This is a genomic window from Streptosporangium subroseum (assembly GCF_900188345.1).
GTDB lineage: Bacteria > Actinomycetota > Actinomycetes > Streptosporangiales > Streptosporangiaceae > Streptosporangium > Streptosporangium subroseum.
Genome location: NZ_FZOD01000008.1, coordinates 1 through 56,221 on the forward strand (window position 1 = coordinate 1; position 56,221 = coordinate 56,221).

Annotated in this window: 53 protein-coding genes and 2 tRNA genes; 31 read left to right on the top strand and 24 right to left on the bottom strand. The window is 68.9% G+C overall.

The genetic code is table 11. The features are described from left to right. Positions 1-2 precede the first annotated feature (2 nt). From CHC08_RS10430 to pcp, 7 genes are all read left to right on the top strand, one after another. Positions 3-74, top strand: a tRNA-Gly gene (locus CHC08_RS10430). A gap of 13 nt (positions 75-87) precedes the next feature. Further along, positions 88-162 (top strand) — tRNA-Val (locus tag CHC08_RS10435). Positions 163-315: 153 nt separating this feature from the next. Then, complete coding sequence (locus CHC08_RS10440; RefSeq protein ID WP_089207021.1) at positions 316-591, top strand: VOC family protein; 276 nt, start codon at positions 316-318, stop codon at positions 589-591. Positions 592-754: 163 nt separating this feature from the next. Further along, entirely contained in the window at positions 755-1,630 is an 876-nt protein-coding gene (locus CHC08_RS10445; RefSeq protein ID WP_245878248.1) for a hypothetical protein, read from the top strand. 42 nt (positions 1,631-1,672) lie between these two features. Next, positions 1,673-2,563: a hypothetical protein gene (locus tag CHC08_RS10450; protein WP_245878249.1), complete on the top strand. Its 891-nt coding sequence runs from the start codon at positions 1,673-1,675 to the stop codon at positions 2,561-2,563. A 91-nt stretch (positions 2,564-2,654) separates the two neighbouring features. Further along, positions 2,655-3,032, top strand: a complete 378-nt coding sequence (locus CHC08_RS10455) for a thiol-disulfide oxidoreductase DCC family protein (RefSeq protein ID WP_089207024.1) — start codon at positions 2,655-2,657, stop codon at positions 3,030-3,032. Next, the gene (gene pcp, locus CHC08_RS10460; protein ID WP_089207025.1) at positions 3,029-3,658 is read left to right on the top strand and encodes a pyroglutamyl-peptidase I; all 630 of its coding nucleotides are present in this window, start codon (positions 3,029-3,031) and stop codon (positions 3,656-3,658) included. Before CHC08_RS10455 ends, pcp begins: the two co-directional genes overlap by 4 nt. Positions 3,659-3,754: 96 nt before the next feature. Here pcp and CHC08_RS10465 read toward each other — a convergent pair whose 3' ends face one another. Continuing rightward, positions 3,755-4,798, bottom strand: a complete 1,044-nt coding sequence (locus CHC08_RS10465) for a hypothetical protein (RefSeq protein WP_089207026.1) — start codon at positions 4,796-4,798, stop codon at positions 3,755-3,757. A gap of 89 nt (positions 4,799-4,887) precedes the next feature. Next, entirely contained in the window at positions 4,888-6,324 is a 1,437-nt protein-coding gene (locus tag CHC08_RS10470) for a glutamate-cysteine ligase family protein (RefSeq protein ID WP_089207027.1), read from the bottom strand. 293 nt (positions 6,325-6,617) lie between these two features. Here CHC08_RS10470 and CHC08_RS10475 point away from each other — a divergent pair, with 293 nt between their 5' ends. Next, complete coding sequence (locus tag CHC08_RS10475; protein WP_089207028.1) at positions 6,618-7,733, top strand: zinc-dependent alcohol dehydrogenase family protein; 1,116 nt, start codon at positions 6,618-6,620, stop codon at positions 7,731-7,733. Positions 7,734-7,950: 217 nt separating this feature from the next. Continuing rightward, positions 7,951-9,843 carry a S9 family peptidase gene (locus CHC08_RS10480; protein ID WP_089207029.1) on the top strand — a complete coding sequence of 631 codons (1,893 nt, stop codon included), beginning with the start codon at positions 7,951-7,953 and terminating at the stop codon, positions 9,841-9,843. A gap of 205 nt (positions 9,844-10,048) precedes the next feature. On the opposite strand, the gene CHC08_RS10485 is transcribed toward CHC08_RS10480, so the two are convergent. Then, on the bottom strand, positions 10,049-10,987 hold the full coding sequence (locus CHC08_RS10485; RefSeq protein ID WP_089207030.1) for an MBL fold metallo-hydrolase: 939 nt from the start codon (positions 10,985-10,987) through the stop codon (positions 10,049-10,051). 57 nt (positions 10,988-11,044) lie between these two features. Here CHC08_RS10485 and CHC08_RS10490 point away from each other — a divergent pair, with 57 nt between their 5' ends. Beyond that, the gene (locus tag CHC08_RS10490; RefSeq protein ID WP_089207031.1) at positions 11,045-12,019 is read left to right on the top strand and encodes an aldo/keto reductase; all 975 of its coding nucleotides are present in this window, start codon (positions 11,045-11,047) and stop codon (positions 12,017-12,019) included. A gap of 161 nt (positions 12,020-12,180) precedes the next feature. Here CHC08_RS10490 and CHC08_RS10495 read toward each other — a convergent pair whose 3' ends face one another. Genes CHC08_RS10495 through CHC08_RS10505 form a run of 3 tightly spaced genes read right to left on the bottom strand, consistent with a single transcriptional unit; the run spans position 12,181 to position 13,774 of the window. Next, on the bottom strand, positions 12,181-12,450 hold the full coding sequence (locus CHC08_RS10495) for a DUF6510 family protein (RefSeq protein WP_089207032.1): 270 nt from the start codon (positions 12,448-12,450) through the stop codon (positions 12,181-12,183). Further along, positions 12,447-13,205 carry a ferredoxin reductase gene (locus CHC08_RS10500; RefSeq protein WP_089207033.1) on the bottom strand — a complete coding sequence of 253 codons (759 nt, stop codon included), beginning with the start codon at positions 13,203-13,205 and terminating at the stop codon, positions 12,447-12,449. Before CHC08_RS10500 ends, CHC08_RS10495 begins: the two co-directional genes overlap by 4 nt. Then, positions 13,175-13,774, bottom strand: coding sequence for a sulfite oxidase-like oxidoreductase (locus CHC08_RS10505; protein ID WP_089207223.1), 600 nt, complete (start codon positions 13,772-13,774; stop codon positions 13,175-13,177). The genes CHC08_RS10500 and CHC08_RS10505 overlap by 31 nt, the downstream gene beginning before the upstream one ends. Positions 13,775-13,977: 203 nt before the next feature. Here CHC08_RS10505 and CHC08_RS10510 point away from each other — a divergent pair, with 203 nt between their 5' ends. Then, positions 13,978-14,421 (top strand): pyridoxamine 5'-phosphate oxidase family protein, encoded by a 444-nt coding sequence (locus CHC08_RS10510; protein ID WP_089207034.1) that lies wholly within the window; start codon positions 13,978-13,980, stop codon positions 14,419-14,421. Positions 14,422-14,616: 195 nt separating this feature from the next. Here CHC08_RS10510 and CHC08_RS10515 read toward each other — a convergent pair whose 3' ends face one another. The 4 genes from CHC08_RS10515 to CHC08_RS10530 all read right to left on the bottom strand — a co-directional run bounded on the left by CHC08_RS10515 (position 14,617) and on the right by CHC08_RS10530 (position 20,747). Next, positions 14,617-16,998 carry a DUF6351 family protein gene (locus tag CHC08_RS10515; RefSeq protein WP_218825238.1) on the bottom strand — a complete coding sequence of 794 codons (2,382 nt, stop codon included), beginning with the start codon at positions 16,996-16,998 and terminating at the stop codon, positions 14,617-14,619. A 41-nt stretch (positions 16,999-17,039) separates the two neighbouring features. Then, positions 17,040-19,205: a hypothetical protein gene (locus CHC08_RS10520; protein ID WP_089207035.1), complete on the bottom strand. Its 2,166-nt coding sequence runs from the start codon at positions 19,203-19,205 to the stop codon at positions 17,040-17,042. Between the two features lie 87 nt (positions 19,206-19,292). Further along, positions 19,293-20,513, bottom strand: coding sequence for a PucR family transcriptional regulator (locus CHC08_RS10525; protein ID WP_089207036.1), 1,221 nt, complete (start codon positions 20,511-20,513; stop codon positions 19,293-19,295). A 96-nt stretch (positions 20,514-20,609) separates the two neighbouring features. Continuing rightward, on the bottom strand, positions 20,610-20,747 hold the full coding sequence (locus CHC08_RS10530; RefSeq protein WP_089207037.1) for a LuxR C-terminal-related transcriptional regulator: 138 nt from the start codon (positions 20,745-20,747) through the stop codon (positions 20,610-20,612). Between the two features lie 486 nt (positions 20,748-21,233). Here CHC08_RS10530 and CHC08_RS10535 point away from each other — a divergent pair, with 486 nt between their 5' ends. Together CHC08_RS10535 and CHC08_RS10540 are read left to right on the top strand one after the other, a co-directional pair. After that, on the top strand, positions 21,234-22,754 hold the full coding sequence (locus CHC08_RS10535) for a hypothetical protein (protein ID WP_089207038.1): 1,521 nt from the start codon (positions 21,234-21,236) through the stop codon (positions 22,752-22,754). Between the two features lie 289 nt (positions 22,755-23,043). Next, positions 23,044-24,417 (top strand): phenylacetate--CoA ligase family protein, encoded by a 1,374-nt coding sequence (locus tag CHC08_RS10540; protein WP_089207039.1) that lies wholly within the window; start codon positions 23,044-23,046, stop codon positions 24,415-24,417. Positions 24,418-24,444: 27 nt separating this feature from the next. Here CHC08_RS10540 and CHC08_RS10545 read toward each other — a convergent pair whose 3' ends face one another. The 4 genes from CHC08_RS10545 to CHC08_RS10560 all read right to left on the bottom strand — a co-directional run bounded on the left by CHC08_RS10545 (position 24,445) and on the right by CHC08_RS10560 (position 26,886). After that, positions 24,445-24,867: a type II toxin-antitoxin system VapC family toxin gene (locus tag CHC08_RS10545; protein ID WP_218825239.1), complete on the bottom strand. Its 423-nt coding sequence runs from the start codon at positions 24,865-24,867 to the stop codon at positions 24,445-24,447. Further along, positions 24,867-25,118, bottom strand: coding sequence for a type II toxin-antitoxin system Phd/YefM family antitoxin (locus CHC08_RS10550; protein ID WP_089207040.1), 252 nt, complete (start codon positions 25,116-25,118; stop codon positions 24,867-24,869). The genes CHC08_RS10545 and CHC08_RS10550 overlap by 1 nt, the downstream gene beginning before the upstream one ends. A gap of 170 nt (positions 25,119-25,288) precedes the next feature. Continuing rightward, positions 25,289-25,921, bottom strand: a complete 633-nt coding sequence (locus tag CHC08_RS10555; RefSeq protein ID WP_089207041.1) for an NAD(P)-dependent oxidoreductase — start codon at positions 25,919-25,921, stop codon at positions 25,289-25,291. 20 nt (positions 25,922-25,941) lie between these two features. Beyond that, entirely contained in the window at positions 25,942-26,886 is a 945-nt protein-coding gene (locus CHC08_RS10560) for an EamA family transporter (protein ID WP_245878250.1), read from the bottom strand. Positions 26,887-26,962: 76 nt separating this feature from the next. Between CHC08_RS10560 and CHC08_RS10565 the strand changes: the two genes are divergently transcribed. From CHC08_RS10565 to CHC08_RS10580, 4 genes are all read left to right on the top strand, one after another. Next, entirely contained in the window at positions 26,963-27,460 is a 498-nt protein-coding gene (locus CHC08_RS10565) for a MarR family winged helix-turn-helix transcriptional regulator (RefSeq protein ID WP_089207043.1), read from the top strand. A gap of 276 nt (positions 27,461-27,736) precedes the next feature. Next, a complete protein-coding gene (locus CHC08_RS10570) occupies positions 27,737-28,819 on the top strand; it encodes a DUF6745 domain-containing protein (RefSeq protein ID WP_089207044.1) in 1,083 nt (360 codons plus the stop codon). Between the two features lie 10 nt (positions 28,820-28,829). Next, a complete protein-coding gene (locus CHC08_RS10575; protein WP_089207226.1) occupies positions 28,830-29,267 on the top strand; it encodes a hypothetical protein in 438 nt (145 codons plus the stop codon). Positions 29,268-29,484: 217 nt separating this feature from the next. Continuing rightward, positions 29,485-30,513, top strand: coding sequence for an RDD family protein (locus tag CHC08_RS10580; RefSeq protein ID WP_179281975.1), 1,029 nt, complete (start codon positions 29,485-29,487; stop codon positions 30,511-30,513). A 43-nt stretch (positions 30,514-30,556) separates the two neighbouring features. Here the strand turns inward: CHC08_RS10580 and CHC08_RS10585 are convergent, their stop codons facing one another. Beyond that, positions 30,557-31,762: a cytochrome P450 family protein gene (locus CHC08_RS10585; protein WP_089207046.1), complete on the bottom strand. Its 1,206-nt coding sequence runs from the start codon at positions 31,760-31,762 to the stop codon at positions 30,557-30,559. A gap of 252 nt (positions 31,763-32,014) precedes the next feature. Here CHC08_RS10585 and CHC08_RS10590 point away from each other — a divergent pair, with 252 nt between their 5' ends. Both CHC08_RS10590 and CHC08_RS10595 read left to right on the top strand, forming a co-directional pair. Beyond that, on the top strand, positions 32,015-32,548 hold the full coding sequence (locus tag CHC08_RS10590; protein ID WP_089207227.1) for a GNAT family N-acetyltransferase: 534 nt from the start codon (positions 32,015-32,017) through the stop codon (positions 32,546-32,548). 49 nt (positions 32,549-32,597) lie between these two features. Further along, positions 32,598-33,065 (top strand): STAS domain-containing protein, encoded by a 468-nt coding sequence (locus CHC08_RS10595; RefSeq protein ID WP_089207047.1) that lies wholly within the window; start codon positions 32,598-32,600, stop codon positions 33,063-33,065. On the opposite strand, the gene CHC08_RS10600 is transcribed toward CHC08_RS10595, so the two are convergent. Then, on the bottom strand, positions 32,979-33,956 hold the full coding sequence (locus CHC08_RS10600; RefSeq protein WP_089207048.1) for a sigma-70 family RNA polymerase sigma factor: 978 nt from the start codon (positions 33,954-33,956) through the stop codon (positions 32,979-32,981). The genes CHC08_RS10595 and CHC08_RS10600 overlap by 87 nt on opposite strands. Positions 33,957-34,276: 320 nt before the next feature. On the opposite strand from CHC08_RS10600, the gene CHC08_RS10605 reads away from it, so the two are divergent. After that, positions 34,277-35,107: an alpha/beta fold hydrolase gene (locus CHC08_RS10605; RefSeq protein ID WP_089207049.1), complete on the top strand. Its 831-nt coding sequence runs from the start codon at positions 34,277-34,279 to the stop codon at positions 35,105-35,107. A 149-nt stretch (positions 35,108-35,256) separates the two neighbouring features. On the opposite strand, the gene CHC08_RS10610 is transcribed toward CHC08_RS10605, so the two are convergent. Next, a complete protein-coding gene (locus CHC08_RS10610) occupies positions 35,257-36,123 on the bottom strand; it encodes an AraC family transcriptional regulator (RefSeq protein WP_179281976.1) in 867 nt (288 codons plus the stop codon). Between the two features lie 64 nt (positions 36,124-36,187). On the opposite strand from CHC08_RS10610, the gene CHC08_RS10615 reads away from it, so the two are divergent. Beyond that, positions 36,188-37,024 carry a phytanoyl-CoA dioxygenase family protein gene (locus CHC08_RS10615; RefSeq protein WP_089207051.1) on the top strand — a complete coding sequence of 279 codons (837 nt, stop codon included), beginning with the start codon at positions 36,188-36,190 and terminating at the stop codon, positions 37,022-37,024. Between the two features lie 62 nt (positions 37,025-37,086). On the opposite strand, the gene CHC08_RS10620 is transcribed toward CHC08_RS10615, so the two are convergent. The 4 genes from CHC08_RS10620 to arfA are packed head-to-tail and all read right to left on the bottom strand — an operon-like array spanning position 37,087 to position 41,749. Continuing rightward, positions 37,087-37,920, bottom strand: coding sequence for a carbohydrate ABC transporter permease (locus CHC08_RS10620; protein ID WP_089207052.1), 834 nt, complete (start codon positions 37,918-37,920; stop codon positions 37,087-37,089). After that, on the bottom strand, positions 37,917-38,837 hold the full coding sequence (locus CHC08_RS10625) for a carbohydrate ABC transporter permease (RefSeq protein ID WP_089207053.1): 921 nt from the start codon (positions 38,835-38,837) through the stop codon (positions 37,917-37,919). The genes CHC08_RS10620 and CHC08_RS10625 overlap by 4 nt, the downstream gene beginning before the upstream one ends. After that, positions 38,837-40,186 carry an extracellular solute-binding protein gene (locus CHC08_RS10630; RefSeq protein WP_245878251.1) on the bottom strand — a complete coding sequence of 450 codons (1,350 nt, stop codon included), beginning with the start codon at positions 40,184-40,186 and terminating at the stop codon, positions 38,837-38,839. The genes CHC08_RS10625 and CHC08_RS10630 overlap by 1 nt, the downstream gene beginning before the upstream one ends. 54 nt (positions 40,187-40,240) lie before the next feature. Beyond that, a complete protein-coding gene (gene arfA, locus CHC08_RS10635) occupies positions 40,241-41,749 on the bottom strand; it encodes an arabinosylfuranosidase ArfA (protein WP_089207054.1) in 1,509 nt (502 codons plus the stop codon). Positions 41,750-42,186: 437 nt separating this feature from the next. On the opposite strand from arfA, the gene CHC08_RS10640 reads away from it, so the two are divergent. From CHC08_RS10640 to CHC08_RS10680, 9 genes are all read left to right on the top strand, one after another. Next, positions 42,187-43,062, top strand: a complete 876-nt coding sequence (locus CHC08_RS10640; protein ID WP_089207055.1) for an FAD binding domain-containing protein — start codon at positions 42,187-42,189, stop codon at positions 43,060-43,062. A 1-nt stretch (position 43,063) separates the two neighbouring features. Beyond that, positions 43,064-43,582 carry a (2Fe-2S)-binding protein gene (locus tag CHC08_RS10645; protein WP_089207056.1) on the top strand — a complete coding sequence of 173 codons (519 nt, stop codon included), beginning with the start codon at positions 43,064-43,066 and terminating at the stop codon, positions 43,580-43,582. Further along, positions 43,579-45,972 carry an aerobic carbon-monoxide dehydrogenase large subunit gene (locus CHC08_RS10650; RefSeq protein WP_089207057.1) on the top strand — a complete coding sequence of 798 codons (2,394 nt, stop codon included), beginning with the start codon at positions 43,579-43,581 and terminating at the stop codon, positions 45,970-45,972. The genes CHC08_RS10645 and CHC08_RS10650 overlap by 4 nt, the downstream gene beginning before the upstream one ends. Before the next feature lie 40 nt (positions 45,973-46,012). Then, complete coding sequence (locus tag CHC08_RS10655) at positions 46,013-46,951, top strand: XdhC family protein (RefSeq protein WP_245878252.1); 939 nt, start codon at positions 46,013-46,015, stop codon at positions 46,949-46,951. After that, entirely contained in the window at positions 46,948-47,838 is an 891-nt protein-coding gene (locus tag CHC08_RS10660; protein WP_245878253.1) for an AAA family ATPase, read from the top strand. The genes CHC08_RS10655 and CHC08_RS10660 overlap by 4 nt, the downstream gene beginning before the upstream one ends. 37 nt (positions 47,839-47,875) lie before the next feature. Beyond that, on the top strand, positions 47,876-48,556 hold the full coding sequence (locus tag CHC08_RS10665) for an SRPBCC family protein (protein WP_089207059.1): 681 nt from the start codon (positions 47,876-47,878) through the stop codon (positions 48,554-48,556). Position 48,557: 1 nt separating this feature from the next. After that, positions 48,558-49,775, top strand: a complete 1,218-nt coding sequence (locus tag CHC08_RS10670) for a vWA domain-containing protein (protein ID WP_089207060.1) — start codon at positions 48,558-48,560, stop codon at positions 49,773-49,775. 322 nt (positions 49,776-50,097) lie between these two features. Further along, positions 50,098-50,385 (top strand): hypothetical protein, encoded by a 288-nt coding sequence (locus tag CHC08_RS10675; RefSeq protein WP_143653160.1) that lies wholly within the window; start codon positions 50,098-50,100, stop codon positions 50,383-50,385. A 106-nt stretch (positions 50,386-50,491) separates the two neighbouring features. Then, complete coding sequence (locus tag CHC08_RS10680; protein WP_245878254.1) at positions 50,492-52,735, top strand: penicillin acylase family protein; 2,244 nt, start codon at positions 50,492-50,494, stop codon at positions 52,733-52,735. 172 nt (positions 52,736-52,907) lie between these two features. Here the strand turns inward: CHC08_RS10680 and CHC08_RS10685 are convergent, their stop codons facing one another. Beyond that, positions 52,908-53,864, bottom strand: a complete 957-nt coding sequence (locus CHC08_RS10685; protein ID WP_089207062.1) for a LysR family transcriptional regulator — start codon at positions 53,862-53,864, stop codon at positions 52,908-52,910. A gap of 2 nt (positions 53,865-53,866) precedes the next feature. Between CHC08_RS10685 and CHC08_RS10690 the strand changes: the two genes are divergently transcribed. Further along, positions 53,867-54,262 (top strand): hypothetical protein, encoded by a 396-nt coding sequence (locus tag CHC08_RS10690; protein ID WP_089207063.1) that lies wholly within the window; start codon positions 53,867-53,869, stop codon positions 54,260-54,262. Positions 54,263-54,323: 61 nt separating this feature from the next. On the opposite strand, the gene CHC08_RS10695 is transcribed toward CHC08_RS10690, so the two are convergent. Further along, the gene (locus CHC08_RS10695; RefSeq protein WP_089207064.1) at positions 54,324-55,583 is read right to left on the bottom strand and encodes a CU044_5270 family protein; all 1,260 of its coding nucleotides are present in this window, start codon (positions 55,581-55,583) and stop codon (positions 54,324-54,326) included. Continuing rightward, on the bottom strand, positions 55,583-56,170 hold the full coding sequence (locus tag CHC08_RS10700; RefSeq protein WP_179281977.1) for an RNA polymerase sigma factor: 588 nt from the start codon (positions 56,168-56,170) through the stop codon (positions 55,583-55,585). Before CHC08_RS10700 ends, CHC08_RS10695 begins: the two co-directional genes overlap by 1 nt. Positions 56,171-56,221: the final 51 nt, after the last annotated feature.

Below are 56,221 nucleotides of genomic sequence, written 5' to 3' on the forward strand. Positions count from 1 at the left end.
ACGCGGAAGTGGCTCAGTGGTAGAGCATCACCTTGCCAAGGTGAGGGTCGCGGGTTCGAATCCCGTCTTCCGCTCTGGTTTACCCGAGGACGATTAGCTCAGCGGGAGAGCACTTCCCTGACACGGAAGGGGTCACAGGTTCAATCCCTGTATCGTCCACCACCGTTTCCCCAGGCCACCGGCCTGGGGATTCTTGTTTTCCCAGGTCATCGACCATGGTTTCGGGAGCACGCCGATCCCCGAAGATCGAGACTGCTACCCGACGTGACGGCGGTCGGATCGCGGCCGGGAGCGGCGCTGCTCCACACTGGTCCTGTGCGGACGAACCTGCTTGTCATCTACACCACCCGCGTCGAGGAATGCCGCGACTTCTATGCCTCCCTCGGAATGAACCTGCGGTCCGAGCAGCACGGCACCGGGCCGCACCACTACGCGGCCGAGCTTGCCGACGGGACGGTCTTCGAGATCTACCCCGCCGCCGAGGGACGGGAAACCGGGCGCCTGCGGCTCGGCTTCACCCTTACGGGAGTCTTCGGTCAACGGGTTCTGCACGACCCGGACGGCCGCGCCGTGGAGGTGCACGGGCCATGACCTGCGGACTCATGAGGCCCCGCACATCGGACCGGAAGCACGGACATGTCGCTCCAGCCATTAAACCCGGAATGTCTCAACGTAAAGAGGCACCATGGGAGGACGCATAACCTGAAACCAGATTAATCACTATGCTCTTGAACCGTGGCGAAGGGGCGAGCCTGTGCAACGTGTGGTGATCGATCCAGAGGTACCCGCGGACGTCGCCAGCCTTTTTCGCAAGAACGGCCCACTGCTCTACCGCTTCCGCACCGGGCGGATCCCCAAGCCCCAAGATGGCGCGCGGGTGCCGGGAGCGTTGCTGGGAGCCCTGGGCGCCTCGTCGCTGCTGGCGCTGGGCCTCACCGTCGTCACCGGCATGCCGATGCGGTTCCTCGCGCCTCTGATCTGCCTGTACATCGCCATCCTGGCCATCGTGTACCTCGTCAGGAAGCCCTCCCCCGCCGACTCCGTGGAGCGGGTCCTGTACTGGCACTCGATGCAGTGGCAGGGTCGCTACCTGATCCTGGAGGACTTCGACTACAGCGCCAGGAGCCTGCTCGGCCGGGTCCAGCAGGCGATCGACTTCATCCTGCGCTCCCGGATCAACACCCTGGGCATGCTCGACAGCGTACGGAACTCGGTGATGCTTCCCGCGGAGGAGTGGGAGATCGCCCGGCTGCTGACCAAGCTCTCGGCGCTGCGGGCCAGGCACGGTAACCTCGCCCGCGGCGGAAGGACTCCGGAGGTCGCCGCCGCCATGGCCCCGCTGGAGCGCGCCCTGGCCGCCAGCGAGGCCGCCGTGGTCGCCCGGGTGGAGGCCCTGGAGCGTTACGCCAGGCACGTGGCGGACGCCGAACGCGCCCTTGTCTCCCAGAACCAGATCGACGCCCTCCGCGCTCACCTGCCGGAGTACGAACAGCTCGTCGCCGAGACGGGCGCCGCCAGGTTCTTCGCACCGGAGATCGGCCATCTGAGTGAGGACGCCGACCTGTTGCGGCGTGCGCTTCGCGACAGCGTCCTCTCGGCACATGAGGCATTTCGCTATCTAGACGGGTGACCGAAATGTATGCTTCTTGATCAGGACGAAGGGGGCTGGTCTGTGCGGCGTGTGGTGGTCGATCCGGAGATACCCGCCGAAGCTGCCAATCTATTCCGCCATAACGGACCGAGGCTGTCCCAGATCCGCGCCGGATGGAGCCCGGAGGCCCGGCCGAGCGCTCCGCGCCGGTCGAGCCGCTTCCTGCAGGTCTGCGGAGCGATCTCGGCGCTCTTCCTGGTGTTCCTGGTGTTCGCGGGGAACGTCAGTCAGATCTTCCTCTTCGTGCCCACCCTGCTCATCTTCGTGGCCTGCGTCGGCGTCCTCGCCGCCCGGGATCCGCTGGAGATCGAGATGACCGAGCGCGACCTCTACGAGCAGGGCCACCTGTACGAGGGGCGTTACCTCCTGCCCGAGGACTTCGACCACGACGCCGACCTGCTCCTCGACCGGGTCCAGCAGGCGGTCGACTTCATCCTGCGCTCCCGGGTCAACGCCCTGGGCCTGCTCGACGACGTACGGAACGCGGTGATGCTCCCCACCCAGGAATGGGAGATCGCCCGCCTGCTGACCAAGCTGTCGGCGCTGCGGACCGAGCACCACGACTTCACGTACGGCGGAAGCACCCCCGAGGTGGTCGCGGCCATGGCCCCGCTGGAGCGTGCCCTGATCGCCAGCGAGACCGCCGTGACCGCCCGCGTGGAGGCTCTGGAACGTTACGCGAGCCATGTCTCCGAGGCCGACCGGGCGCTGCACGCCCACGACCAGATCGAGCAGTTGCGGGCCCGGCTCCCCCGATACGAGGAGCTCCTCGCAGAGAGCGGCGCCGACACGTTCGCCGTACCGGAGATAGGCCGCCTGAGCGAGGACGCCGGCCATCTCGAACAGGCGCTCCGTGACAGCGTCCGCTCCGCGCACGAGGCCTTCCGCCATCTGGACGGACCTCCCTCCTGAGGGATACCGGTCCGCGGAAATGCCCCGGGGCAGCCCATGGTCACCCCAGCCTCCCGAATATGATCAAATCACCATATGTAAGGTCTCTTCCATGACGGGACAACCGGTGCTGATCTTCGATGGTGACTGCGGCTTCTGCACGACGAGCGTCCGGTTCGCCCAGCGCCGGATCGGGGTCCGTGCCCGCGTCACGGCCTGGCAGTTCGCGGACCTGGCCGCGCTCGGCACCACGCGGGAGCGGGCGGAGCACGAGGTGCTCTGGATCGACCGCGACCGGGTGTACGGCGGGGCGCAGGCGGTGGCCAAGCTGCTGATCACCGCCGGTCTGCCGTGGAGCCCGCTGGGGTTCGTCCTGCGGGTCCCGCCGTTCCGGTGGGTGGCCCAGGGGCTCTACCGGCTCATCGCGAACAACCGCCGCCGCCTCCCCGGCGGCACCCCCGCCTGCTCCCCGTCCTTGGGCCGGCGATGAAGAGCGTCCTGCTGACCGGCTTCGAACCGTTCGACGGCGCCGCCGTCAACCCCTCGTGGGAGGCGGTCAGGCTCGTGCCGGGGGTGCACGCCGTACAGCTGCCGTGCGTGTTCGGTGAGGCGCTGGAGCACCTGCGCGAGGCCGTAAGGGAACACGAACCATCGGTGGTCGTCTGCGTCGGGCAGGCCGGGGGACGGCACGACGTCACGGTGGAGCGGGTGGCGATCAACCTCGACGACGCCCGCATCCCGGACAACGCCGGGCACCGGCCGATCGACGAGCCGGTGGTGCGCGACGGCCCTGCCGCCTACTTCTCCACGCTGCCGGTGAAGGCCTGCGTGGCGGCGGCCCGGTCGGCCGGAGTCCCGGCGAGCGTGTCACACAGCGCCGGGACGTTCGTCTGCAACCACGTCTTCTACGGCCTCATGCACCTGATCGCCACCGAGCGGCCCGCGCTGCGCGGAGGCTTCGTGCACGTGCCGTTCGCTCCCGAGCAGGTTCTCGGCGAGGCCAAGCCGTCCATGCCGATCACGATGATCGCCGAGGCGCTGGCGGCGATCGTGTCCGCCGCCGTCTCCGTCGCACCGGGGGACGACCTGCGCCTGGTCGGCGGTTCCCTGCACTGAGGCCCGCGCTCTCCCACGCCGGAGCAGGCCCGGCGGCCGCACCGTAAGCAGACGGGCTTTCCGCCGGTTACCGGCCTGCCGCACGCCGGCGGGCCTCTACAGCGGCACGCCGTACACCACGCGGCGGCCCGCGAACTCGGTCACGCTCCACAGCGTCTTCTTGTCGCGGACGCAGGTGAGGTCCTCGGGACCCACGGGATAGGGCCGCTTCTTGATCGTGTCTCCGACCACCACCAGGGTGCCGTTCTTGGTCGATCCCCCGGCCTGGCTGAGGTACCAGGTGCCGTTGTAGGTGAGCGCGCCCTGGATCTTCGTCTCGGGGAGGCGGTAGGCGTCGAGGGCGGAGGCGGTGCCGCCGGCGCCCGCCCGCAGGGAGCCGTCGGAGGTCAGCGGCCAGCGGGCCACGCGGCCGAACTTGCCGGGGGTGTCCACGTACTCGCCGGAGATCAGACTGTCGGGCTCGGTGCTGCGGTCGATCGCGGCGAAGGAGAACGTGGCGGTGCCGGTCGAGACCCAGGCGCCGGTCTGCGGCATCACGTAGCGGTAGCCGAAGGCGTTGTGGACGCCGCTCTTCTTGCCGATCGTGTTCTTGTCGTCGCCGTCGATCTCGTAGATGTGCCGGATGTCGAACACCCGCAGCCCGCGGCTGGTGTCGGCGACGTAGAGCAGCCCGTCGTACCAGGCGACGCCGCCCGCGTGAATGTTGATCGGCGCGATGTTCCCATCCGCGCGGGCCGTCACCAGCAGGACGTGCCGGTAGCGGAGCGACGCCGCGTCCAGGAACGACAGGCGTATGCCCCGCTCGGCCCCCGACGAGGGATCGTGGTACCAGCTCACCACGAACACGTTCCCGCCGGTCCCGGCGTCGGAGGCGCAGGTGAGCCCCTGGGGGTACCACTCACGGGTGGCGTTGTCGTCGGCGTCGAAGCAGTACCAGTCCACCGGCTTGGGCTTCATCGAGCCGAACGCCCCGGTCCCGGCCGCGCCCTTCCTCTTCGAGACGCGGTTCGCCTTGTCGAGGACCTCGTCCAGCGGCACGCGTTTGAGATCCTTCCCCAGGGCCAGGATCCCGGCCTCGAAACCGTCGCCGTTCCACTTCAGCTCGAACGGCTCCACCGCTACGGCGGTCATCGCACTCATGGGGGGATCTCCTTTTTCGCTCACCGCCCAGCCTGGCGGATCGAAATGCGGAGTTCATGAGTATGCCTGGATTTAAATCCTTTTTGTGATCACAGGGGCCAGGTGTGCACCGGATCCCCGATCATCGACAGCTCCCGGTACCGGATCACCATGCGGTCCCGCGCCGCCCGGTCGCCACCGAAGCGGGCCAGTGCCTCCCGCTGCCAGATCGCGCCGGTACGGCGACGCGTGACGCGCTGCCGGATGATGTCCAGCGTCCACTCGACCTCGTCCGCCTCCACCCCCATCCGCTGGAGTCCGGCCGCCGCGATCGGCAGCAGATCCAGGGCGAGCTGCGCGGCCGGGATCTCCCCCTGTATGCCGGGCCAGCTCATCCGCGCGTCCAGACCGTGGGTCGCGGCGCGATAGAAGTTGCGGTAGGCGCCGGCGAAGGCGAACTCCTCGACCGGCTGGTCCGCCATGGCGACGGTGAGCCCGAGCGCGAAGGCGCTGTTGGCCGCCATGTCCACGGCGCTCGGACCCGCGGGCAGGGGACGCATCTCCACCCGCAGATGACCGCCGCCCGCCGGGTCGTAGACCGGCCGGTTCCACGTCCACACCGTGCCGTGGTGGAGCCGGAGCTCCGCCAGCCCCGGAACGCCCCCGTCCGCCGTCGGCTCCGCGTCCGAGATCATCGGCAGCACCGGCTCGTAGTCACGGACACACGCCTCGAACAGCTCCTCGGCGCCCTTCACCCAGCCGGACCCGAAGCCCACCCGCCGATCCCTGCGGTCGAGCCGCTCCACGTCCCGGTCGTCGGCCGCCTCCTCGAACAGCGCGATCCTGGTCTCCTCCCACAGCTGCCTGCCCAGGAAGCCGGGCGAGTTGCCGCTGACCGCGAGAACCGGGCCGATGGCCAGCTGGGCGGCGTTGTAGACGCGGGCGAAGTCGGCGGGAGCCGTACGCAGATGGACCTGCCAGGAGGTGTTGGCACTGTCCAGGACGATCCCCTCGACCTCCAGCTCCAGCAGCTCGGCACCTTCGATGCGCACCCGGAAGGGCTCGCTGCGCAGCCGCCGCATGCCCCGGCTCATCGCCCGATAGCGGCTCTCGCCGCTGAGCGTCTCGTGGGTGAAGTCGGACTCGTCCAGGGACGGAAGGATGCCGATCGCCACGGCCTGCCCTCCCTGCGTCGCCGCGGCCTTGTCGACCAGGTCGACGGTCTCCCGTATCTCCCGCACCAGGGCGCTGAAGGGCCGCCCGGCGAGCGGCATCGGGGTCAGGTTGATCTCGAGGTTGAACCTGCCGAGCTCCAGGGTGAGCCGGTCGTCGGCGGCGGCGGCGCGCACCTCGTGGTTACGCGGCAGCGGCCGGCCGTCGGGGGTGATGAGGAACAGCTCCAGCTCCGCCCCGATGGTCGCGGGCCCGACGCCGAACCCGGGCCTGGCGAGTAGCTCACGGAGCTCGACGAGCTGCTCACCCAGCCGTTCTCCGAAGCGTGTGAACTCCGCCTCGGAGAAGCGCTCCTTGTTGACTTGCTGACCCATCGCACCATCCTCAGTAGGTCCCGTTCTCCCCTCCCTCTGTCCCAACCAGCGGGTTCTAATCAGCCGACAAGGTAAGTAACGACGTACACGGGGATCCGTTGCCGATCCCGCCCCCGGCGGGCGTACGGCGGCGACCGGGAATGCCGGAGACGCCGGGGCTGCCGGGGAAGCCGGGCATGCTGAGATGCGGGAGCGCTGGGGATGCCGGGCATGCTGGGGGTGCGGGAGTGCCGGGGATGCTGCAAAGTCCGCCGAGTCGGTAAAGTCGAGTGATTTGAAGGAGTGTGCGGCCGATGCGAGCGGTGATCTTCGAAGAGTTCGGAGCCGATCTGGAGGTCCGGGAGGTGCCCTCCCCCGAACCGTCGCCCGGCGGCGCGGTGATCCGGGTGGAGGCGACCGGGCTGTGCCGGAGCGACTGGCACGGCTGGCAGGGACATGACGCGGACATCCGGACCCTGCCGCACGTGCCGGGGCACGAGCTGGCCGGGGTCGTCGAGTCCGTGGGCACAGGTGTCGGCTCATGGCGGGCCGGTGACCGGGTCACGGTCCCCTTCGTCTGCGCCTGCGGGTCATGCGCGGCGTGCGTGTCGGGGAACCAGCAGGTCTGCGAGCGCCAGACCCAGCCGGGTTTCACCCACTGGGGTTCCTTCGCCGAATACGTGGCGATCGACAACGCGGACACGAACCTGGTGGCGCTGCCGGAGGAGATGACGTTCACCACGGCCGCGAGCCTGGGCTGCCGCTTCGCCACCGCGTTCCGCGCCGTGACCGCCGTGGGCCGGATACAGCCGGATGAGTGGGTGGCGGTGCACGGTTGCGGCGGGGTCGGCCTGTCCGCCGTGATGATCGCCGCCGCCGCCGGAGCCCGGGTGATCGCCGTGGACGTCTCCCCCCAGGCCCTGGAACTGGCCAGGAGGTTCGGCGCGGTCGCCTGCGTCACCGCCGCCGCCCCGCCCGAGACCGCTCCCGGCTTCCCCGCGCCCGAGACCGCCTTCGGCTCCGTCCCGCCCGGGACCCCCGGGACGGATGGGGACGGAGCCGATGTCGCCACGCGCATCCGGGACCTGACCTCCGGCGGCGCCCACGTCTCGATCGACGCGCTCGGCGCCCCCGGGACATGCGTGTCCTCGATCGAGAGCCTGCGCCGCCGGGGACGCCACGTCCAGATCGGCCTGCTGCCCGGCCTCACCGCGCTCCCGATGAACCGGGTGATCGGCTACGAGCTCGAACTCCTCGGCAGCCACGGCATGGCCGCGCACGCCTACCCCGCGATGCTGAAGGCCGTCCTGGACGGCGAGCTCCGGCCCGACCTCCTGCTCACCCGTTCCATCGGCCTCGACGAGGCGGGTCCCGCGCTCGCCGCCATCGGCTCCGTCCCGGGTGTCACGATGATCCTGCCGACGCGATAGGAGCCCTCCTCCGGATCGCGGAAACGCGGGGCTCGGACCGCCGGGAGGAAGCCCGGCCGGTACGGACGCGCGGGCTCCACGCTCATGGGCGGTACGGGTCCACGGGCCTCATGCCCACCACCGGCATGGACACGCGGGCCCCACGTTCGCAAAAAGCGCAGAAACACCGGTTTCACACCTACAAAATGCGACGAATGCGGTGATAACGTCACCGGACATGCGCCCAGAAGATCTCGCCTTGATGCACATCCCCGGCAGCGTCACGCTCCACGATGACCTGCTCCTCGTTGACGTCGCCCAGCCCGACCTGGAAGCCGACGCCTATCGCGGGAGCCTGTGGCGGGTGCCCCAGGAAGGGGCCCCCGTCCGTTTCACCTTTGGCGACCGGGACACCGCACCCCGTATCTCCCCTGACGGCGCCTGGGTGGCCTTCCTGCGTGCGACCGCCGGAGGCAAGCCTCAGCTCCACGTGATGCCCACCGGCGGAGGCGAGGCACGCCCGCTCACCGACCTGCCCCTCGGCGCCGGTGTCCCGGTCTGGGCGCCCGACTCCCGCAGGATCGCCTTTGTCGCCCGCGTTCCCGAGGACGGCCGCTACAGCGCCGAGGAGGGCGCGAGCCCCGCGGCCGAGGCGCCGCGCCGGATCACCGGTTTCCGCTACCGGCACGACGGCGTCGGTTTCATCCTCGACCGGCGGCCGGCCCTGTTCGTGGTCAACGCCCTCGCCGACATCCCCCAGCCGGTGCGCCTGACCGAGGGGCCCTACGAGGTCGCCTCCCCCGCCTGGACCCCCGACGGCGAGCACGTGCTGGTCTCGGCCGATCGCGACCTCGACGAAGAGGGCCTGAACACCGACCTGTACGCCGTCCCGGCCGCCGGCGGCGCACCGATCCTTGTGGTGCGCAGCGCCGGATTGGCCGACCATCCCGTCGTGCTCCCCGACGGGGACGTGCTCTACCTCGGTGAGGCCTTCTCCGGCATCCACGCCGTGGCCCGCAACACCGGCCTCTACCGCGCTCCCCTGCGGATCGGCGGCGAACCGGCGACCGGGGTGCGGCTGACCGAGGAGGAGTCGGTGGGCATCGAATCGATTCCCGTCGTACCGGTCGAGAACGGCGTCCTGGTCGCGGTGCGGGTGCGCGGCGCGGTCGAACTGCGCCTGGTTCCCGCCGACGCCCTCGACGCGCCGCTGGAGAAACTCACCCTCGTGCTGGGCGAGCGGGCGGGTGTCAAGGCGTTCACCTCCCACGGCGGGCGGATCGTCGCCGTGGTCTCCACTCCGCAGAGCCCCGGCGAGGTGGTCACCCCGGACGGGCCGCTCACCGAGTTCTCCGGATCGCCGTCCGGGGTCCGCCTCGAGGAGATCACCGCCGTGTCCGCCGACGGCTACCCCGTCCACGGCTGGCTGGCCCTGCCCGAGGGCGAGGGCCCGCACCCGGTCCTGCTGAACGTCCACGGCGGCCCGTTCGCCCAGCACGGGTGGGCGTTCATGGACGAGACCCAGGTCTACGCCGCCGCCGGATACGCCGTGGTCCTGCCCAACCCGCGAGGCTCGGCCGGGTACGGCCAGGCCCACGGCCAGGCCGTCATCGGCCGATTCGGCACCGTGGACGCCGACGACATCCTCGCCCTGCTGGACGCCGCGCTGACCCGGCCCGAGTGCGACGCCGAGCGAGTGGGCGTGATGGGCGGCTCCTACGGCGGATTCATGACGAGCTGGCTGGCCTCCCACCACGGGAGCCGCTTCAAGGCCGCCTGGAGCGAGCGGGCGGTCAACGCCTGGGACTCCTTCACCGGCTCCTCCGACATCGGCTGGTTCTTCACCGAGGCCTACTGCGGCACCGACATCGAGGCCCAGCGTGCGATGAGCCCGCTCTACCACGCCGACCGGATCGACCTGCCGTTCGCCGTGGTCCACTCCGAGGAGGACTGGCGCTGCCCGGTCGAGCAGGCCCAGCGCATGTTCGTCGCCCTGCGCCACAACGGCGTCCCCGTCGAGTTTCTGCTGTTCCCCGGTGAGGGGCACGAGCTCAGCCGGAGCGGCCGTCCCAAGCACCGGCTCCAGCGTTTCGAGGCCGTCCTCGAATGGTGGTCACGCCACCTTTCCTGATCCGTTCAGGCCGGGTGCCCGGACCGCTCGGGGACTCGCCCGAGCGGTCGCCCGGTCCGGCCCCTGATCGGCTCAAGACAAGCCCCGACCACCCCGGGCGAGCTCCTGATCGCCCGGGAACGGGCTCTTGATCAGGCCGGGACGGGCCGTCGAATCAGGTGCTTGATCTGATCAGGCGCCCGATCGGCCCGGGGCGAGTTCCTGATCAGGCCGAGCAGGTCAGCGGCCTGCCTCCGTTGAAGTCGATCATCTCGAGCATCGCGGTGATCACGTCGATCGGCTCCCCCGGAGGCAGGCCGTCCAGCTCGGCGTAGGCTCGGTGCAGGTTGCCGACGATGCGTTCGGGGTCGAGCAGCCCGCCGTACTCACCGAGGTCGGTCTCGCGCGCCGTCTCCAGCGGCGACAGACCCGCCTCCCTGCCGCGCTCGGCGGTGGCGAGCACGAACCGCAGGTATCCCTGCACGTGGTCGATGACCTCCGGCCCGCACACCTCGCCGTGCCCCGGAACGATCGTCTCCGCGTTCAGCTCCCTGAGCCTGTCGAGCACCGCGATCGAACCCGTCACCGAGCCCATCATCACGAACGGCGTGCCGCCGTTGAACACCAGGTCACCGGCGAACAGCAGGGATCGCTCGGGGATCCACACCGTGGAGTCGTTGGTCGTGTGCGCCGGGTCGCCCGCGTGCCGTACCTCGCAGCGCAGCTCGTCGGAGTGGACGGTCACCCCGTCGGTGTAGGTGAGGAACGGCGGGCAGGCCTCCAGGTTTCCCCAGTCGACCTCGGTCCAGGCCATATTGAGGTAGTTCGGGATCCCCTCGGCGAGGATCAACTCCCTGGTCCGCTCGTGCCCGACGATCGTCGCCTCGGGGAAGGCGGAGTTGCCGAAGGTGTGGTCGCCGTGGTGATGAGTGTTGATCAGTGTCGTGACCGGCCGGTCGGTGACCGATCTGATGGCCTCGCGGTAGGCGAGGGTGCGCCGCTCGGTGGAGCAGGAGTCAACGCTGATCACTCCACAGCTGCCGACGAGGAAACCGGTGTTGTTGATCCACCAGCTCCCATCAGGCTGAATGTACGCGTAAACGCGGTCCGCGACCTCCTCGACGCGGCCCGGGGGGAGCGGGTGATCCTGCCTGGATGAGCTCATATCTAGAATTGTCCTGTTTGGGCTTGGTCCAGATCACAATGATCGGGAGGTTTCACGATGGAATATGTGCGACTGGGCACCACGGGCATGAAGGTGTCGAGGATCTGCCTTGGCATGATGAGCTATGGCGACCCCGCCAAGGGTAGCGAGTGGATCCTCGACGAGGCCGCCTCGGAGCCGATCGTCCGGCGCGCCGCCGACGCCGGAGTCACGTTCTTCGACACCGCGGACACCTATTCCTCCGGCAGCAGCGAGGAGGTCACCGGCCGGTTGCTCAGTAAAATCTTCCCCAGCCGGGACGACTACGTGCTGGCCACCAAGGTGTTCTTCCCGGTGCACAAGGGCGTGAACAACCGCGGTCTGTCCCGCAAGCACATCCACGCGGCGATCGACGACTCCCTGCGCCGCCTCGGCACCGATCACGTGGACCTCTACCAGATCCACCGCTGGGACCCGGACACTCCGATCGAGGAGACCATGGAGGCCCTGCACGACGTGGTCCGCGCGGGCAAGGCCCGCTACATCGGCGCCTCCACCATGTACGCCTGGCAGTTCGCCAAGGCCCAGCACGTCGCCGAGGTCAACGGCTGGACGAAGTTCGTGTCCATGCAGAACCACTACAACCTGCTCTACCGCGAGGAGGAGCGGGAGATGAACCCGCTCTGCGCCGACCAGGGCGTGGGCCTGATCCCGTGGAGCCCGCTGGCCCGTGGCCTGCTCGCCCGCGCGGGTTCCGAGGAGAGCACCACGCGCGCGGGCAGTGATCCCCGCATCGACGCCCTCTACACCGAGGCGGACAACGACCGTCAGATCCTCGACCGGGTCGCCCAGGTGGCCGGCGAGAAGGAGGTTCCTCCCGCTCAGGTGGCGCTGTCCTGGCTGCTCCACCAGCCGGGCCTGTCGGCCCCGATCGTGGGCGCGACCAAGGACAAGCACGTGGACGACGCGATCGCCGCGGTGGATCTGGCCCTGACCGAGAAGGAGCTCGCCTTCCTCGCCGAGCCGTACCGCCCCCGGACCGTCAAGCAGTAGCGGCGCCCGCCCTCCCGGCCCGTCATCCGGGCGCGTCCGGCTGTCCATGGCGCGTCCGGCTGCCGGTCCGCCCGGGCGCGTCCGGCTGTCCGGGCGGCCCGGCGTCCTCAGGCGCCTGCCCTACCCCGGTGCGCCGCCCGGGTTTCTCCGCCCGGGTGGCCTCAGGAGTCGGCCAGCTCGAACTGCACGCATGTCATGCCGCGCATGTCCAGCCACGCGCGGCCGGGTCCCCGTACGAGCCGGAACACGACCTCCTCGCACCCGGGGCAGCGGGCGATCAGTCCCGGAGCCTGGGTGTAGAGGAGCGCCTCGGCCAGTGCGAGGCTCTGGGCGCAGCTGGAACACTGGCCCGTGGCCGCGGTGAGGTCGACGGCGAACACGTCGCTCAGGGCTCCCCCTGCGGCGTTTCCGTCGATGTGGTCCTCGGTCATGATCCTCCTCCGCTGGGGCCGAAACGTTCGGTACGGATGCGCGCGGGGTCGTGTCCCGCCGAGACGAGCAGGTCGGCGACGGTCTCCACGAAGCCGGTGGGCCCGCACACGAAGCTGATCGGCTCCTGCTCCGGCGCCCAGGTGATCTGGGTGAGCAGGCTCGCGTCGACGCGCCCCGGCGGCCGTTCCCAGCCCTGGGGCACCTCGCGCGTGTAGGCGTAGGTGACGCTCAGGCCGGAGCCGTTCTCGCTGGAGCGCCGCAGTTCGTCGCGGTAGAAGATCGTCTCGGGTCCGCGCGCGGAGTACAGCAGCCGGAACGGCGTCTGAGCGCCGACCGTCTCACGGGCGCGGATCATCGCCATGAGCGGGACGACGCCGGAGCCGCCCCCGATCAGCTGCACCGGTTCCGGCTTCTCGGGGTCCCACACGAACCAGCCGCCGATCGGGCCGCGGATCTCCAGCGGGTCTCCCACGGAGAGCACCCGCGCGAGGTAGGGCGAGACCTCCCCGTCGGGCAGCACATCGACGGTCAGCTCCAGCCGGTTTCCCTCAGGCGCCGAGGCGATGGAGTACGACCGCTGGGTGGAGTAGCCGTCGGGGGCGGTGAGCCGTACGTCGACATGCTGACCGGGGAGGTGCCCGGGCCAGTCGGGTACGTCCAGGACGATCGTGCGGGCGCTGGAGGTCTCGTCACGTACGGCGGCCACCGTGGCGACCCGCCAGGTCAGTCGCCCCAGTATCTTTGCTCGCGCCATGGGTCTCCGTAGTTGTGATAGCCGACGCTCTCCCAGAAACCCGGTTCGTCGTCATTGAGAAGCCGGATGCCGCGCACCCACTTGGCGCTCTTCCAGAGATACAGGTGTGGCACGAGCAACCGGGCGGGGCCTCCGTGTTCGGGAGTGAGAGGTTCGCCGTCGTAGCGGACGGCGATCCACGCCTTCCCGTCGAGGAGGTCCTCCAGGGGGAGGTTGGTGGTGTAGCCGCCGTAGGAGCTCGCCACGGCGTACTCCGCGGACGTCTCCACGCCGTCGAGGAGGGTGTCCAGCGAGACGCCCTCCCAGGTGGTGGCGAGCTTGGACCACTTGGTGACACAGTGCAGGTCGACCGTGGTCCGCTCCACGGAGAGGGCGTTGAGCTCCGCCCAGTTCCAGCGCCTCACCTCTCCGGTCTCGGTGGTGACGCTGAAGTTCCAGACCTCCGTGGAGATCTGAGGCGTGGGCCCGGCCGAGAGCACGGGAAAATCCTTGGTCAGATACTGTCCCGGTGGCAGATCAGGTGCTCTGTCGCGCCTGCGCCCGAAGAACCCCGGTGAGACGATGCCGATGACGCCCACCTCCCACTATCTGGCATGTCATGACGGTCGCCAAAAATCCCATTAATCGCTCTTGAGAGGGCGAGTCATGAGAAAAGAGTGAACACCATCACATTAACCTAGATCAAATGCCATCCAGCAGGCCGGGGGTGCCTTGACACTCCGGTCCGAGCACCTCCTCACCTCGCCTCGAACGCTGGGCTAGGCTCACGAATGTGACCGTTCTTGCGGATTTCGCTCAGCTGGTCGCCGGTGACCACGGCCTCTGCGTCGTCTCCACCCTGCGCCCCGACGGAACCATCCGTTCCTCACTGGTCAACGCGGGTGTGCTCGACCATCCCCTCACAGGGCAGCCGGTGGTCGGCTTTGTGGTCCGGGGCGACACGCGCAAACTCTCCGACCTGCGGCGCAGGCCGTACGCCGCCGCCGTCCTGCGCACCGGCTGGCAGTGGGCCTCGGCGGAGGGTCCCGTCGAGCTGATCGGTCCCGACGACCCGGTGGACGGCCTCGACGCGGAGGGCCTCCGTCTGCTGCTCCGCGACGTCTTCAGCGCGGCGGGCGGCACCCACGACGACTGGGAGGCCTACGACCGCGTCATGGCCGAGGAACGGCGCACCGCCGTCCTGCTCACGCCGCAGCGCCTGTCCTCCAACGCCTGAGAGATCCCGTTTCACCCGCACCCCGTACGACCCCGCCGAAGCGCTGCTTCGCCTCCTGCGCCTGCCGTTCACCCATCGATGCCGTCCGTGCGGCTCCGGAAAGCACTCAGGGGTGCCGGCCTGACGGGCCGGCACCCCTCGGATCAGAGGCGGTGAAGGTTCAGAGCGCCATGATCAGCGGTGTGGATCGGCGGCTCAGGGGCGGCCCACCGGCGGCTTGGTGTAGTCGCAGACTCCGGTCGGGAAGATCTTTTTCAGCGTGTCCCTCTGTGCCGAGCCGGGCCGCCACGACCCGTAGTCGCCCCTGGCCACGGCCTTTTCGACCGGCTGGAGGCGGCACTTGTACATTGTCTCGTCGAACGGCCCACCGGCGACGATGCGCGACGTGGAGTGGATGGGGAACAGCTTGGCGCAGGCCCCCTCCTGCCCGTCGTCGAGGATTCCGTCCCAGACGTGCCGACCGGAGGCGATGAGCCGGCCGTCGGTGTCGAAGCATCGGTCGCCGGCGCCGGCTGGCTTGTTCTGGCCGGCGGTGCGTTTCGGGTTCTTCCGGATGTTCTCCATCCACTGGTCCATGACCTTGAACGCCTCGGTGAGCGGGCTGGACTTGGCGCCGTCAGGCCGCGCGTCCGTGAACCAGATGGCCTGGTTGTCCGCGTTTCCCCGTGCGTCGATGATGCGTTCCCGGCTGACGAAGGACTGCCGGCTGTTGTGCATGTTCAGCTGGTCTTCGAGGTAGTGCCGCCAGTCGATGATCGGGATGTCGATCTGACCGCGGAAGACGAGACCCGCGCGGTGAGCCGCCTCCATGGCGCCGACGTCGCCCTCGGTGCGAGGGGCCGGTGTCGTCCCGCCGTCCGGGCTCAGCGTCATGTTGCGCGAACTCCACGGGTCGTACGTGCCGCCGGGCACAAACGGCGCCCCTTCCTGCACCATGTCCTCCGGCTTCTTCCAGCCGCCGACGGTGGCGTTGAGCCGCAGGAACTCCTCGGGAGTCAGCGTGCCGTCCCGGAGCGCCCCAAGTCCGTACTGCACGCCGACATTGTCGAAGGTCTGCCGTGCGAAGCCGTTCGCCCTCACCCCGTAGATGTTGCGCAGGTCATCGAAATGGGTCCACTTCACCGTGTCCATGACGCCCTTGGGCTCCATCAGAGCCTGGTTCGAGCCGGCCGACCCGTAGTGCGGGTTGAGGGTCAGCGGGCTGAGCCCCCGCCAGCCGTTGACGCACTCGCTGGAGCCGGGCTTTCCCGTGTACGGATTACGCACCGTGCCGCTCGAGTTCATCCCCTCGATCAGCTTGCGGTTGTTCCAGTCCTGCCACTTGGGGTTGTCCGCGGCGGTGACGTCCATGTAGTGCTCGAGCAGCTCGCAGTCGGCGACGTGGATGCCCTGGGTGACCATGTCCGGATAGGCGTACACGGGGATGGCGGCGTCGATGAGGCCGGGGTGGTTCTGCCCGTACACGTACTGCTGGATGCCGCCGCCGGAGGCACCGATGCCGACGGTGTACAGGGGCGCCCCGTGCTGCTCCACGAACCGCTCCTTCACCATGAGAGCGGTCTCGCCGCCGAGCTGAAGGTTGTAGTGGTTCCCGGTGTCGTTGCCCGTGGAGTAGGTCACGGCGTACCCGGCGGCCAGCCCCTCTTCGGCGTAGTACATGTCGTCGAGCTTGGTGCCGAGATCACCCTGGTTGTACCCGATTCCGACCCCGCCCGAGCTGAAACTGTAGATCAGGCGTTTGTTCCAGGCCGTGTCGGCGGGGTGTTCCTCGTCCACGTGGAGCGGGCTCAGCATCGCGATGCTGTAGATGAACCGGTTGATCGTGCCGCGCTCCCAGCGGACGACGAAGTCGCGGACGGTTCCGTCGAGCGTCGTGGTGGTGGCGAGGTCACCGGGCCGGCTGCCGTCGACCGGCAGCGGCTTCCACGCGCCGTCCGTGGTCCGGTAGACGTAGTCGACCCGCGGCTTGACGCTGCAGTCGCGGCTCCACCCGGTGATCTGATCGGTCTTCTGCCCGTTCGCGTCGAGCGCGAAGACCGGCAGACCGACGTGTTCCTGGTTGTCGGCCAGCGGCTGGCCCAGCCCCGACTGCTCGGTCTTGCAGACGAACGGCTGCTGGTGGGGGCCGGAGAAGATCGGCCCGGTGATGTCGTGGTTGGTCAGCGTGAGCCGGGCATCGAGCCGGCGACCGCCCTCGGTCTCCGCCGTGAGAACGTTGCGGCCGATCCGCATCCCGTCGACGAGACCGACGAGCGTCTGCCGCTGCTCGCCCGGGGAGAAGTCGCGTGTGACCTCGGCTCCGTTGAGGCGGATCCTCACGTGGCGTGGCGACACGCTCTCCGGCACCCGCACCCGCACCCGCGCGTCACCGCCCGACACCTGGTCGGGCCGGCTGGACAGCACCGTGATCCGCAGGTCGTGCCCGTCTCGGCCGTTCTGCTCGCCCGACCGCCGATCGTCGGACGGGCGGTCCCGCGCGGACGCCACCGCGGGGCCGGCCGCGGTGAGCATGGTGGCGATGGTCAGTGACGCGACGACGGCGAGGTACCGGCGCCGTCTGCCGGAGGGGGAATTCATGATCTGCTCCTGAGCTCTCGGAGGTGCGGACGTCCGGCGGGTCACGGCCCGGTCCAGCCGTCGAGGTAGCAGGGGCGGTTTCCGCAGGTGTCGACGACCACGCCGTCGAGGAGGAAGGTCGCCAGTTGCTCCTGCCCCGCCGCGGTCTCCGTGGCGTCCGGCCCGTGCGGGTCCACGCCCTCGTCGTTGGGCACGTTCTCGACGGGTGGCGGCGGCGTCCCCTTGACCTGGCCGTCGACGGTGCGCAGCGGCCCGATGTCCCAGACCGTGATGGTCGCCGGCCCGCGGTACGGCGACCGCTTGATCTCCGGGATCCCCCAGAACGGTGTCTTCTCCTGCGACCGCCCGGGATCGAGGACGGGAGTGCGGATGTGGGCGCCGATGGTGCGTGCCTCGACCGCCGAGGCCCATGTGGAGACCTGGTGGTCACCGTAGGACACGAGCATGAGCACCTTGTGCTCGGGCGTGTCCGGGTAGGTGTCGGTCGTCATGTGGTGCGCGTAGCCACTGGCCTCCGAACGGTCCCACAGCATCTGCAGCAGGCCGAAGATGACCTGCTGGTCGAGCTTGTCGGGATAGTTCTGGTCGAAGATCGTCTGGAACGGCGCGAAGTCGACGCTGCGGTTGAGTTGCAGGCTGTAGTTCATACCGGGAACGCCGAGCGCGGCCTTGGTGAAGTCGGGTGCGACCGCGGTGAGGGCGCCGCCCATGATGCCGCCCTGACTTCCCCCCATGTAGAGCAGTTCGCGGGTGTCGATGACCGACTCGCTCCGGCCCTTCTTCTCGAACCTGAAGGCCGGGTTGGCCGCGAAACCATCCGGGTGGATCATCGCCCGGCCCAGATAGAGGAAGTCGAGCATTCCCTGCTGCCCGCGGTCGGCGGCCGTGGGGAACTTCGAGATGTCGCGGTAGGTTTCGGGAGCGGTCGCCCGGTCGTCCCTTGCCAGCCCGATCCAGTCGGTCGCGCAGAACATGATGCCGTTGTCGTCGCCGATCGTGTACAGCTTGCCGGAGTCGACCTCGTCCGCGCTGCCGAGCAGGCCGTGGCCGTACAGCGACGGGTGCGCCTTGCGGATCCGGTCACCGGAGACGGCCGAGCGGGGAATGTTGCAGATGAAGTTCGCGGCCCGCTCGTTGCCGGGGATCTGGGTCGGCAGCGAGGATCCCTTCGAGTAATGGAACACCGCTCCGGTGGGGCAGTTGGTCTCGTCGAGATAGCACGGCACGAAGATGCTCCCCGCGACGCGGCGGGCGACCTGGTCGTTCTCACCCTGCTGGCACCCGTCGGTACCGCACTGCCCGAAGTCCTGCACCGAGTCGACGGTGAATCGCGGAGAGCGGCCCTTGACCGACTTGTCGGAGAGGTCGGTGTCACCGAGCTGCCGGAAGGCGTCGTCGCGGATGTGCAGCATCCGCTCCGAGAGACCGCGCTCGCTGGCGACGGTGAAATCCCAGGCGAGGTAGAGATCGCGCCGTTCGACCCCGGCCCTCTCAAGCTTCGCGAAGATGTCCCTCATCTGCCCGAGGCGCCGATCGTCGACCTTTCCGTGGCCGTGCCGGGAGTCGGCGTACGCCGCGAACGCGGGGGCCGCCGGGATGAGGTGACCCGTCCGGTCCCGCATCGAGCGAAGCGCGACGATGTAGCGCGTGCCCTCCGCGAGGTTCGCGGCCGGACGGATGATCAGAGCCTGGCGGGCGGGGTCGGTCGCATTGGCGTCGAGTTCCGCCCAGTACGGCGTGCGCTCACCGGTTCTGGCGTTGAGCAGCACGATCGGCGCGTCATCGTCGAGTGACCTGCCGATATCGGTGATCGGCGCGGCCTTGGTCTTCTTCAGATCGACCCCGGGCACCCTGGTGAGGATCGGCGTGCCGGGGCTGAAGCCGTCGTTGCGGTTCCATTCGGTGGGGTCGATCGGGGTTCCGGCGACGTTCTGAGGCATCATCGCGGGCGAGAAGGCGACCCGCCTGCCGGTGGCGGTGGACCGATCGGGGACGGTGAAATAGTCATTGGGGAAGGGCAGCAGGCAGGCGGCGGGGTCGATCGGGTCGCAGCCGGATTGCGGGCCGCCGCCACCGGGACCGGATTCGGCATTGGCACGGGGGGTGGAGGTCGGCGGCGGTGTGCCTGTGGTCGCGGCCACAGGTGTGCCGACCGTCAGCGCGGCCGTGACGATCAGCGCGCCGAAGAGAGCCAACGAGCGATTCATGATGTGTTCCTCAGATAAGCCGGAATCGGCAATCTCGGGATGCTAACCCGACCGCTTCTACGGCGACCATCGGTGTTCATCCGAGAGTTATGGGCTTTCGTTGTGACTTCTCCCAAGTGCGCGCAGTGTCAGCGCCGCCCCCAGCACCAGGACCCCCCGTCCCGTCCCCGCGGAGAAGCCGGTCAGTTCGCATATCCGGGTCAGCCGGTAATCAAGGGTGTTGGGGTGGATGTGCAGCGCGGCCGCCGTCCGCCTCCGGTGGAAGTCGGAGTCGAACCAGGCGGTGAGGGTCTGCACCAGCTCGGGCCCGGACTCCAGCGGCAGGAGGACGTCCGCGAGGCGTCGGCCCACCTGCCCCGCGCTCGCCAGCACGTACTCCAGCAGGACGTCGTCGAGTGTGTACGTCCCCGGTGCGGCGTTCAGCCGCCCGGCGAGCTGGAGCACGTGTCCGGCCTCGGCCGCCGCGGACGGCAGCTCGGCGAGGTCGGCGCCGGAGGCGACCGCCGCGAGCACCGACGCGTCAGCGGCCTTTGCCAGCCGCGCCACCGTGGCCTCGACCCGGCTCTCACGGTCGTCCCGTCCCGTGATCGGGAGAAGCACCATGCCGCCACCGGGCGCGAGCACGCTGAGCACCTCATGACCGGCGTCGTCGAACAAGCTCTGCTCCATCCGCCGCAACTTGCGGCGGGCCGCCACGGCGCTCTCCACCTCCTCATCGCGCTCGTCCACCGACGACTCGGCCCGTACCGCCAGCACGTGGTAGCCGGCGGCGAGCGGATGACCGGCGCGCTCGGCCAGCTGGTGTGCGGGCATTCCCACGAGGAGCGCCTCGGCCAACCGGCGACGCGCCTCCCGATCCTCGTCGTGGATCGCCTGGCGCTCCTCCAGATAGGCGGCGGCGACGGCGCTGGTGACGACCTGGGTGTAAGTGATCATCAGTTGCGCGGCTTCGAGCAGGTCCTCGCGCTCCTCGGGACGCGCCTCGGCGCAGAGCGCCTGCCAGCCGAGCTTCGATCCCACGCGGTAGGCCGCGAGCACCATCTCCAGCGGCACGTGCTCCTCCGCCCGTCGCGCCGCGCTGCGGCGAACGGCGAGAAGCTCCCGCTCCCCCGGTAGCTCGTTCTCGCTGAGGACCCGGAAGAAGAGCCGCAGGTTGTGCCGGCAGATCTGGAGGATCTCACCCTCCAGCTGCTCCCGGGGCAGGTGGGCGTAGAGGGGGACCTCCACCACGAAGGCGTCGACCATCCGGCCGGCGAGCAGGTCGAGGCGCGAGGCGACACGCTTGGCGAGAGCGTTCAAACGGCGCATGTCGGTCCGGCGGCCATTCTCGTCGGCCTCCTCGGTGATCGGGGGGTCATCGTATTCCCCCGCCGAGCCGGCATGACGATCACCGGTACCGGAGGCTCATCCTCGGGCGTCGCGCACCAGCAGGGCCGCCTGAACGCGATTCGAGCAGCCGAGCTTGGTCAGGATCCGGCTCACATAGGTCTTGATGGTCGTCTCGCTCATGCGCAGCCGTCGGCCGACCTCAGCCTTGGACATGCCCTCGCCACCAGGCGCAAGACCTCGGACTCACGACCGTGAGTGCGGTCAGCCGCTGCGCCGCCTCCGCCGATGTGACCATCAGGCGGGGCTGGGCCCGCACGGCATCTCACTTATTGTCCTCTTGACGGATTGTTGAACGATTTCGTAAAGTCTGATCATCTTCGGCCTGATCACTCATAGCTTCCTCAGTCGTCCACGATTCGAACCCTGGCCCCGTATCGCGGGCAGGTTGCCGGCACGCCGACCTCCGCCGTCGCGAACGACCGGAGCAGACCCCCTACTCCTGACCGATCCGAGCCTCTGACCACCCGCGCCCCCACGGGGCGGCGCGGGACCGGAGGACCATCCGCGAACACAGCGGGTTCGCATCGGCGGCGCATCGCACCGACCCGGAGCCCCCAGAGAGCCCGACGGTCCCGCGGTGGAGTTCGCCTCGGTTGCCTCCCCTTCTGGAGCAAGGCCTATGAGAAGGAAGTTCGCACCATGAAGTACCCACGACCCAAGTCCGCCGGTGTCGGCGCGTCGGCCCTGGCGATCATGGCCGTGACCGTGCTCGCCACGACCGGCCCGGCTTCGGCCACGATCGCCCGCGGTCCCGGCTGCCTCGATTCCGGCGTGCCCCTGTCCGTGGAGGAGAACCGGCTGGGCTTCACCCTCCCCGACGACGACAACCCCGCCGTGCCGCAGTCGCGGACGTTCGCGCGGCAGATGATCGAGGGCGGCGGTTTCCAGGACTTCGGCCCGGCGCTGATCCGCGACCTCTGCCGTACGAGAAGCCTCAAGGCCGCCACGGCACTCGTCCTGCGGAAAGGTGAGGACCTCTGGCGAGATGCCGTACGGCGGGCCCAGCAGCGGGAACCCGTCGCGGGCGACCTCCCCTACAGCGACGACCGGCCGCTCTACTGGACCCGATTGGAGTCGACCGCCGCCCTGAGGCAGTGGGCGCCGAAGTTCCGGTCATCCGCTGCCGACCGCACCGAACTGATCACCACGTTCGACCGCGCCTCCCGTGGCATGTTCGACATCGACTTCCCCGGCGGAAAGGGTGTGAAGCGAGTCATCGCGAGCGGCTTCGACCCCTACACGCTCGACGGCGGAACGACCGGCTCCGCACCGGGATCGGTGGGCAACAACATCCGGCACGGCAATCCTTCGGGGGCGACCGCGCTCGCCCTGGACGGCACCACGTACCGGACGAAGAGCGGCAAGATCACGCGTATCGAGGCCTACACGCTTCCCGTCAGCTATCCCGAATTCCAGCGCGGGTATCTGGAGGACACCGTCGGGCCCTTCATGCGCCCCGGGCCGAAGCGGGTGGACGCGTCCATCACCGTGAGCCAGGCCGGCGGCGCGGTGTTCAACCTGGAGCAGTGGAACGCGCGCTATCACGGCGTCTCTCTCGGCAACGACAATTTCCGGCCGTGCGCCGCGGTCAACGGCGTGCCGCAGATCGCGGTGAACAACAACGAGTGCAACGCCTCCGTGGTGGAACGCTGGGGCGGGCCCAGGAACTTCAGTTTGACCGAGCCGCCCCAGTGGACCGCCGCCACCCTGCCCGTCGCCGAGATGATCAAGGCCAATACGGGGGCCTCCATTCCCCGGCCGCCGGGTGACACGTGGCCGGACCCCTCCGTCGCCTTCGGCGTGGTCTGGCACACCAACTACACGCAGTTCCCGGACTGCGCCTCCACCGTCCGGGTGACGCGGAACAACCCGCCGCCGGTCGAGTATCCGCCGGCGACCGCTCCGATCCCGCCCGACCCCGGATCGTGTTCCTACAGCGGCGGCGGCGGCAACTACCTGTCGAACGAGAGCGCCTACCGGAACACGCTCCTCCGCGACCGCATGGGTCTCGACATCCCGGCCGGGCACATCCACACGCCGGACATGCAGCACTTCGAGACCGATTTCAAGCCCGGTGACGCGACCTTCGACGCGTGGCGGCTGGCCATCGTCGGGCAGACACGCAACCTCATCCATGTCGTCGCCGACACCGTCTCCTGACTCCTGACTCCTGGCTCCTGAACGAACGGTCCGATGAGCCGGTAACGGCCTGAGACGCGACAAGGCTTCCGTGGCGCATCCCGCCACGGAGGCCGTCGCGTGTTCGCCCCCGTTCCACCGGAGTGCCCGCCACCGGCGCCGCCACGCCCGACAGCCGACCCCGCAAAACCCTCGGGCACCCGGTGGCGGCAGGCCGTCCACCGGACGGGTAACCGATGCCCGCCGGCAGCGGCATCCGACGCACCATCGATGCGTGGCGAATCGGCGGCGGGGACCGTACATTCGACGGATGGATCCTCGTCATGACGTGGTCGAACTGTTTCACCGTGTGGCCGTCTCGGTGCCCGCCTACGGCGCATTTCTCGCGGAGCACGGCGTGACCACTGACCAAATCAAGACTTATGAGGATTTCGTTCGGCTACCGCTGACCACCAAGGACAACTACACCCGCCGCCATCCCCTCCCCGACCTCTGCCGCAACGGCACCATCGGAGACATGATCGCGGTGTCCTCCGGCTCCACCGGCACCCCGTCGTTCTGGCCGCGCTCGACGGCCGACGAGCAGCTGATCGCCGAACGCTTCGAACAGGTCTTCCGAGCCGCCGAACGTCGGACCCTCGCCGTCATCTGCTTCGCCCTCGGCACCTGGGTCGGCGGCCTGTTCACCCTCAACTGCTGCCGCCACCTCGCCGCCAAGGGCTACCCCATCACCGCCGTCGCCCCTGGCAGCGACAAACGCGAGATCCTTCGCGTCATCCCCGAGCTGGCGCCGCACTTCGACCAGGTCGTGCTCCTCGGCTACCCACCCTTCCTCAAGGACGTCATCGACAGCGGCACGGCCCAGGGCCTGCGGTGGGCCGACTACTCGATCAAACTGGTCACCGCCGGCGAGTCCTTCAGCGAGGAATGGCGCACCCTCGTCGCCGAACGCACCGCGATGACCGATCCCAGCCACGACACCGCCTCCCTGTACGGCACCGCAGACGCGGGCGTCCTCGGCAACGAGACCCCGCTGTCCATCCAGATCCGCCGATTCCTCGCCTCACGCCCCGAGACGGCCAGGGAACTGTTCGGCGAATCGCGCCTGCCGACCCTCGTGCAATACGACCCGCGGGTGCGTTTCTTCGAGGAACACGACGGCACTCTGCTCTTCACCGGTGACAACGGAATTCCCCTCATCCGCTACCACATCGCCGATGAAGGGGGCCTGATCCCCCACGACCGCATGCTCGGCTTCCTCCACGAACACGGCTTCCACCCCCGCGTGGAAGGTCCCGGCCTGCCCTTCGCCTACATCTTCGGCCGCAGCCACTTCACCGTCTCCTACTACGGCGCCAACGTCTATCCGGAGAACATCGCCATCGGTCTTGAGCAACCCGAGGTCAGCGCCATGGTGACGGGAAAATTCGTCCTGGAGGTGGCCGAGGACGCCGAGCGGGACCGGCAGCTGACCGTGACGGTCGAGCTGATGCCCGGCCTACGAGATTCCGACGAGGCCGCGGAGCTCATCGGGCTCTCGATCCTGACCCAGCTACGCCGCCTCAACAGCGAGTTCGTCAACTACGTCCCCCCGGCGAAACAGCCCCCGGTCGTCCGTCTCCGCCAGACAGGCGACCCCGACTATTTCCCGCCCGGCGCCAAGCACCGTTACACGCGAGCGTGATCACTCGTCAGACCACGCGTTCTTTCGTCAGTGCAGCAGCTCGAAGGGGTTGACCACGGACACACCCGTCCCCTCGAAGTCCTTGATGTTCCTGCTGACCAGGGTCCACCCGTTCACCCTGGCCGTCGCGGCGATCAAGCCATCTGCCGTGGGGAGCGGGCGGACGGCATTCAGACGCCCCCACTCCTCCGCGACCTCGGAGGTGACGGGAACGATGCGGTCGCTGAACTGCCGGTGAAGCCCGTGGAGCCAGCGTTCCAGAATCGTCGCCTGTGCGGGGTCGCTGCGTCGGCGGCGCTCGACCCCGCAGCGGATCTCACCGACCGTCAGACTGCTGAGGTAGAGCGTGGGTCCATGAGTCCCGCCTATCCAGTCCCTGACGTGCGAGCTCCCATTTCGCTTGCGTACTTCGGAGACCACGTTCGTGTCGAGCAGGTAGCCGATGCCCATCAGTCGAAATCCACCTCTCGGGGAAGGTCCCGGTTCCGGGGGAATTCAATGTCGTCGTCCCAGTCGGGGGCAGCGAGAAGGAACCGTCCGAAGTCGGGAGTCTCACCCCTGAGGCGGCGGTACTCGGCGATGTCGATGACCACGGCCACCTCCTCTCCGTGCCGGGTGACCACCTGGGGACCCTCACTCACCGCCCGCCGTACGACCTCGCTGAAGCGCTGCTTCGCCTCCTGAACCTGCCACCCGCCCATGAAGACCCCCTGTCTAGTCTGTCTAGACTTAGAATAGGGCAATACAAGATCACATACAGCGACGGGCGCCGCGTGGCCGGGGACGCCGCGCGGGACCGGCGGCTGACCGTGACGGTCGAGCTGATGCCCGGCCTACGGGACTCCGACGAGGCCGCGTCCTCGGCCGGGAATCAGTACGCGACGGTGAACCTGGTCCGGTGGTGCTTGGGCCGCTCGGCCTCGTCCAGCAGGGCCACCGCGAGGTCCTCCATGGAGATCGCCGAGTTGCCCTCGGCGTCGACCAGCAGCTCGTCGGCGCCCAGCCGGTAGTCGCCGGTGCGCTCTCCCGGTTCCAGCAGCGCGGCCGGGCTCAGATAGGCCCAGTCCACCTCGGTCTCGGCACGGCAGGCCTCAAGCTGGTCGTTGCACGCCAGCGCGATGTCCCGCCAGCCGGCGGGAAAATCCGGGTCGTCGACCACGGTGCCGCCGGTGCCGGGCACGGTCAGACTGCCCGCGCCGCCGACGACCAGCAGACGGACGCCGGTCCGGGCGAGCCCGGCCAGCAGCGCTTTGATGGTCGTGACGAGCTCGCCCTCGCGGCCGGGCGCCGGACGGGTCGCACTGATCACGACGTCCTGGCCGACGCTCAACTCGGCCACGTTCTCGGCGTTTCCGGCGTCGCCGACACGGACCTCGGCGGCAGGCGGTCCGTGGAATCGTGCCGGATCACGCACTACGGCGGTGACCTCGTGGCCGCGGGACAGCGCCTCGGCCACCACCCGGCTTCCTACGTTTCCGCCCGCTCCGAACACGGTGATGCGCATGGTTCTCCGTTCCTTCTGGATCAGTTGGTCGAATGAGATGCCCGGCCGCGCTCCGAGATCACCACCGGGGTGCCCACGCGATCGGCGAGGTTGGAGCGTGGTCGCGCGCCGCGAGCGTTCCCGGTCTGTGCCGCGACGAGGGCGGCGAGGACGACAAGACCACCCAGAGCCTGGGCGATCGTGAGTTCCTGGCCGAGAACGAGCCAGCCCAGCGAGGTGGCGACCAGGGGGCTGAGCAGGCCGAGGAAGGTGACGCCGGTGGCGGACAGGTCGCGGATCCCCCGGAACCAGAGGGCGTAGGCCAGCGCGGAGCCGATGATCGCGAGGTAGCCGTAGCCGACCAGGTTCGTGATGCTCAGCGTCGCGGGCGGTGGTCCTTCGACGAGGAGTGCCACCGGGAGCAGCAGCAGGCCGCCGGCGGTGAGCTGCCAGCCTGTGGTCGCGAGCAGGGGCGCGGGTGAGGGCCACCGTTTGCTGAGGACGACCCCGACGGCCATGACGACCGCGCCGCCGACCGCGGCGGCGACACCGAGGCCGTCCAGCCGCGCGTCCGCCCGGAGGACGAGCAGGCTGACGCCGGCCACACCCGCGGCGGCGGCGATCGTGGTGCGCAGGGACAGCCGCTCCCCGAGCAGTCCGGCGGAGAGACCGGCGACCAGGAGGGGTTGCAGGGCTCCGATGGTCGCGGCGACCCCGCCGGGCAACCGGTAGGCGGCGACGAACAGCAGCGCGAAGAACGCCCCGATGTTGAGGGCGCCGAGCATCGCCGCGCGCCACCACCACACCCCCCGGGGCAGGCGCCGGGTGAGGACGACCAGCACCAGGCCGGCGGGAAGGGCGCGTACCACCGCGGCCAGGAGCGGGCGGTCCGGCGGCAGCAGCTCGGTCGTGACGAGATAGGTGGTCCCCCAGATGGCGGGGGCCAGCGCGGTCACCATGATGATTCCGGCTCGATTACTTAGCACTAAGCTAATTTATCTTATCGCTAAGCAAAAATGAAGTGATGTATCTCACCGCTAAGGCATCCACTAGGCTTGAGCGGTGGCAGATCACGTCGACCGTGTGCTGGAGCAGTGGGGTGCGCAACGCCCTGATCTGGACGTGTCACCGATGGCGGTGATCGGGCGCCTGTCGAGGCTCTCGCGACTGATCGACGCGGAGCTGCGCCGCACGTTCAGCGCACACGGGCTCGACCCCGCGTCGTTCGACGTGCTCGCCACCCTGCGCCGCAGCGGACCGCCGCACCACCTGACCCCCGCCGAGCTGATGCGGGCGTCCATGGTCACCTCGGGGGCCGTCACCCAGCGCCTCGACCGCCTGGAGGCGCGCGGCCTGGTGACCCGCACCCCCAGCGAGACGGACGGCCGCGGCGTGCACGTCGCCCTCACCGACGACGGCCGCGCGCTCATCGACCAGGCCCTGCCCGACCACGTCGACACCGAGAACCGGTTGCTCGCCGCGCTCACGAAAACCCAGCGCGACACCCTCTCCGACGGACTCAGGAATCTCCTGGAGTCGCTCGGCGACACCACCGACTGACTCCCGGATCCCCCGGCAGACCCGGTACGGTTACGCCTGCCCACCGGGGTGGATCGGTTCGCGCCGGCTCCTGACCGCAGGAAGAGATCACCGCCACTCCCGGCAATGGGTGATCGCCCTGGACGGCGAAGTTCCGTACGGTTCCCGGGGCGAGCCCGGGAAGCTCGCCTGTCCCGCCGCATCCGGCATCGTGTGCGTCCGCGCTGGACAGGAGCCGCGTCGATCTGTCACCATTCCAGACATGATCATTGGAAAGGACGACGCCACCTTCATCCGGTGAGCGTTCTCGTGCAGCGGGAAGCTGCCGAAATTCGCGAAGAATGGCTGGGCTGGGCGTTGTCGACGCTGCCCGCCGACCGTCCGGCCGCAGAGGCCGCCATCTCAGGGTTGTACCGCCTGATCGGGCTTGCTCCACCACGTTTCCACTGGGTCTCCTCACCGGTCGCGGCCCTGGCAACCGTCCCCCCGGGTGTGCGTCTACGGCCTTCCGAGACCGCCGAACGCATGTCGGAATGGCCCCTGCCACCCCGGTTCTCGTCGCTGATGAGACAGCTGTGCAGAGAGCTCGACGCCCAGCTCAGATGGGTCCATCAGCCGATGGACCAGCTGATTCGCCAGAAGGTCCGCAGCTCGCTCTCGCAGTCCGCCAACGGTTCGCTCTTCATGGCGCTGCGCGTGGCGCACGACACGCAGTACCACCTGGGAAACAGCTGGTACGGGACACAGTGCGTCTCCTGGGTCGCCCACTATGACGCCCTCCGCCGAGCGGCCGGGGTGGTCTTCACCTCCGAGCAGACCCGGCGGTTCGATCTGTGGGCGGCGGTGGCCCGGTCGTGCGGCTGGTGGTGGCCCCGTGAAGGCGTGTGCGTCGTCTCCGAACGACCCGTCGCCGTGCACACGGAAGTGTGCGGCGACGACGGCGAAGTACGGCTGCACCATGCGGACGGCCCCGCGATGCGTTACGCGGACGGGTGTGACGTGCACGCCTGGCACGGGACACAGGTGCCCTCCTGGGTGGTCACCGATCCGGATGTCCGGCGGATCGGGCGAGAGACCAATATCGAGGTCAGGCGGTGCGCGATCGAACACATCGGCTGGACGTCCTACATCGACCAGGCCGGACTGCGGCTGGTCTCCTCCGCGCCGGACCCCGGCAACCCCGGCTCGGAACTACGGCTCTACGACATGCGGAAGGAGACCAGGGTGCTCCTGGCGGTCAACGGGTCCGTCGAACGCGACGGACACCGCCGCCGGTACGGGCTGACCGTGCCGGGCTTCTTCGACGATCCGATCGCCGCCGCCGGCTGGACCTACGGGCTGTCCGCCGAGCAGTACTCCCTTCTCCTCCGCCGAACCTGAGGTGACCTCCATGACTGTGACTCTTGCTTCGCTTTCCCAGCAGACCGGACTCGCCGTGCTCGACCATCTCGAGCAGTCGGTGAGCATTCCCGTCGTCGACGGGCTTCATGCCCAGGGCGACCTCATCGTCATCCCCCTCTCCGTCATCGCCTCGTCCATGACGCTCTCGGACAAGGCCGATTGGATGGACGTGCCCCCCGATGGGGTCGAGCTGCTCCGTGGCGCGGCCGGGGGCAACCCGCACACCCTCGTCGCCGACCCCGGCACCTGCCGGTGGACGACCAACGTGTTGGACTCCGACTGGCTGGCGATCGGCGTCTTCGAGACCTCGGCCGTCGCCTACCTGCTGCATCCTGAGCACGGGGCCACGGGCTGCACTCCGGGTACATACGTCATCCGCCGGCAGCGCGAGCACGAAGGGCGCAGAACACGCCTCGTCGCAGACTGATTTCCGGCGCACTCGGCAGGCTGCCGCGGCGCGGCAGCCTGCATGAGAAGCCGCGACGATCAACGACTTCCGAGCCATACCTGTTCGGGCCGAACACCGGGTCACCAGCCCTGAGCGCCATGCAATGGGTGCCCCATCTCAGCGCCGGGCGCCGGACGTACGTCCGGCGCCCGGCCGTGGTGTCGGTAAGGTGCGCGCAGAAGGCGAAAGGATCACCTTGCCCCCCTCTCCCCGATTGTCGCGGTTGGCTCTGCCGGCCTGGCTGGCGGCCGCGGTTGCCGCCGCCCTGCCGTCATGGGAGTTGTGGCACTTCCAGCCTCAGCCCGGCATCGCCGGCATACGTATGTCCGAGGCGTACCGGAGTGAGGTGCCACTGACATCGCACTGGCTGCTGTCCCCGCTCCAAGGGGATCTGGCGGTGATCATGGCGACCGTGGAGACCTGGGCGGTATCCGCGCTCCTTGTTCTCACCGGCCTCCTCGCATGTCTTGGCCGCAGGGACCCCGAGACCGTGGGCCGGCGGGTGGCGGGAGTCCTGGTCCTGCTCGCGATCGTCGGCCCCGCCCTCCCACGGTACGTCGACCCGGAGGGGCACGGTCCGATGCCGTTGCTCAGTGCGGCCTGGTTCACCACGGTGATCGACAGCTGGGGAAGCACCCAGTTCTGTCTGCTGACGGCCGCCGTACTGGTGCTTGTCGCGTCATGGGCGATGCGGCCCGCCGACCTGGAAAAACCGGTTACGCCGCGGGCCGATACGGCATGGCGCAGGCTGGCGGCGATTCTGGTCGACTACCTGGTCGCCATCGTGCTCCTCGGTGCCGTCGTGCGACCGGTCGCGATCTTGACCGGCGCTTATGACCTGCTCTCCCTCGACCTGGAGTACGGGTTCCTGAACTGGATCGGACTGTTCGAGGACAAAGCGGAACCCTTGCGGCTGGCGATCCTGCCCGTGCTGTTCCTCTACTTCTGGGTGCAGCACGCCCTGTGGGGGCGGACGCTCGGCAAGCGACTATTGCGTATTCGCGTCGTCTCCGCACAGCCGGAAGGGCCGCCGAGGGCGAGGAGAACGGCGCTGCGTGCGCTGATCTTCCCTCTCCTTGTTCTTGTGCCCGGCTTCGGACCGTTCTGTCTCATCGTGGATGGGCTGTGGGCGCTCCTCGATCCCGACGGCCGTGTTCTTCATGACCGCTGGGCGGGCACTGCGGTGGCACGCGTCCGTGTGCGGAACGCTCAACCGCAGCCGTGAGCCATCGCGGCCGTGCCGCGATGGCTCCGCCGCGGACCGGTGTTCAGCGGAGGCGGACGGGCAGGCCGGCCAAGCCGTTCATAATCATGGACGGGACGCGGGTGAGGGAGTCGGCGGGGGCGTCAAGGCTGAGGGCGGGGAAGCGGTCGAGGAGGGCACCGATCGCGACGCGGGCCTCGAGGCGGGCGAGCGGTGCGCCGACGCAGTAGTGCAGGCCGTGGCCGAAGGCGGTGTGCCCGGTCTCCTGGCGGGTGACGTCGAGCCGGTCGGCCCCAGGGAACTGGGCGGGGTCGCGGTTGGCCGCGTTCAGGGACACGACCACGATCTCACCCGCGGCGATCGTCGTCCCGCCGACCTCGATGGGCTCGGCGGTCCAGTACGGCAGGGTGTTCTGCACCGGTCCGTCGTAGCGCAGCAGCTCCTCGATCGCGGGCTCCAGCAGGGCGGGGTCGGTACGCAGCAGGTCGAGCTGGCCGGGGTGGGTGAGCAGGGCGTGCACGCCGTTGGCGATCAGGTTGACCGTGGTCTCGTGCCCGGCGATGACCAGGAGGAACACCATCGAGGTCAGCTCGTCCTCGGTGAGCCGCTCCTCACCGTCGCGGGCGGCGATCAGGTCGGAGAGCAGGTCGTCCTGCGGGACGCGCCGCTTGTCCTTGATGAGCTCGTGGGTGAAGTCGAGGATCGCGATGGCGGCCGCCTCGTACTCTTCGAAGCTGAAGATCCCGGGCGCCACGAGTGGCGTGCTCCAGTTACGGAAGTCCGCCCGGGACTCCGGGGGAATGCCCAGCAGCTCGCAGATGACGCCGATCGGCAGCGGGTAGGCCAGCGCGGTTATGAGGTCGGCGGACTCGACGCCGTCGAATGCGGCCAGCAACTCGTCGGTCATCTGCTGGATCCGTGGCGCGATCTTCTCGACCCTGCGCCGGGTGAACGCCGAGGTCACCAGCTTGCGCAACCGGGTGTGGTCCGGCGGGTCACTCATCAGCATGTGCGTGTGGACGCCGCGTGCCACGTGCTCGGGAAGCATGCTCGCGTACACCCCGTTCTCCCAGCCTCCCTTGACCAGCCGCGGGTCCGACAGCAGCGCCCGGGCCTCGGCATGCCCGGTGACCAGCCATGCGGTGCGCCCCGTCGGCATCGTCACCGGATGTACGGGACCCTGCGCGGTGAGCTCGGCGTAGATGGCCTCGCGCTCTCCGTCGCGAACGGCCGTGAACGGGTCTCTGCTGGTGCCCGCAGGCGTGGACATAACGCTCCTTCGAGTCATGGACGATAGGCGATCAACCCGCCGTGGGCGGTGAGGATGCACCCGGGCGTACGGCCGCAAAGTGGCGACGAACACCGGCCCCAGCGCACGGACGCCGGGGCCAAGGGCAGGAATTCAAGCGGAGAATTCATAGCACACTTTGGGCGCTTGATGCCTATATGTCCACATAAGGAGCAGTTAAGGGCGGTCGAGTTCGGCACCCGAACCTTCAGGATCGGGTGGGACACTTCAACCATGGATGCTGAGACGATGGAGAGCGGGACGCGGTCGGACGTGGCGATGCCCGCACGGATCGAGTCGGCCCACGGCTCAGGGTGGGTGCTGCGTTCCGCGGAGGCAGCGGAGGTCGAGGTGGTCGCGGAGCTGCGGGCCACGGTCATGCGTGCGGACCTGGAGCGACTCGGGCGGTTCGACGAGCACCGGGTGCGACAGCGACTGCGCAACTCCTTCTCCACGCAGCACACGTCGATCATCATGGTCGACCATGAATTCGCAGGATGCGTCACGGTCCGACCTGCCGACGGCGGGCAGTTGCTGGAGCACTTCTATCTTGCTCCGCACCATCAGGGCCGGGGGCTTGGATCGGCTGTCTTGCGCGCGATACTGGAGCGAGCCGACGCGCAGGGCATGATCGTCCGTTTGAACGTCTTGCAGGGCAGTGCCGCCCGTCGGCTCTACGAGCGCCACGGATTCGTCGTGGAAGCACAGGATCCGATCGACCTTTTTCTGGTGCGTGCGCCGGGCGCGGGTACCGCCCCGAAAGCCTGACCGGTACCGCCACCTTCCGGATACCTCATGCCTCCGGCGTAGGCTCTTCGTGCGCGTCGACCCGCGCCGCAAGGTCACGCCCGTCGGACCGCCCGGCGGTGCCGAACTTGTCGGCGCCGAGGCGATGAGTTTCCGCGGTGCCGCCGGTCCTATCCACATGACGGCCTCCGCAACCTCCTTCGCCATCGGCGTGAAGATCACGCGTGCGGACATCCCTGTCCTGTGCGCCGACCTTGCCGAGCTGGTGCGCGGTCGCGGTGGCGGCGTCGTGGTCTGCGACGTGGCCGGCGTGCCCCACCCCGACGTGGTGACGGTCGAGGCGCTGGCCCGGTTGCGCCTGACCGCACGGCGACACGGCTGGAGTCTGGTGGTCACCGGCGCCGGCCCGGACCTGCTCGAACTGGTGCGCCTGCTCGGATTGACCGACGCGTTAATCCAGGCAGGCCGGCAGCCCGAAGAGCGGAAACAGGCGGGTGGTGTCGAGGAAGTTGTTGACGGCCACGATTCGCCCCGCTGAGATCTCCAGCACGATCAGCGCCCACGGGTCGTGCCCGGAGCCGCCGAGGCGGGGCCGGTACTGCCCGAACGCCGGCATGCCGTTGGCCGTCACCGGCACCAGGCGCGAGCCACGGCAGCCGCTGCCCGTACCGGCCATCCAGGCGGAGATGTCATCGCGGCCGCGCAGCCACAGCGGCAACGGCGGCATCGACAGCGTCGCGTCGTCATGCAGCAGCGTCGTCAGCGCCTCGAGGTCGTACTCCTCGAAGGCTTTCACATAACGGGTGAGCAGCGCCTTCTGCCCGTTGTCCAACGGATCGTGGACATCGGCGGCGGTGTCGGCGGTGGCGATGGTGGCCCGGGCCCGTTGGAGTGCGCTGTTGACGCCGGCTACCGAGGTGTCGAGCAGGTCGGCCACCTCCTGGGCCGACCAGGCGAGCACCTCCCGCAGGATCAGCACGGCCCGCTGCCGAGGCGGCAGGTGCTGCAGCGCGGCGACGAACGCCAGCCGGATCGACTCGCGTTCGACGACCATGTTGGCCGGGTCGATACCCTCGGGCAGCACCCGGCTGTCCGGCACCGGGCCCACCCAGATCTGGTCGGGACGCGGCTCGCCCGGGTCGGTCGCGCGGCCGGACCCGGGCGGGCCGAGATCCATGGGCCGGACCCGCAGTTGAGCGCTGGCGAGCATGTTCAGGCAGACGTTCGTCGCGATCCGGTACAGCCAGGACCGCAGCGCCGAGCGCCCTTCGAACCGGTCGAAGCTGCGCCAGGCGCGGACAAAGGTGTCCTGCACGGCGTCCTCGGCCTCGAAGACGGACCCCAGCATCCGGTAGCAGTGCCCGGTCAGCTCAGGTCGGTACGCCTCCAGCTGCGACTCGATCGGTTCGCTGGTCGCCGTGTCATTCACCCTGACGAACCTAGCGGAGCATCCTGCAGCGGGCGAGACCGAATTCTCGGCGGCGAGGCGGCGGCTCCTCCTCCGCCACTCACCTCTGGCGCAACTGAGTTCCCGGCGGCGAAGCGGCGGTTTCCCCCGGCCACTCACCTCTGGCACAGGGGCGGGGCGCACCGCACCCGTTAGGGCACTCACCCCACCGCGCCGGGTACCTCATGGCGTTGACGCTTCCGAACGCGCCCGAAAAATCGTCCCTCCGCCGGCGATGAGTTTCCGGTGCCCGTCCGGTCTATACGGGCGTCACATCGACCGGAAATGCACAAGGAGTCATCATGACCGCCACGGAGTGGACCGCAGAAAGCGCCGGTTCGGGTCAGTACGCCGACGTCAACGGCATCAACCTGTACTACGAGACGTACGGGGCGGGACGCCCGATGATCCTGCTGCACGGAGGCCTCGGCTCGGGTGAGATGTTCGGGCCGATCCTTCCCGCCCTGGCCGACCACCACCAGGTCATCGTCGTCGACCTGCAGGGGCACGGCCGGACCGCCGACATCGACCGGCCGCTCGACGTCCGGCTGATGGCCGACGACGTCGCCGCGCTCATCGACCACCTCGGCCTGCGGAAGCCGGACGTGGTCGGCTACTCCCTCGGCGGCGGGGTGGCGTTCCAGGTCGCGATCAGACACCCGGAGAAGGTGGGTCGCCTGGTCGCGGCCTCGGCGAACATCAGCCGCGACGCCATCTACCCGGAGATCCTCCAGCAGCAGGGCCAGGTGAGCGGGGCGGCAGCCGAATACATGAAGGACACCCCGATGTACGAGCTCTACCAGCGGGTGGCGCCTCGTCCCGAGGACTTCCCGCGGCTGCTCGACAAGATCGGCGAGGCGATGGCGGAGGACTTCGACTTCTCCGAAGAAGTCCGCGGCCTGCGGATGCCGACGCTCGTGGTCGCCGCCGATGCCGACATGGCACCGCCGAGCCACTACGTCGAGGTCTTCAAACTCCTCGACGGTGGCCTGCGCGACGGTGGCTGGATGGGCGAGGCTCGGCCCAAGGGCGGTCACGCACTGGCGATCCTGCCCGGTCTCACGCATTACGACATCTTCCTGTCCCCGCTTCTCGCAGCGGTCACCCTCGCCTTCCTCGACCAGGAGAGCTGAGTCGGCTCGCCCCGCCGGCGACTTTTCGAGTCGGCCGTCGGCGGCTTGCCGTCCACCGCTCGCTCACTCAAAGGCGGACTCGGCCTGGTGCGGCCGCACCGTGTTGTACTCCGCCGCCCACGCATCCGACGTGTCCTGGGCGGATGACACTATCGGCGGGCGCACTGCCAGCGCGCCCTGTACTCGCGCGGGGACATGCCCTTCAGCTCCCGGAAGCGGCGGTTGAAGTTCGACAGGTTGGGATAGCCGCAGTCGGCGGCGATGGCGGAGATGCGGCGATCGGTCTCCCTCAACAGCCGGCATGCGGCGTTGACCCGCAGCATGTTGAGGTAGCCGGTGATCGTGGCGCCGGTGGTGCGGCGGAAGAGCCGGCTGACCGAGGCCGGGGCCATATGGACGGCGCGGGCGACGGCCTCCAGTGTGACCGGCCCGGCGTACTCCTCGTTGAGCAGTCGTACGATCGCGTCGATGCGGTCGCGCGTGGATCCGTTCAGCGATGGGATGTACTGATCGCCGGCGAGCGGGCGCGCCTCGGCGCAGCGTGACAGCCGGACGAGGGCGTCGAGCAGTGCGAGGGTCCGCTCGGGCGGTGGAAGCGCGCCGAACTCCCCTGGTTCCACGGCGTACGAGGGAAAACTCAGCCCTCGCGCCGAGCGTTCCAGCAGCGAGGCCACCCGGGCGAACTCGGGCCGGTCGAAGAAGTCCCGTCCCAGGAAGTCACGACGGAACTGGACGACGATCGCCTCGTGTCGGCCGTGACCGGGAATCGACTGGTACGTGTGCGGCATCTCGGGGCCGATCAGGGTCAGGTCGCCGGGACCGTACTCCTCGACGCAGTCGCCCACGAACCGGGTGCCGCTGCCGCGGGTGATCAGGGTCAGTTCGAATTCAGGGTGGAAGTGCCAGGCGAAGCGAAAATGCGACCCCTGCCGGACGTGCAGCGTCCAGGAGAGCTGGGTCGTGGCCTCGATGTGCTCGAGAATCGCGCGCATCGGTGCTCCGAATCCGATGGTCATGAAAGTATCAGAACTGGTCATCCGCCGCGTGGCCGGACGGCGCGGGTGCGGAGAGGCTGGTCGCATGACGGTCACCCATCACGATCTCAAGTCCCGATACGACCTCGACGCCGCCGCGGTGCGGTATTTCGACGACAACGGCTTCGTGAAGCTGCCCGGCGTGCTGGACGCCGGGACGATCGCGGCGTACGAACCCGAGATCACCTCCAAGGTCGTCGAGCTGAACACCCAGCACCTGCCCCTCGCGGAACGCGACACCTACGGCAAGGCGTTCCTCCAGGTCACCAACCTGTGGCGGCACAGCGACCTGGTCCGCGAGTTCGTCTTCTCCCCGCGCCTGGCCCGCATCGCGGCCGAACTCCTCGGCGTCGCCGGCGTCCGGCTCTACCATGACCAGGCACTGTACAAGGAGTCCGGCGGCGGGATCACCCCCTGGCACGCCGACCAGTACTACTGGCCCCTGGCCACCGACCGCACCGTGACGGTCTGGGTCCCCCTGCAGGAGACGCCGGCCGAGATGGGGCCGCTGGCCTTCGCCGCGGGCAGCCATCGCTTCGAGTACGGCCGTGACCTGCCCATCAGCGACGAGTCCGAGCGCGAACTCCAGCAGGGGCTCGCCGAGCAGAACTTCCCGCCCGTCGAGACGCCCTACCGGCTCGGCGAGGTGAGCTACCACCTTGGGTGGACGTTTCACCACGCCGCGCCGAACCGGTCGGGCGTCCCGCGCAGGGTCATGACCGTGATCTACATGGACGCCGATATCACCGTCTCCCAGCCGATGAACGACAACCAGCGGCACGACCTGCGCTCGTGGATGTCCGGAGCCGAGGTCGGTGCCGTCCCGGAAACTCCGCTCAACCCCGTCCTGTACCGGGCCCGCGGCGGCGCGCAGACGGGTTAGCCATCCGGCAGGGTGACCGGCTCCCCGGTGACGAACGGATCGGGTGCGGCAGCCGCGGGGCGTCATTCCCCGGCCAGGCCGGTGTGGGCGACGCCGCGGATGATCTGGCGCTGGAAGAACACGAAGATGATGAGCAGCGGCAGGCCGGCCAGGACCACGGAGGCCATGATCTGCGCGTAGCGCACGCCGAAGGTGCCCTGCACCACGTTGGCCAGTCCGACCGGCAGGGTCATCGTGTTCGGGTCGGTGGAGACCAGGAACGGCCAGAGGAAGTTGTTCCAGGTCGTGATGAACGTGAAGATCGCCACCGCGGCGAGCACCGGGCGCGAGAGGGGAAGCACGATCATGAAGAACACCCGCCAGCGGCCGGCCCCGTCGACGAACGCGGCCTGTTCCAGCTCCGGCGGCACGCCCTGGAAGAACTTGTAGAGGATGTACACGATGACGGGCGCGGCGACCTGCGGCAGGATGATGCCCCACCAGGTGTCGACCATCCCCAGCGTGACCATCTCGGCGAACAGCGGGGCGATCAGCACCTGCGGGGGGACCATGATCCCCGCGAGGATCGCGACGAACAGCACGCGCTGCCCCTGGAACCGGGTGCGTGCGAAGCCGTACGCCGCCATCGCCGAGAACAGCACGGTCAGAAACGTCACGATGACCGCGGTGACCGTGGAGTTGATCGCCCACTTGACGATGCCGCCGGTGCCCAGGACCAGGCCGTAGGCGTCGAGGGTGACCTCGCTGCCGAACCACGTCAGCGGAAGCCTGGTGGTGTCGGCCTCGGGCTTGAGCGAGGTGGCGACCGCCCAGGCGATGGGTGCGAGCCAGATCACGGCGAGCACCCCGGTGATCGCCAGCAGGATCAGCTGGCCGGGGCTGAACCTCTTGGTCATCGGAGAGACTCCTCGCGCTTGCGGAGCAGCCGGAGCTGCACCAGGGATACGGCGACGATCAGAATGAAAAGGATGTAGGAGACGGCGGAGGCGTAGCCGACGCGATAGCCTGTGAAGCCGATGTCGTAGGCGTACTCGATGATCGGGCGGGTGGAGTCCTCCGGTCCTCCGCCGGTCATCAGGTAGATCTGGTCGAAGACCTTCAGCGAGGCCAGCAGTTGCAGCACCACGACGAGACCGGTGGTACGGCGCAGCATCGGCAGCGTGATCGAGCGCAACTTGTCCCAGGCCGAGGCGCCGTCGATCGAGGCGGCCTCGTAGAGCTGCTCGGGGATGCTCTGCAGGGCGGCCAGGTAGAGCAGGAAGTTGAAGCCGACCGTCCACCAGACGGTGGTCATCACGACCGACCACATCGCCATGTTCGGATCGCCCAGCCAGAGGCTGTCGGTCCCGAGCGTCCCGTTGAGGAGGCCGAAGCCGGGCTGGTAGATCATCTGCCGCCAGAGCACCGCGACCACGGCGGAGGGCAGCAGGAACGGCGCGAAGAACGACAGCCGCCACAGCCAGCGCATGAAACGCAGGTTGTGCACCAGCAGGGCGAACACCAGCCCCAGGATGACCAGGGGCACGGTGCTCAGCACGGTGAACAGCACCGTGTTCCAGAGGGAACGCCACATCCTGGGGTCGCCGAACGCCTCGGCGTAGTTGGCGAAACCGACGAACCCGTCGTTGGACCCGGCGATGTTGACGCTGGACAGGCTCATCTGCAATCCCAGCAGCAACGGCCAGACCAGGAAGGCGACGTACACCACCAGGAACGGCGCGATGAACAGCATTCCGTGCTGGGTCCAGGGGCGTGCCGCCTTGGCCTTCGCGACCGGCGCGGTGGTGGCGGGGGCGGCGACGGTGGTCGTCATCAGCGCTCCTCGGGGAAGGGGTTGGGAGTCTCCATGAGCCGGCGCAACGCGTTCTTGGCCAGGGCCAGGCCCTCTTCGGGCGTGCGGGTTCCGCCGATCACCGGGGAGAACGCCTCCCCGAACTCGATCCACAGCCGCGAGGCCGATCCGGCGAACCACACCTGCGGGTCGAGGGCCACCTCGGTGATGACCGAGCGGTACTCCGACTGCGGCTGCAGCGCCAGGTACTCCGGCTGTTCCAGCGCGGGAAGGTACGCGGGCACATGCCCGGCCACCGCCCAGTCGGCGCTGTTCTTGACCAGGTAGGCGATGAACCGGTAGGTCGCCCGCTCGACCTGCGGATCGCGGGCGCGCTGGTGGGGCACGACAAAAACGTGGCAGTCGGCCTGGGCCGAGGCGCCGCCGAAGACCGAGGGGAAGCGCGCCATGCTGAACGGCATCTTCGCCAGCTTGAAGGTCGTGGTCTCCCAGTCTCCGTTCCACAGGAAGGCGGCGTTGCCGTTCTGGAAGGCGGCGACCGATGCCCCGTAGTCGGTGGTGGGGTCGCACAGTCCCTCCTCGCCCAGCGTGCGCATGAAGGCGAGCACCTCCAGCGCCTTGGCGTCGTCGATCGTGATCTGCGTGCCGTCGTCCGACAGGAGGGTGCCGCCGCTCTGGGCATACAGCGACGACCACACCCGCCACGGCCCCACCGTCCCGAGGCCGAGCGCGTCGAAGGCCAGCGAGGGCTTGCCGCCGAGGGCCTCCTTGGCCTTGCGCAGCGACTCCAGCAACTGGTCGGTGCCCTTGGTCGGCAGCAGCTTGCCGTCGCCGCCGAGCAGCCCGGCACGGCCGCAGACGTCGGTGTTGTAGTACTGGACCATGGGGTGCGCGTCGAACGGCACCGCGTACAGGACACCGTCGATGTGGGCGCGTTCCCAGATGGGAGGGCTGAAGTCCTCGGCCCGGAGGCCGTTCTCGGCGAGCAGGTCGAGGTTGATCGGATCCAGAATCTGACCGGGGCCGATACCGGCCAGCCGGGCGAGGTGGAAGGTCGCGACATCGGGCGAACGGCCTCCGGCTCCCGCCATCGCGACCTTGGTGTAGAAGGGCTCGCCCCACTGCAGGACGTTCTCCTCGACGAACAGGGCGGGGTTCTCCTTGGCGAAGGCCCCGACCATGCCGTTCATGATGACCCCGTCGCTCGCGCCGAGGAAATGCCAGTATTTGACGCGGGTCTGGGAGGAGCCCAGGCCCACGGGGATGGAGCATCCGGAGCTGAGGAGCCCGAGGGCGAGCGCGCCGCCCAGCAGGTTCCTGCGGGTGATCGTCGTTGGAGTCCGGTGTGGGGTCGGTGGAATGTCGTCCACTGCTGTCTCCAGAGAGCGAGGCCGCGCCTCCCCGACGAGCACGGCCGGACGGATCTACGGGCGGATGAGACGGATCACATTCCACGAGACGGCGGGCAGCGTGATCTCCAGGGTCCCGGCGTCGAGGCGGACGTCGGCGTTCGCGCGAGGAGCCACCGTGTCCGAGGCGTCGGCGGTGTTGCGGACGTAGGGGTCGGGACCGGACAGCACCGTGGCCTCGGCGAGCCGTACCGGGCCGAGGGCGCGCAGGTCGACGGTGAGGGTGAGCGGCTGGTCGACCGAGCGGTTGACCGCGAACAGCGTGGTGGCGCCGGTCTCCTCGTCGTGGGTGGCGACGGCGTCGAGGGCGGCGACCTCCCCGAACCTCGCGGTCTCGTGCGTCGGTGAATCGGACTCGACCCGCAGCACCTGGCCGACCGCGTACCGGGAGGCCTGGGCGAAGGGATGGAAGGTGGTCTGTTTCCAGGCCCTGCCGCCCGGTTCGGTCATGATGGGGGCGATGACGTTGACCAGCTGGGCCAGGCAGGCTGAGGTCACCCTGTCGCTGTGCCGCAGCAGCGAGATCAGCAGTCCGCCGAAGGTCACCGCGTCCGCCAGGTGGTAGTGGTCCTCAAGGAGCGGCGGGGCGACCGGCCAGTCCTGCGGCGGCTCGGCGTTCTGGAAACGGGACAGGTACCAGACGTTCCACTCGTCGAACGAGATGTTGAGCTTTTTCCTGCTCTTGAGCCGGGCGCCCACGCTGTCGGCCGTGGCCACCACCGAGTCGACGAAGTGGTCCATGTCCATCGAGGAGGCGAGGAAGCTCGCCAGATCGCCGTCGTGCTCCTCGTAGTAGGCGTGGCAGGAGATGAAGTCCACCACGTCGTAGGTCTCCTCCAGCACGGTCGCCTCCCACGCGCCGAAGGTCGGCATGCTGGAACCGGAGCTTCCGCAGGCCACCAACTCCAGGCCCGGGTCGATCATGCGCATGGCCCTGGCGGTCTCGGCGGCCAGCCGTCCGTACTCGTGGGCGGTCTTGTGGCCGATCTGCCACGGGCCGTCCATCTCGTTGCCCAGGCACCACATCCGGATGCCGTGCGGTTCTTTGGCGCCGCCCGCGACCCGCAGGTCCGACAGCTGGGTTCCGGCCTCGATGTTGCAGTATTCCAGCAGGTCCAGCGCCTCGGCGATGCCCCGGGTGCCGAGGTTGACGGCCATCATCGGCTCCACCCCGGCCTTGCGGGTCCAGGCGACGAACTCGTCCAGCCCGAACTCGTTGGTCTCCGTGCTGTGCCAGGCCAGATCGAGCCGGCGAGGCCGTCTGTCGCGTGGGCCGACGCCGTCCTCCCAGCGGTATCCGGACACGAAGTTCCCGCCGGGGTAGCGGGCCGTGGTGACGCCCAGCTCACGGGTGAGCTCCAGTACGTCACGCCGGAAGCCGTCCTCGTCGGCGGTGGGATGGCCGGGCTCGTAGATGCCGGTGTAGACGCACCGGCCGAGGTGTTCGACGAACGTTCCGAATGTGCGCCGACTGACGGGGGCCACCTTGAATGCGGGGTCGAGGGTGAGGGATGCGGACAGCACGAAAGTCTCCTCATATACGGCCTGCGTGTACGGCCCGCGCCGGCCTTCGGCGCGAGGTCGCCGAGTTCGTGAATTACCGGGAAAGTGAGCGACTCCAATTGATAGCGCTAACATAACGAAAGACCAACGGTTACTTGGGGTGAGTGTTAACGCTCTCATCAGGGTGGGTCAAGTGTGAGACAAATCACGATCCGGTAACCGTGATGAACTCCCAGCTCACCGCAGGTGCCGTCCAGCCTGCTGTTTTCACCCTCGCGATCCCCGACCGGTTCCCCCGTTCCCGGACACGCGAAGTGACCGGAGCCGGATCCATTCCTCTCACCCTCGAATACGGGCAAGCGCTTGCCGGTGAATTAAGTGAATCCTTAGGTGGCTGTTGACAGTGTCACCGGGCGGGAGTCCACTGGGCTGCCAAGCACCAGACAAGGGGGTGTCGCATGCAGGTTCCGGCCCCGCTGGAATACGAGCGTGCCACCAGTGTCGATCACGCTCTCGGGCTGCTGGAGCGGCTGGGGAGTTCGGCCCGGCTCCTCGCCGGCGGCCACAGCCTGCTCCCGATGATGAAGCTCCGGCTGGCCAACCCGGAATATCTGATCGACATCAACGATCTCCACGGCGAGCTGGGCTACATCCGAATGGAGCCCGCACAGATCCGTATCGGCGCGATGACCCGGCATCGCGAACTACTCGAGTCGGACGCGCTCGCCGAGGCGTTTCCCATTTTCCGTGACGCCGAACGGGTCATCGCCGATCCCGTCGTCCGCAACCGCGGCACCCTGGGCGGCTCGCTCTGCCAGGCCGACCCGTCGGAGGACCTGTCCGCCGTGTGCACGACCCTCGGGGCGAGCTGCGTGATCCGCAACCGGACCGGCGAGCGGGTCGTGACGATGGAGGAGTTCCATCGCGGCCCCTACGAGACGGCGGTCGAAGACGGCGAGATGCTGGTCGAGATCCGCATTCCGGTGCGGGGAGGCGGGTCCAGCGCCTACGAGAAGGTCGAGCGCCGGGCGGGCGACTGGGCGATCGTGTCCGCCGGCGCGGCCGTCTGGCTGGACGGCGAGGTGATCGCCGATGCCCGGGTCGGCCTCGCCGCGGTGGGCCCGAACACGACGGGACTCCCCGCGGTCTCCGAGGCGCTGCGCGGGAAGCGGCCGTCCGAGGACCTCTACGAGCGGGCCGGCGCCCTCGCCGCCGAGAACTGCAACCCGGCCACCGACATGCGCGGCAGCGCCGACTACAAGCGCCACCTCGCCAAGGAACTCACCAGGCGGGCCCTGCGCCGGTCCGTAGCCCGAATCAACGAGGGGGTCTGACGTGCAGGTTTCGATGACCGTCAACGGCGAGGAGGTCACCAGGGAGATCGAGGGCCGCCTGCTCTTGATCCACTTCCTGCGTGACCACCTCGGGCTGACGGGCACCCACTGGGGCTGCGACACGAGCAACTGCGGCACCTGCGTGGTGTGGCTCGACGGCGAGCCGGTCAAGTCGTGCACCGTGCTCGCCGCGATGGCGGGCGGCCACGAGGTACGCACGGTGGAGGACCTCGAACAGGACGGCAAGCTCGATCCGGTGCAGCAGGGGTTCATGGAGTGTCACGGCCTGCAGTGCGGGTTCTGCACGCCCGGCATGATGATGACCGCACGGGCCCTGCTCGACCGCAACCCCGACCCGTCGGCACAGGAGATCCGCGAGGCGATCTCCGGCCAGATCTGCCGGTGCACCGGCTACGCGACCATCGTCCGCTCCGTGCAGTGGGCCGCTGCTCACGAAGCAGGCTCGCGGACGGATGAGACAGACTCTCCGGAAACCGTCGCCACCGGGACCGCGTCATGACCGCCGTCGACCAGCACCCGGCCGCCGCGTTCGAGGACAACGACCAGAAGCCGGTCGGCCACGGCCGGATGCTCCGCAAGGAGGACCCCCGGTTCATCCGGGGGAAGGGCCGATTCTGCGACGACGTGCAGCTGCCGGGCATGCTGCACCTCGCGATCCTCCGCTCCCCCGTCGCGCACGCCCGGATCGTGAGCATCGACACCAGCGCGGCCGAGGCGCACCCGAAGGTCAAGGCGGTCGTCACCGGAGCCGCCCTGGCCGAGATGGGACTGGCCTGGATGCCGACCCTCTCCGGCGACGTGCAGGCCGTACTGGCGACGGACAAGGTGCGCTTCCAGGGGCAGGAGGTCGCGTTTGTCGTGGCGGAGGACCGCTACGCGGCACGCGACGCCCTCGAACTGATCGACGTCGAGTACGACCTGCTCGAACCGGTGATCGACGCCCGCAGGGCACTCGACCCCAGCGCACCCGTCATCCGCGACGACCTGGACGGCAAGCGGAACAACCACGTCTTCGACTGGGAGACCGGCGACGAGGCGGCCACCGAGGCGGTGTTCGCGGCGGCCGACGTCGCCGTCACCCAGGACATCGTGTATCCCCGCGTGCACCCCGCGCCGATGGAGACCTGCGGGTCCGTCGCCGACTACGACCGGATCGACGGCAGGCTGACGCTGTGGTCCACGACCCAGGCGCCGCACGCCCACCGCACGCTGTACGCGATCGTCGCCGGCCTGCCCGAGCACAAGATCCGGGTCATCTCGCCTGACCTCGGCGGCGGCTTCGGCGGCAAGGTCCCGATCTATCCCGGCTACGTCTGCTCGATCGTGGCGTCGATCGTCACCGGCAAGCCGGTGAAGTGGATGGAGGACCGCTCCGAGAACCTCACGAGCACCGGCTTCGCCCGCGACTACATCATGCGCGGTGAGATCGCGGCGACCAGGGACGGGAGGATCCTGGCCGTCCGCACCAACGTGCTCGCCGACCACGGCGCCTTCAACGGTGTCGCGGCGCCGGTGAAGTATCCGGCGGGATTCTTCGGCGTGTTCACCGGCAGCTACGACCTGGAGGCCGCCTACTGCAAGATGACGGCCGTCTACACGAACAAGGCACCGGGCGGCGTCGCCTACGCCTGCTCGTTCCGGATCACCGAAGCCGTGTATCTCATCGAGCGTCTGGTCGACTGCCTGGCGTACGAGCTCAAGATGGACCCGGTCGAGCTGCGCATCAAGAACTTCATCCAGCCCGAGCAGTTCCCCTACAAGACCAAGACCGGATGGGTCTACGACTCGGGCGACTACGAACCGACCATGCGCAAGGCCATGGAGATCGCCGGCTACGACGAGCTGCGCGCGGAGCAGGTCGAGAGGCGTGCCCGCGGCGAGCTGATGGGGATCGGCATCTCCTTCTTCACCGAGGCGGTCGGCGCGGGGCCGCGCAAGGACATGGACATCCTGGGGTTGGGCATGGCCGACGGGTGCGAGTTACGCGTCCACCCGACCGGCAAGGCCGTCGTGCGCCTGTCGGTGCAGAGCCAGGGACAGGGACACGAGACCACCTTCGCGCAGATCGTCGCCGAGGAGATCGGCATTCCGCCCGCCGACATCGACGTCGTGCACGGCGACACCGACCAGACGCCGTTCGGCCTCGGCACCTACGGCAGCCGGTCCACCCCGGTGTCCGGCGCGGCCGCGGCCCTGGTGGCACGGAAGGTGCGGGACAAGGCGCGCCTCATCGCCTCGGGGATGCTCGAGGTCTCCGTCGCCGACCTGGAGTGGCAGAAGGGTTCGTTCCACGTCAAGGGCGACCCGACGAAGTCCGTCACGATCCAGGACATCGCGATGCGGGCGCACGGCGCGGGAGACCTGCCCGAGGGTGTCGAGGGCGGGCTGGAGGCGCAGATCTGCTACAACCCGGAGAACCTGACCTATCCGCACGGCGCCTACATCTGCGTCGTCGACATCGACCCGGGCACCGCCCAGGTCAAGGTGCGGCGGTTCATCGCGGTGGACGACTGCGGCACCCGGATCAACCCGATGATCATCGAGGGGCAGGTGCACGGCGGTCTCACCGACGGTGTCGGAATGGCCCTGATGGAGATGATCGCCTTCGACGAGGACGGCAACTGCCTGGGCGGATCGCTCATGGACTATCTCATCCCGACCTCGCTGGAGGTTCCCGACTGGGAGACCGGGTTCACCGTGACCCCCTCGCCGCACCATCCGATCGGCGCGAAGGGCGTCGGCGAGTCGGCGACGGTCGGTTCGCCGCCGGCGATCGTCAACGCGGTCGTCGACGCGCTCAAGCCGTTCGGCATCCGCCACGCCGACATGCCGCTCACCCCCTCGCGGGTGTGGGACGCCATGCGCGGCGCACCCCAGCCGCCGATCTGACCGAATCGGAGCGTTCATGCTTTCCGGCATCTCGACGCGAATGAGAGAACTGGTCGCCGACCGCGTTCCGTTCGTCCACGCGGTCGTGGTCCGCGCCCATTTCCCGACGGCGGTCAGCGCAGGCGACGACGCGATCGTCCTGCCCGACGGCTCCATCGAGGGTTTTGTCGGCGGTCAGTGCGCCGAGAGCTCCGTGCGCACGGCGGCTCTCGGCGCGCTCCGGGACGGCCGGTCCGTGCTGCTGCGCGTGCTGCCGGAGGGCGAGCTGAACTTCCCCGACTCCCCCGGCGCCCAGGTCGTGGTCAACCCCTGCCTGTCCGGCGGCGCGCTGGAGATCTTTCTCCAGCCGTTGCTTCCGTCACCAGTGGTCTGGATCGTCGGCCGGTCGCCGATCGCCGAGGCACTGGCCGAGCTGGCCCGCCCCCTGGACTTCGCCGTACGGCGGGCAGCGGACGGGCAGGGGCCGGCGGGTGCCACCGCGGTCGTGGTGTCCAGCCACGGGCGCGACGAGATCGCGGCGATCCGCGCCGCGCTGGACGCCGGGGTCGAGTACATCGGGCTGGTCGCCAGCCACCGGCGCGGTACGGCGGTGCTGGCGGAGATGGAACTGACCGAGGCCGAGCGCCGGCGGGTCCGTTCGCCGGTCGGGCTCCAGATCGGAGCCCGCACCGCGCCCGAGATCGCCCTGTCGATCCTGGCGGAGATCGTCGCCGCGATCCGTACCGGGGGCCTGACACCGGCGGCCCCCACCTCGTCCGGCAGCGGGCACATCGCTCCCGGTCCGCCGGACGGCGGGCCCACGACGGGTTCGAGCGTGCGGGCCGTCGACCCGGTCTGCGGCATGACCGTGACCGTCTCACCTGACACGCCTCACCTGACCGTCGACGGCGAAGACGTGTGGTTCTGCGGCCCGGGCTGCCGTCAGCGTTACGCGGAGAAAGGACCACTGCCGCAGGCCGGCACCGGGGCCGCGTCGTGAGCCACGTTTTCGCCGACGCCGCCGAGGTCCAGAGACGCCTGGACGAAATGGACTACCTGGTCGACGAGGGCACCGCCTCGGCGCTGTTCTTCGCGCTGACCCTCGGTCAGCCCCTGCTGCTGGAAGGCGAGCCCGGCGTCGGCAAGACCACCGCGGCCAAAGCCCTGGCCCGCGCCCTGGTCACACCCCTGATCCGGCTGCAGTGCTACGAAGGCCTGACGGCGAGCGAGGCGCTCTACGAGTGGAACTACCAGCGGCAACTGCTCGCCATCCGGCTGGCCGAGTCGCGGCGGGACAACCTGACCGACGCCGACCTGTTCAGCGAGGCGTTCCTGCAGGAGCGCCCGATCCTGCGGGCCATCCGGCACAGCGGGCCGGTGCCCCCGGTGCTGCTGATCGACGAGATCGACCGTGCCGACGACGAGTTCGAGGCGTTGCTGTTCGAGTTTCTCGGCGAGGCCTCGATCACGATCCCGGAGCTTGGCACGTTCACGGCGAAACGCCGGCCGATCGTCATCCTGACCTCCAACCGCAGCAGGGACCTGCACGACGCGCTCCGACGGCGCTGCCTGTATCACTGGATCGACTTTCCCGCGGCCGAGCGGGCCGCGGAGATCCTGCGTCGTTCGGTGCCCGCCGCGAACGAGACGCTGATCCGGTCGGCCACCGAGTTCGTCGGCCGCGTACGCCGGCTCGACCTCGACAAGGCACCCGGTATGGCGGAGACGATCGACTGGGTCTCCGCGCTGTCCGCGCTCGGCGCGACCGATCTGGTCCGGGAGGACGTCGTCCGAACGCTCAGCACCATCGCGAAGACACCGGACGACCGCGACGCGATCACCGGCGCACTCGATCAGGTGGGCCACGCCCGCGGTGCAACCACCTGATCGACGGCTCAGGGATCCGACAGCACAGGGAGAGCCCGTGAAGATTGACAATGAGTTCACCGTCAGCGTTCCGATCGATCAGGCGTGGACGGTGCTCACCGACCTCGAGGGCATCGCCCCGTGCATGCCGGGTGCTCAGCTGACCGGGGTGGACGGCGACGTCCACTCCGGCAAGGTGAAGATCAAGGTCGGCCCCGTCGTGTCCGAGTACGCCGGAACAGTCCGGTTCGTCGAGAAGGACGACATGAATCATCGCGCCGTCATCGACGCCAAGGGCCGTGACTCGCGGGGGGCGGGCAATGCCTCGGCGGTCATCACCGCGCAGCTCCGGGCCGACGGCACGCGTACCGTCGTCACCGTCGACACGGACCTGAAGATCTCCGGCAGGATCGCCCAGTTCGGCAACGGAATGATCAAGGAGATCTCCGGGAAGCTGCTCGGCCAGTTCGTGGACTGCCTCGAAGGAAAGCTCGCCGCCGGTGTTCCCGAGGCTCCGGCCGCAGTTCCCGAAGCTCCGACGACAACGGCCGGTTCGCCCGGCATCACGCAGCATGTGGGCGACGCCCAGGAGACGTCGGCACAGCCCGTCCCGGCCGCCGACGCCGCGCCCTTGGACGTGATGAGCATCGCCGGCAACTCCATCTACAAGCGTGTGCTTCCGGTTGTCGTCGCCCTGGTCATCGTCGTCGCCGTCGTCGTCTACCTCGTCGTCTCGTAAGGTGTCCCGCGATAACTCCGTCTCATCGGCGGTGCTGCCGGGTGTCGATCGCGCGGCGTTCGCCGTCGCGCTCGCGGTCCGGCTCCGGCAGCGTGGCGTGCCGGTCGGCTTCACCGCCATCGAGAACTTCGTCCGTGCGCTGGCCGTGTCTCCTCCGGACTCCCTGCCGAGGCTGTACTGGACCGCCCGTATCAACCTGGTGCGGCAACGCTCGGAGATCGACGTCTTCGACGCGGTGTTCGCGGCGGTGTTCGGCGGCGGGGCCCTGGCGCTCGATCCGCACGCGCGCCGCCGGTCGCGGACCCCCGCCGGGGACGACGACGCCTTCGCCTCCCTGCCCGCGAACTCCACGGACCAGCAACAGGGGGACGCGCTTCCCTGGGTGACCCTTCCCCCGGTGGTCGCCGACGCGGAGGAGTCGGACAGCTCGCCGGCGGTGCCCGAACGCCTGCCGAGTGACGTCTCCGGGCTGGCGGAGGTGCCGTTCGAACACCTCGACGATCGGGAGATGGAACTGCTCGGCACGTGGCTGCGATCCGCCGTGGCCGACTGGCCCACCCGGCGGAGCCGGCGGCTCGCGGCGAACCCCCGAGGCCGCCGCATCGCGGTGCGGGCCACCGTACAGCGATCTCGCCGGACCGGCTGGGAGCCGCTTCACCTGGTGCGGGAGCGGGCGGTCGACAAGCCGCGACGCGTTGTCATGCTGTGTGACGTCAGCCAATCCATGCAGGCACAGGCCCCGGCCTATTTTCACCTGATGCGCGCCCTGGCACTGGCCGCCGACGCGGAGGTGTTCGCCTTCGCGACGTCGCTGACCCGGCTGACCGCGGTCCTGACGCACAAGTCGGCGGCCGTCGCCATCGAGCAGGCCACCGACAAGGTCACCGACCGGTTCGGCGGAACACTGATAGCGACCAACGTGCAGGCTCTGCTCTCCTCCCACCACGGAGGAACGGTACGGGGCGCCATCGTGATCGTCGGTTCGGACGGCTGGGACAGTGACTCGCCGGAGGCCCTGGCGGCCGCGATGGCGCGCCTGCGCCGGCGCGCGCATCGCGTGATCTGGATGAACCCGAGGGCGTCCGCCCCGGACTTCGAACCACGCGTCGCCGGCATGGCCGCCGCTCTTCCTTACTGCGACCGGCTGCTTCCGGCGGACACCTTCCGATCCCTGCACCATGTGATCACTGAGATCTCACGTGTCGGCCACCGAATCTGAATTCTCAGAGTCTGGCCGGTTCGAGGAACGGTCCGGTCTCGGCGAAGAAGCCGTTGACCAGGCCGGGCCGATCTCTTCCCAGACACCGCCGCCACCGGCGCGTGCCCGCACCGCGACCAGGTCCGCGCCCGGGGCGGTCTCGAAATCCGATCGGCTTCGTCTTCACGTTCAGGTTCAATCAGAGCATTTCACTTGCGATGAACCTCGACTGTCATGAGCATCTCCAGCACGTCAAATAACTTTTGATCTCTATTGCCCCGTAGCCAGAACGAGTGATAGTCATCTTGGAATAGGTTGATCACCAAGCGGCCGGGAGGCGGTGATGATCGTTTCCGTTCCTTGTCCGGACGGCGGCCACCCCTCCACCGACCAGCCATCCGACCGCGTCAGCACGGCGGGAGCGGGTGCCGCGGCTACGGCGGTGAACCCCGGAGCCACCTTGGCCGAGGTGCAGGCCGCAGCGGTCCGGACCCCGAGCGTCCCGATCACCGACCCGGGTGGCACGCACAAGCTCCACCTCGTCTTCCAGACCGTTCCCGGCGGTCCCGCCGGCGGCCTCGGCAACCTCAACGGGTACGAGCTCGCCGGCCCGAGCGCTGGGGCACCGTAGCGCCGGCCAACGGTAGTGGGGCGCCCCACAAACGCGCCCCGCTACCGCACAGATCGTGCACACCCCGCACGATCCCTTGCCCCCCAGAGCAAAGGTGGACCACCTCGTGAACCACGCGCAAAACGAAGGACTGAGCCGACGCCGCATCCTGGGCGGAGCAGCCGGACTGGCCGCTGGAGCCGCGGCCGTCGCGGTGGGGCTGCCGTCCGGCGCTTCCGCCGCTTCCACGCACATCGCACCCGATCTCACCCGCCGGCGCGATCAAGCGGCGCACGTGACGATCACCCGCGATGACTGGGGCATCCCGCATGTGGTGGGCAAGACCGACGCCGATGCGGTGTTCGGGATGATCTATGCGCAGGCCGAGGACGACTTCAACCGGATCGAGACCAACTATCTGGTCAGCCTCGGCCGCCTCGCCGAGGCCGAGGGCGAGACGGCGATCTGGCAGGACCTGCGCCAGCGGCTGTTCGTCGATCCCGAGGTGCTGAAGAGGGATTACGCGAAGAGCCCGGCCTGGTTGCGCAAGCTGATGCAGGCCTGGGCGGACGGGCTGAACTATTACCTCGCGACGCACCCCGAGGTGCATCCGCGCGTGATCGATCGTTTCGAACCGTGGATGGCGCTGAGTTTCTCCGAAGGCAGCATCGGCGGCGACATCGAGCGGGTGCCGCTCACCCAGCTCGAGTCCTTCTACGGCAACCGCACGGTGCCGATGACCGATGAGGAGCGGGGGCTGCTGTTCCGCGAGCCCAAGGGCTCGAACGGCATGTCGATCGCGCCGAGCCACACGCGGAACGGCCATGCGCTGCTCCTGATCAACCCGCACACCAGCTTCTTCTTCCGCTCCGAGCAGCACGTGACGAGCGGCGAAGGGCTCAACGTCTATGGCGCGGCCACCTGGGGGCAGTTCTTCATCTACCAGGGCTTCAACGCGAACACCGGCTGGATGCACACGTCGAGCGGCGTCGACAACGTCGACGAGTTCGCCGAGACGATCGTGACCGGGGCGAACGGCAGCCGCTCCTACCGCTACGGCAACGCGCTGCGGCCGGTGACGACAAAAAAGATCACGTTGTCCTACAAAACCGCGGAGGGCGGGCGGGCGCGGCGCAGCTTCACCACCTTCGCCACCCACCACGGCCCGATCGTGCGCGAGGCGGACGGCAAGTGGATCGCGTTCGCGCTGATGAACAAGCCCCTCGAGGCGCTGCAGCAGAGCTTCCTGCGCACCAAGACACGGAACTACGCGGGCTACCTCGATGTGGCCGGTTTCAAGGCCAACAGCTCGAACAACACGCTGTTCGCGAGCTCGAAGGGCGAGATCGCCTTCCTGATGCCGCAGTTCATGCCGGTCCGCAACGATCGCTTCGACTATCGCAAGCCCGTCGACGGCAGTGATCCCGCGACCGACTGGCGCGGGCTGTACAGCCTCGCGAGCCTGCCGCAGGCGGTGAATCCGAAGAACGGCTGGGCGTTCAACTCGAACAACTGGCCCTGGACCGCGGCCGGCGCGGACAGCCCCAAGGCCGCCGACTATCCGCGCTACTTCGACCAGGCCGGCGAGAATCCGCGCGGGCCACAAGCGATCCGGGTGCTGAGCGCGCGGCGCGACTTCACCCCGCAGACGCTGATCGCAGCGGCCTTCGATACCTACCTCACCGCCTTCGCCCGGCTTGTTCCGGGGCTGGTCACGGCGTGGGACAGGCTGCCCGAGGGCGACCGGCAAAAGGCGAAGCTCGCCGGCCCGATCGGCCTGCTGCGCGGCTGGGACTATCGCTGGGCCGCGGACTCGACCGCGACTTCGCTGGCTGTGTTCTGGGCCGAGGCGCTCTGGGCGCCCTTGGCCCAGGCTGCGAGGGATGCGGGCATGTCGATGTGGGACTACCTGGCCGACCGCGCCACCGATGCGCAGCGGCTCACGGCGCTCGGGGAGGCGGCGGAGCGGCTGACGCAAGATTTCGGCGGCTGGCAGGTGCCCTGGGGCGAGATCAACCGCTTCCAGCGCAACGACGGCGCGATCGTCCAGAAGTTCGACGATGCCAAGCCGAGCAGCCCGGTGCCTTTCACCTCCGCGCAATGGGGCTCCCTCGCCTCGTTCGGGGCGAGGCGCTATCCGGGAACGAAGCGCTATTACGGCACCAGCGGCAACAGCTTCGTGGCGGTCGTGGAGTTCGGGCCGAAGGTGCGCGCCTGGGCGGTGACGGCGGGGGGCTCGAGCGGGCATCCCGACTCGCCGCACTTCAACGACCAGGCCGAACGCTACGCGAGCGGCAACCTCCGGCCCGTCTATTTCTATCCCGACGACCTCAAGGGCCACATCGAGCGGATCTACAAGCCGGGCAGGTGATCAGCTGTCAAAAGGGAGCCCATCGGCGAGGCGCTCCTCGAAAGCAGCCGTCTTGAGCTGGACATCATCGATCCATTCGTGACCGGGACCGAGGGTTGCTGGACGCCGCGCGGTCGGGCCGGTCGCCTCAGAGCGACCTGATCAACTCCTCCATGAACGTGCGCGGAGCGGCTCAGCTCCAGAGGGTGACGTGGATGGAGGGGCGGAATCGGCCGACGTTGACGCCCGGGCCGCGCAGCATGGCCTGCGTGGCCCGCGGATTGGTGACGAACCGGACGAGCTCAGCGGCTACTGACGACGCGTCGCCTTCGGCGAGGGTCAACGTGGCCCACACCCCGTCGAGCCGGAGGGTCTTCCCCGCGAGGCGGACGAGGCGGCCGTTGGCCAGGTCCTGCGCCACCGCGAAGGAGACCGTCGGCGCCACACCGCTGTTCCGCTTGACCTCCTCTAACGCCGCGGCGTGGCTCTGGAAGATCTGCTGGTGCTCCTCGGGGACGTTGACGCGACGCAGGAGCGCGGGAATCACGCCGATGTTCGCCGCCACCGACGGGCCGAGCAGCCACGTCTCCTCACGCAGTTGGTGGGTGCCGGCATCGAGCTTGGCGAGCGGGTGGTCCGGGCCGGATACGACGATCACCTGGTAGTTGAGGAACGGCCGGCACTCCAGCGACTCGTCCGGGTTTCCCCTCTGGGGCCCGATCGCCACATCCACCGCCCGGGAGTGCAGCAGGGCGCTGAACTGCCGGGGGTCGTGCACGCTCAGCTCCACGTCGAGGTCGGCGGCTCTGCCGGCGAACAGCCCGATCAGGCCGGGGGCCGCGTGCTCGGCGAACAGGCTCGACGCGGCGACACGCAGCAGCCGCCGGCCGCGGCTCGCCTGGCTCACCTCGACGATCGTGCGCTCCTGCAAGCTGAGCATCTCCGCCGCACGGCTCGCGAGCCGCAACCCTCCGGGGGTGAAGGCAAGCCCGGACGCGGTCCGCGTGAACAGCCGATCGTCGAACTCCTTGCGCAGCTGACCGATGTGCAACGAGACCGCGGCCTCCGACACGCCGAGCTCTACCGCCGCCTCCTTGACCGAGCCAAGCCGCACCACGGCGACAAACGCGCGGAGCTGGGTCGGGGTCACGCGTGGAACGCTACTGCACCGATCTCTCCATCAGTAGTGGCAGCGTCGAGAAGAACGATCAGTACGTCTCCGTGGGCACCGGCTCGGGTATGGAGATGTCGCCCTGTACGGCCATGGTGGGCGATGTCTTCGACCTGCTCGGGCGGGTCAGAGGGCTCAGCTCGGTCCGTTCGGACATACACGGCCAGCTGTACAACACCGACGCGGAGGTCAACGTCTCCCAGCCCTTCATCTGCTCGAACGTCTCCCCGTCGAACGACGGCGCGATCGTCACGTGCGGCCCGTTCACCGCCACGACTCCGCAGATCTCGGACAGGCACAACGTCCGCCAGCGGTGGCGGAAGTCGGGCACGGCCACTTTCAACGGCGGCTCGGAGAGCCCCTGGATCATCTGGTAACCGTCGTCGACGTCCGCGTGGAGCCCCCGGCCCGGTCCGGGGGCTCCACGGAACACGAGGGTCAGTCCCGCGGGCGCTCGCCGAGGCGGTCGACCCAGCCGGTGTCCTGGTAGGCCACCCGCGTCAACGGGGAGGACTCCCCCTCCTTCGTGGTCGAGTACTCCAGGAGTTTCGCGCTCTCCTCATCGAAGATCAGGCGGAACTCGAACGAGTCCCCGTCGGAGGTGAAACGCGAGGTGAGGGCAACCCCTGTACGCCCCAACGCATCGGTGACCTCTCCCTGTGACGTGATGCCCGGCTGCTCGGCCAGCACCTTGAACAGGGCGGACCGGGTGCCGGGGGTGAGCGGCGCCCGCAGCAGATCCAGGCTGGTCTGCGGCAGGTATCCGGCGAAGTCGACCCGGTCCTTGGCGCTGCTCTTGCCGTACAGGCTCCGCAGCTGTCGCTCCAGGCCCTCCTTGTCGGTCGGCAGACCGGCCAGACTCTGGATGGTCAGGGTCGGGTTGTCGATCGACAGGATCAGCGGGAGGTCGAGGTCGCCGGTCGACGGCTTGTCCTCCCGTAGAACGGGGGAACCCGCCTTCTTCCACTTCTCCCTGTCCTCCGGGGACCCAAACGTGATCTTCACGTCCTGGTTGCCGACCGTACGGTTGGAGTCGCCCTTCTTCCGCGCGTGCCACGAGTCCTCGGTGTAGGCGGCGGTCGCCGCGTACGACACCTTCGGAGGCGAGGCCTTGAGCTCGCCGATCTTCTTCTCCATCTCCTTGTTCGCGGCCTCCAGCTCCGCCGGCTTGCCCTTCAGCTCCCTCTTTCTGGCCTCCCACTCCTTCACCAGGGTCTTCACCCTGGCCGTGTACTTCGCCTCGTCCACGGTGACCTTCTGGATGACGCGTTCGCGGGTGTACCAGTAGCGGCCCGACTCGGCCGGTTCGCGTGCTGCGGTCACGGCCGCCGCGAGCAGGAAGGATCGGGCGTCCACCGTCTGCGGCCCCTGGGAATCCTGCGAACCCCGGGTGGCCGCCGCGGTGGTGGGCGCGCCGGGTGTGGCGTCTCCGGAGACGAGGCCGGGGACGACGATCACGGCGGCGGCGATTCCCGCGGCGGCCGTGGCCGCGGTGATCAGGAACGGGAGGCGGGGCATCGTGAGTCTCCGGGAGCGCTGAGGGGAACGGGGGGTCTGGAAGGCGCGGGCAAGGTCGTCCGAGCGGCGGCGCAGGTAGGCGTCCTCGGTCAACTCGTCCAGTTCCCCGGGCTTGAGCTGGGCGAACACGCGGTCGGTCATGTCGTCTTCCTTGCGGGATCGGGGGGTCGGGTACGTCATCAGGCCTCCTCGGTGAGCCGTGCGCGGGCCGGGCGCGGGTGGGGCCGCGCGACTCTCGCCTCCGCGCCCAGTGCTCTGTCCAGGCGCTTGCGAGCCCGGTGGAGCCTGACGTTGTACGTACGGGCCGAGCAGCCCATGACGGTCGCGGCCTGGTCGGGCGGCAGCCCGTGCCAGGTGGCGAGTGCCATCGCCTCCACGTCCTGCTCCGGCAGGGTGGCCAGCGCGGCGAGCGCGGTCTCGCGGTCCACGACGTGCTCGGCGATGTCCAGGATCAGGTGGTCCTGGGAGGTGCTGAGCGCCGCGATCCGGTCGACCAGCCTCTGCCGCCGGTGACGCGAGTCCCACTGTTTGGCCAGCAGGTTCCGCGCCACGCCGAGCAGCCACGGCAGCGCCGGATCGGGCAGCTCGTCGAGCCGCCGCCAGGCGATCAGGAAGGTCTCGCTGGACACGTCTTCCGCCATGCCGTGCTCGGTGCGCAGCAGGGCGTAGCCCAGCACGCTCCGGTAGTGCCGGTCGTAGAGGTTGGTGAATCGTTCTTCGGGATCGTCCACGCCCAGTAGTCCCTCCCGGACGGCTCCGATTACCACCCACCTTAGAAATATCTAAAAAAGGACAATAAGGGACAATTAGCAGTCGGC

What these genes read in the sequence shown, in the direction of transcription:
- CHC08_RS10535 (WP_089207038.1), top strand. Translation starts at nt 21,234, where the DNA reads ATGAAGTACCCACGACCCAAGTCCGCCGGTGTCGGCGCGTCGGCCCTG.
- CHC08_RS10555 (WP_089207041.1), bottom strand. Translation starts at nt 25,921, where the DNA reads ATGCGCATCACCGTGTTCGGAGCGGGCGGAAACGTAGGAAGCCGGGTG.
- CHC08_RS10675 (WP_143653160.1), top strand. Translation starts at nt 50,098, where the DNA reads ATGATCGTTTCCGTTCCTTGTCCGGACGGCGGCCACCCCTCCACCGAC.
- CHC08_RS10610 (WP_179281976.1), bottom strand. Translation starts at nt 36,123, where the DNA reads ATGACCATCGGATTCGGAGCACCGATGCGCGCGATTCTCGAGCACATC.
- CHC08_RS10590 (WP_089207227.1), top strand. Translation starts at nt 32,015, where the DNA reads ATGGATGCTGAGACGATGGAGAGCGGGACGCGGTCGGACGTGGCGATG.
- CHC08_RS10455 (WP_089207024.1), top strand. Translation starts at nt 2,655, where the DNA reads ATGACGGGACAACCGGTGCTGATCTTCGATGGTGACTGCGGCTTCTGC.
- CHC08_RS10605 (WP_089207049.1), top strand. Translation starts at nt 34,277, where the DNA reads ATGACCGCCACGGAGTGGACCGCAGAAAGCGCCGGTTCGGGTCAGTAC.
- CHC08_RS10525 (WP_089207036.1), bottom strand. Translation starts at nt 20,513, where the DNA reads ATGCGCCGTTTGAACGCTCTCGCCAAGCGTGTCGCCTCGCGCCTCGAC.
- CHC08_RS10650 (WP_089207057.1), top strand. Translation starts at nt 43,579, where the DNA reads ATGACCGCCGTCGACCAGCACCCGGCCGCCGCGTTCGAGGACAACGAC.
- CHC08_RS10530 (WP_089207037.1), bottom strand. Translation starts at nt 20,747, where the DNA reads ATGTCCAAGGCTGAGGTCGGCCGACGGCTGCGCATGAGCGAGACGACC.
- CHC08_RS10520 (WP_089207035.1), bottom strand. Translation starts at nt 19,205, where the DNA reads ATGAATCGCTCGTTGGCTCTCTTCGGCGCGCTGATCGTCACGGCCGCG.
- CHC08_RS10540 (WP_089207039.1), top strand. Translation starts at nt 23,044, where the DNA reads ATGGATCCTCGTCATGACGTGGTCGAACTGTTTCACCGTGTGGCCGTC.
- CHC08_RS10495 (WP_089207032.1), bottom strand. Translation starts at nt 12,450, where the DNA reads ATGACCGAGGACCACATCGACGGAAACGCCGCAGGGGGAGCCCTGAGC.
- CHC08_RS10620 (WP_089207052.1), bottom strand. Translation starts at nt 37,920, where the DNA reads ATGACCAAGAGGTTCAGCCCCGGCCAGCTGATCCTGCTGGCGATCACC.
- CHC08_RS10550 (WP_089207040.1), bottom strand. Translation starts at nt 25,118, where the DNA reads ATGGGCGGGTGGCAGGTTCAGGAGGCGAAGCAGCGCTTCAGCGAGGTC.
- CHC08_RS10480 (WP_089207029.1), top strand. Translation starts at nt 7,951, where the DNA reads ATGCGCCCAGAAGATCTCGCCTTGATGCACATCCCCGGCAGCGTCACG.
- CHC08_RS10485 (WP_089207030.1), bottom strand. Translation starts at nt 10,987, where the DNA reads ATGAGCTCATCCAGGCAGGATCACCCGCTCCCCCCGGGCCGCGTCGAG.
- pcp (WP_089207025.1), top strand. Translation starts at nt 3,029, where the DNA reads ATGAAGAGCGTCCTGCTGACCGGCTTCGAACCGTTCGACGGCGCCGCC.
- CHC08_RS10475 (WP_089207028.1), top strand. Translation starts at nt 6,618, where the DNA reads ATGCGAGCGGTGATCTTCGAAGAGTTCGGAGCCGATCTGGAGGTCCGG.
- CHC08_RS10585 (WP_089207046.1), bottom strand. Translation starts at nt 31,762, where the DNA reads ATGTCCACGCCTGCGGGCACCAGCAGAGACCCGTTCACGGCCGTTCGC.
- CHC08_RS10470 (WP_089207027.1), bottom strand. Translation starts at nt 6,324, where the DNA reads ATGGGTCAGCAAGTCAACAAGGAGCGCTTCTCCGAGGCGGAGTTCACA.
- CHC08_RS10465 (WP_089207026.1), bottom strand. Translation starts at nt 4,798, where the DNA reads ATGAGTGCGATGACCGCCGTAGCGGTGGAGCCGTTCGAGCTGAAGTGG.
- CHC08_RS10545 (WP_218825239.1), bottom strand. Translation starts at nt 24,867, where the DNA reads ATGGGCATCGGCTACCTGCTCGACACGAACGTGGTCTCCGAAGTACGC.
- CHC08_RS10500 (WP_089207033.1), bottom strand. Translation starts at nt 13,205, where the DNA reads ATGGCGCGAGCAAAGATACTGGGGCGACTGACCTGGCGGGTCGCCACG.
- CHC08_RS10515 (WP_218825238.1), bottom strand. Translation starts at nt 16,998, where the DNA reads ATGAATTCCCCCTCCGGCAGACGGCGCCGGTACCTCGCCGTCGTCGCG.
- CHC08_RS10640 (WP_089207055.1), top strand. Translation starts at nt 42,187, where the DNA reads ATGCAGGTTCCGGCCCCGCTGGAATACGAGCGTGCCACCAGTGTCGAT.
- CHC08_RS10575 (WP_089207226.1), top strand. Translation starts at nt 28,830, where the DNA reads ATGACTGTGACTCTTGCTTCGCTTTCCCAGCAGACCGGACTCGCCGTG.
- CHC08_RS10615 (WP_089207051.1), top strand. Translation starts at nt 36,188, where the DNA reads ATGACGGTCACCCATCACGATCTCAAGTCCCGATACGACCTCGACGCC.
- CHC08_RS10695 (WP_089207064.1), bottom strand. Translation starts at nt 55,583, where the DNA reads ATGACGTACCCGACCCCCCGATCCCGCAAGGAAGACGACATGACCGAC.
- CHC08_RS10490 (WP_089207031.1), top strand. Translation starts at nt 11,045, where the DNA reads ATGGAATATGTGCGACTGGGCACCACGGGCATGAAGGTGTCGAGGATC.
- CHC08_RS10625 (WP_089207053.1), bottom strand. Translation starts at nt 38,837, where the DNA reads ATGACGACCACCGTCGCCGCCCCCGCCACCACCGCGCCGGTCGCGAAG.
- CHC08_RS10655 (WP_245878252.1), top strand. Translation starts at nt 46,013, where the DNA reads ATGAGAGAACTGGTCGCCGACCGCGTTCCGTTCGTCCACGCGGTCGTG.